The sequence below is a fragment of the Saccharopolyspora cebuensis genome, from assembly GCF_039542665.1.
In the GTDB taxonomy this organism is placed as follows: Bacteria; Actinomycetota; Actinomycetes; order Mycobacteriales; family Pseudonocardiaceae; genus Saccharopolyspora; species Saccharopolyspora cebuensis.
This window is the reverse complement of sequence record NZ_BAABII010000009.1, coordinates 56,384-103,759: the sequence shown is the minus strand read 5'-3', so window position 1 is coordinate 103,759 and position 47,376 is coordinate 56,384. Positions and strand designations below refer to the sequence as shown.

Genomic DNA, 47,376 nt, shown 5'->3' with positions numbered 1-47,376 from the left:
CGCGGCGCTGGCCGCCGCGATCCGGCACCGCGCGCCCGCGCTGGTGCTGTGCGGGGACCGCTCGCCGGACGGCGGGACCGGCGCGGTGCCCGCGTTCCTGGCCGCGCTGCTCGGTGCCCGGCAGGCCCTCGGCGCGGTGCACGTCGAGGCCGACGGCGCGGAGCTGCTGGTGCGGCGCCGGATCGACGGCGGACGGCGGGAGCTGCTGCGGCTGCGCGCCCCCGCCGTGGTGTCGGTGGAGGGCGGCCTGCCGCTGCGCCGGGCCGGGCTGGCCGCGGTGCGCGCGGCGCGGCGGCGCGACGTCCCGGTGGTCGAGCCGGTGGTCGAGCCGGTGCAGCCGGAATCGGCGCGAGCGGTGCGCTGGGGCGAGGTCCGGGCGCACCGGCCGCGGGCCCGGGAGCTCCCGGCGCCCGCGGGGGACGCGCCGCTGCACCGCATCCGCGAGCTCACCGGCGGCGCCGCCCCGGCCGAACCTCCGGTGCTCAGCACGCCCGGGTCCGCCGCGGCGGCGGTGGAGGTGCTGCTGTCCTACCTGGACCGGCACGGGTACCTGCCCGAGGAGCACCGGTGAGCCCCCGGGTCGCCGTGGTCACCGGAGCCGCCCGGGGCATCGGTGCCGCCGTCGTGGAGCAGCTCGCCGGGGACGGCTGGCGGGTGGTGGCAGCGGACCTGTGCGGCGAGGTCGCCGGGGCCGGATACCCGCTGGGCACCCGCGCGGAACTGCGCGCCCTGGCCCGGCGCCATCCGGGCGCGGTGCGCGACGTGGTCGCCGACGTCCGCGACCCGGCCGCGCTGCGCGAGGCGGTCGCGGTGGCCGAGGACGAGTTCGGCGGGCTGGACGCGGCGGTCGCCGCGGCGGCGGTGATGGCGGGCGGCCGACCGCTGTGGGAATCCCCGGCGGCGGAGTGGGACGCGCTGTTCGACGTCGGGGTGCGCGGGGTGGCGCACCTGGCCGCCGCGGCCGTGCCCGCGATGCTGCGCCGGCCCCGGCCCAGCGGCCGGTTCGTGGCGCTGGCCTCGGCCGCCGCGCACCGCGGGCTCTACCACCTCGCCGGGTACAACGCCGCCAAGCACGCCGTGGTCGGGTTGATCCGCGGGCTGGCCACCGATCTGCGCGGCACCGGGATCACCGCGACCGCCGTGTCACCGGGTTCGACCCGCACCGCGATGCTCACCGCGACCGCGGCGCTCTACGACCTCGACGACGTGGAGGAGTTCAGCGGGCACCAGCTCGTCGACCGGCTGCTGGAGCCGGCGGAGGTGGCCGCGGCGGTGTGCTGGCTGTGCGGTCCGGCGTCCTCGGCGGTGACCGGCACCGTGGTGCACGCCGACGGGGGGTTCACCGCGTGAGCGGCCCGCACCCGCCCGACCAGCCCGGACCGGGCTCGCTGCGCCTGGTCCCCGACCCGTCGCTGCGGGTGCTCGACGGCGGGCGCGCGCTGCTCGGCGGGTCCCCGCTGCGGGTGCTGCGGCTCGGTGCGGCCGGGGCCGCGCTGGTGGGGCGCTGGCTGGACGGCGATCCGGTCACCCCGCGCGCGGCGGAACGGGCGCTGGCCGACCGGATCGTCCACAGCGGACTCGCCCACCCGCGGTACCCGGCATCCCGGTGGGGTCCGGCCGACGTGGCGGTGGTGATCCCGGTCCGCGACGACACCGCCGGGGCCGCCCGGGTGGCCGACGCGGTGGCCGGGGTGGCCGACGTGCTGGTCGTGGACGACGGTTCGGCCGCGCCGGTGCCGGGCGCCGCCGTCCGGCACCGGCGTCCGCGCGGCCCGGCGGCGGCCCGCAACGCCGGGTGGCACCGCACCACCGCACCGCTGGTGGCGTTCCTCGACGCCGACACCGCGCCGCCGCCGGGCTGGCTGGATCCGCTGCTGGCCCAGTTCGCCGACCCGGCGGTGGCCGCGGTGGCGCCCCGGGTGCGCAGCCTGCCCGGCCGGGGTGCGCTGGCCCGCTACGAACGCGCCCGGTCGTCGCTGGACCTCGGTGCCGAACCCGGGCCGGTCCGCCCCGGCGGCCGGATCGGCCACGTGCCCTCGGCCGCGCTGGTGGTGCGCGCCGAGGCGCTCGCCGAGGTGGGCGGCTTCGACGAGTCGCTGCGGTTCGGCGAGGACGTGGACCTGGTGTGGCGGCTGGTCGCGGCCGGGTACCAGGTGCGCTACGAACCCGCCGCCGAGGTCGGGCACGCCCCCCGCGCGAGCTGGGCGGGATGGGTGCGGCAGCGCTTCGCCTACGGCACCTCGGCCGCCCCGCTGGCGCGGCGGCACGGCAGCGCGGTGGCGCCGGTGCGGCTGTCGGTGTGGAGCGCCGCCGCCTGGGCCGCCCTGCTGCTGGGCCGCCGGGGAACCGGCGCCGCGCTCGTGGCCACCAGCGCGGCGCTGCTGGTGCGCAAGCTCGGCCGGGTCGGCGTCCCGGGCCGGGAGGCGGTGCGGCTGGCCGCGCTCGGCCACCTCGGCGCGGTCCGGCTGCTGGCCGACGCCCTCGCCCGCCCGTGGGCACCGCTGGCCTGGCCGCTGCTGCGCACCCGGTCCGGCCGGATCGCCGCGGGCCTGATCGCGGCCCGGCACCTGGTGGCGTGGTGGCGCGAACGGCCGGAGCTGGACCCGGTGCGGTGGACGGCGGCGCGGCTCGCCGACGACCTCGCCTACGGCGCCGGGGTCTGCTGGGGCGCGCTGCGCGAACGTTCCGCGGGTGCCCTGCTGCCGCACCTGACCGACCTGCCCGGACGGTCCAGCGTCCCGGTGCGCGGCGCATGACGCGGCTGTCCGACCTGACCTGGCCCGAGGTCGGAGCGATGGCCGGCCGCAGCGCGCTGCTGGTCCCGGTCGGGGCGACCGAGCAGCACGGGCCGCACCTGCCGTGCACGGTGGACACCGACATCGCGGTCGCGCTGTGCGAGCGGGTGGCCGCCAGCCGCGCGGACGTGGTGCTGGCGCCGCCCGTCGCCTACGGCTCCAGCGGCGAGCACGCCGGCTTCCCCGGCACCCTCTCCCTCGGCCAGGCCGCCACCGAACTGCTGCTGGTGGAGCTGGTGCGGTCGGCCGACTCCTTCGCCGGGGTCGTCCTGGTCAGCGCGCACGGCGGGAACCGGGCCCCGGTGCGCCGGGCGGTGTCCCGGCTGCGCGCCGAAGGGCGGCGGGTCGCGGCGTGGGAACCGAGCGGCCCCGCCGACGACAGCCACGCCGGGTTCACCGAGACCGCGGTGCTGCTCGCGCTGCGCGCCGGCGCGGTGCGCGCGGACCTCGTGGCCGCGGGCAACACCGCACCGCTGCCCGAGCTGATCGACCGGCTGCGCGCCCGCGGCGTGCGCGCCGTCTCCCCCGGCGGGGTGCTCGGCGACCCGCGCGGCGCCACCGCCGACGACGGGGAGCGGCTGCTCGCCGCCTGGAGCGCCGAGCTCGCCGCCGCCGTCGACGGCGTGCGGTGACCGGACCCCGCCGGAGCGGGCAGTATCGTTGTCCCGCACCGACGACCGGGGAGGGGATTCGGGTGGCCCGGCTCAGCAGGGCGGAAGCGCAGCGGCTCAACCGCGGCAAGGTGCTGCGCGCGGCGCGCGAGGAGTTCGCCGAGCGCGGGTTCCGCGAGGCCAAGGTGGACCGGATCGCCGAGCGGGCCGAGCTGACGCGGGGTGCGGTGTACTCCAACTTCCCGGGCAAGCGGGCGCTGTACTTCGCGGTGCTCGCCGAGGCCGCCGAGAACGCCCCCGTCCCGGCCGCCCCGGACTCGGTCCGCGCCGGCGGGGACGCCCTCGGCGCCTTCGCCCGGACCTGGTTGTCCCGACTGCCGCTGGCCACCGACGAGCGCCACGGCGACGCCCGGATCGACGTGGACCTGATCCCCGAGGTGCTCGGCGATCCGCGCATCCGGCGGCCGTTCGCCCAGCTCGTGCGGGTCGACGCGCTGCTGCTCGGGTTGGCCTTGGAGCGGCTGGACCCGGGCGGGCGGCGGGTGCGCGCCGCCGCGGCGGCGTTGACCGCGCTGCACGGCGCGAGCCGGCTGGCCGCCGCCGCGCCGGGGTTCGGCGAACCCTTCGACGTGGCGCGCACCTGCGCCCGGCTGGCCGATCAGGACTTCGACGACGCCTGGCACCCGCCGTCGCTCGCGCCGCCCGCGCAGCCCGCCGACGAGCCGTGGTCGCCGCCCGAGGCCGCCGACCTGGTGCGCGGGCGCCCGGCCCGGCTCGACGCCGACGGCGTGGTCGCCGTGCTGGGCGTGCACCGGCTCTCCGGCGTCGAGGACGCGGTGCGGGCCGCCCCGGCCGATGCGCGGGTCACCGCCGTGGCCGTCACCGAGGACCCCGGCGAACTCGCCGGACTGGTCCGGCTGGCCATCGCCGACCTCGGCGGATGCCTGCGGGCGTCGTTCCCCGAGCGGGCCTGGCCCGGTCTCCAGGTGGTCTGCGACTCCTCCGGGGTCCTCGCCGCCGCGGCCGGGGTGCCCGCCGTGCGCGATGACACCGAGGTGGCGGTGCGGATCGAGGCCGGACGGGTGGTCTCCCGCGCCGAAGGGCTCGGCGCCTGCCACGCCGCCGCCGTGCCCGCCCGGCACTGAGCTCCCGAGGACGGGCGCTCAGACCCCGGTGCGCCCGTCGATCCGTTCGCGCAGCAGGTCCGCGTGGCCGCAGTGCCGGGCGTACTCGCCGATCATGTGCTGGTAGATCCAGCGCAGCGTGACCTGCCCGCCGTGGAACGGGCTGGTGTGGTCGAGGCCGCGGGCGGCGCAGTTGTCCTCCGCCCGCGCGATCTCGGCGCGCCAGCAGGACACCGCCTGCTCGCCGGTGGCGTCCGCGTCGAACTCGAAACCGCCGTCGTGCGCGGAGGTCCCCGCCGCGGCGAAGATCGGCGGCGCGTCCTCCTCGGCCAGGACCCGGCGGAACCAGCTCCGCTCGACCTCGGCCATGTGCCGCACCACTCCCAGCAGGGTCAGCGGGGAAGGCGGCACCGCGGCCTCGCGGAGCTGGCCGTCGGTCAGTCCGTCGCACTTCTGCGCCAGGGTGGCGCGGTAGAAGTCCAGCCAGCTCTCCAACGAGGCGCGCTCGTCGGCGTCCAGCGGGGGCATGATGCGTTCGGTTGTGCTCACGGTCGCCATCCTGCCCGACCGCACCGACGGCGCCACGCGGCGCGGCCGATCACCACACCGTGTAGCCGCCGTCGACCACGAGATCGGTCCCGGTGCAGTAGCTGCTCGCGTCGGAGGCGAGGAAGACCACCGCGGGGGCGATCTCGGTCGGCTCCCCGACGCGGCCGAGCGGGGTGCCCTCCAGCCAGACCCGCCGCCACTCCTCGTTGCCCATGCCGCGCTTGGTGAGCTCGGTGCCGACGTAGCCGGGCGAGATGGAGTTGACCCGCACGCCGCGCGACGACCACTCGCCCGCCAGCGACTTCGTCAGGTGGATGACCCCCGCCTTGGCGGTGTTGTAGGCCGACTGGGGCTGCGGCCGGTTCGCGATGTGCCCGCTCATGCTGCCGGTGTTGATGATGCTGCCGGAGCCCTGCGCGAGCATCAGCCGCCCGGCCGCGCGGCAGCAGTAGAACACGCCGTCCAGGTTGACCGACAGCACGTGCCGCCAGTCCTCGTCGCTGAGTTCCTCGCTGGGCAGGTTCTGCACCACGCCCGCGTTGTTGACCGCGATGTCCAGCGCTCCGGCGGTGTCGGCGACGTGCTGGAACGCGCTCTCCACGGCGGCGGAGTCGGTGACGTCGGCGGCGACGAACTCGACCCCGAGCCGCTGCGCGGTGGCCTCGCCCGCCTCCGGGTTGACGTCGCAGATGAACACCCGTGCCCCGGCGTCCCGCAGCCCGGTGGCGATCGCCTCGCCGATGCCCTGCGCGCCTCCGGTCACCACGGCGGTGCGGCCGTCGAGCGCGAACAGCTCCTTCATGGACCCTCCTCGGTGTCGTGCCCCGAGGGAACCCGATCACGGCACCGATGTCGAGCGGGCGCCTTCGAAACCCCGGCATCCGAGCGGTGCGGGCCGGACCGCGTGCACGAGCGGGTGCGGTGCGTGATCCACTGGTGCGGTGTTGGCGCACCGATCACGAACGCCGCTCGCCGCCGAGGGCCGCGGGTGAACGACGCGACCTGTCCGCTGCCCCCGGCGCTGAGCGATCTGGAGCGCACCACCCCGATCCCCGAGGACGCGCGCACGGAACCGATTCCGGCCGTGGAGACCACCGTTCCGATCCACGGAGAAGCTGAGACCACCGCGCCGATCCGCGGAGATGCCGAGACCACCGCGCCGATCCACGGGGACGCCGAGACCACCGCGCCGGTCGAAGCGGCCACCGAGGAGATCACCGCGGTCACCCCGCTCGTCGATCCCGCGGCGAGCGCGACGACGGCGCTGATCCCGGTGGTCCGGGAGCCGTCGCCGCCCCGCTGGCGGATGCTGTGGTGGGTCGCGGCGATCCTGCTGACCGCGCTGAACCTGCGGGCCAGCATCGCCAGCGCCGGATCGGTGCTGCCCGAACTGCGCTCGGCGCTGCACCTGCGTACCGCGGTGGTCGCGGGTGTGACCGCGCTGCCCGCCGTGTGCTTCGCCGGTGCCGCGCTGGCCGGACCGGGGTTGCAGCGGCGCTGGGGCGCCTCGGCGACGATCACCGGCGGGCTCGGCATGCTGGCGGGTTCGCTCGGGGTGCGGGCGTTCGGCGGCGGCGGTCTGCTGCTGGTCGGGACAGCGGCGGCGTGCTGCGCCCTGGCGCTGCTCAACGTGGTGCTCCCGGCGGCGGTGAAGCAGGAGAGCCCGGAGCACGCGGGCACGCTCACCCTGGCCTACGCCGCGACGATCAGCGTCGGAGCGGGGCTCGCGGGCTGGAGCACGCCGGTGCTCAGCACCGCGGCGGGACTGCGCACCGGGGTCGCGCTGTGGTCGGTCCCCGCCGCCGTGGCGCTGCTGGCGTGGCTGCCGTTCCTGCGGTTCGGCCGCCCCCGGCGCGCCGCCACCCCCGCGCCGGGGCGCTCGCTGGTCCGCTCGGCGCGGGCGTGGCAGATCACGGTGTTCTTCGGGCTCCAATCGCTGTTCGCGGTCACCCTGCTGTCCTGGCAGCCCGTGCTGTTCCGGGACCGGGCCGGGATGACCGCGATCGAAGCGGGCGAGCTCACCGCGCTGAGCATGGGCGCGTCGATCGTGGTGTCGCTGATCGCGACCCTGCGCGCCGGGCGCCGCGACTCCTACGCCCCGTGGCTGGTCGCCACCACGCTCGGCGGTGGGCTCGGGCTGCTCGGGCTGCTGATCGCACCCGCCGCGCTGCCGGTGCTGTGGGCGCTGCTGCTCGGGGCCGGGATGGCCGCGCTGTCCCTGGCGCTGGCGCTGATCCCGGAGAGCACCACCTCCACCGGTGAGACCACCCGGCTCTCGGCGATGGCGCAGGGCGGCGGCTATGCGCTCACCGCCGCGGGACTGGCCGCCATCACCCTGGCGCACGACTTCACCGCCGACACCCGCGCGCCGCTGCTCCTGCTCTGCGCGGCCTGCGCCGTCCAGCTCGTCGCCGCCGTCCTGGCCGGCCGCCCGGGCACCGTCCGCTGACCCGGTGCCGCGCGAGGACGGCGCTCGTGCGGGCGAGGCCGCTCATCCGGTGCCCTCCTCGGCGCCGGACGGCCGGGCCGCCCAGGCGGTCCGGGTGCCGCGGACCACGAGATCCCGGCGGTGCAGGACGGACTCGGGACCGTCGGCGCTGAGCAGGTGGTCCAGGACCTCGACGTCGTCGGGGTCCAGCCGGTCGGCGAAGGCCGCGCGGATCCGGCTCAGGTAACCGTGCGCGTAGCGCCCGGCGCTCGGCGGCGCCGGGTCCGCCTCGGCGGCGAACGACCGCTGCCCGACCACGTCGAAACCGGCGCGCTCCAGGTGGGAGCGCCAGTCGGGGTGGGCGTTCCAGCGCGCCTGCGCCACCACCTCGTGGCACCGCTCCTCCAGGCCGGGCCGTCCCCGGCCGACGTCGGCGGGCAGGAAGAACGGCAGGTCGTCCAGCTCGACGACGGCCAGCAGCCCGCCGGGCCGCAGGGCGGCGCGGACCTCGCGGAGCAGCCGGTCCGGGTCGGCGACCTCGTGCAGCAGCGAGGCCGCCCACACGACGTCCGGCGCCCCGACCTCGGGTAAGCCCGCGTCCAGGTCGGCCCGCACCGCGCGCACCCGGTCGGCCAGGTCCGCCCCGGACGCCGCCGCGCGGAGCCGTTCCAGCATGGGTTCCGACCGGTCGACCGCCACCAGCTCGGCCGCCGGGAAGCGCCCGGCCAGCGCGAAACCACCCGCACCCGGGCCCGCGCCCAGGTCGACGATCGCGCGCGGGTCGTCCGGAGCGTGGCGCGCGACCCACGCCACCAGGTCGTCCAGGTACGCGGCGAACACCTCCGCGTCCCGTTCGAGCAGGTCCGCGAGCGCGCCGTGGTCGTGTCCGCCGTCGCCGTGGTGGTCCGAGTGCTGTGCCATGCGTCCAGACTAGACGCGTCCTGCGTCCGAGGCATACACTCTTGCCGATGACGCAAGAAAACGCCCTGGACGGCCTGATCCGGCAGCGGATCCGCGGGCTGCGGCTGGCGCGCGGCTGGTCGCTGGACGCCCTGGCCGCCCGCTGCTACCTCAGCCCGTCGACGCTGAGCCGCATCGAGACCGGGCACCGCCGGATCGCCCTCGACCAGCTCGTGCCCCTCGCCCGCGCCCTCGGCACCACGCTGGACCAGCTCGTCGAGTCCGCCGAGGACGAGGACGTGGTGATCCGGCCGGAACCCGAGCACACCCGCGGGGTGACGACCTGGCTGCTCTCCCGCGAGCGGGCGCTGCACGGCGTGAGCGTGGCGAAGATGCGGATCACCCCGCAACGGGTGGTGGACGAGCTCGCCGTGCACCCGGGGCGGGAGTGGTTCACCGTGCTCTCCGGCACGGCCCGGCTGCGGCTCGGGGAGCGGACCATCGAGGTCGGCGCGGGCGAGGCGGCCGAGTTCTCGACCATGGTCCCGCACGCGATCGGTGCCGCCGACGGACCCGTGGAGATCCTCACCCTCTTCGACCACGACGGGGAACGCGCGCACCTGCACGATCCCGAGGCCACCTGACGACCCGGTTGCGGCGACGCGCCGCGGGGTAGCTCGGGGGCCCGAACCATCGGAGGTCACCGTGGCAACGTCACCACCGAACCCGGAACGGATGCTGGGCATCTACCTCAACGACCACCTCGCGGGGTCGACCCTCGGTACCGCGCTGGCCGCCCGGATCGCCCGCAGGCACCGGGGAACGGCCACCGGGTGCGAGCTCGACGCGCTGGCCCGGGAGATCCGGGCCGACCGGGCCTCGCTGCACGGCGCCATGCGCTCGATCGGTGTCCGCGTCGCCCCGCACAAGGTGGCCCTCGCCTGGCTGGCGGAGAAGGCGGGGCGGCTCAAGCTCAACGGTGCGCTGTGGACGCCCACCCCGCTGAGCTCGGTGCTGGAGCTGGAAATGCTGGCGCTCGGCGTGCGCGGCAAGGCCGCCGGGTGGCGCACCCTGCTCAGCCGCGCCGAGACCGACCGGCGGCTCGACGCCGACCGGCTCCGCGAGCTGATCACCCGCGCCGACCACCAGCTCGAGGCGCTGGAGGAGCTGCGGATCCAGGCCGCCGCGCGGACCTTCGGCGGCTTCTGAGCGACCCGCCGCCGTGCGGCGCGCGGAGGGGCCGGTCCCGGCGGCCCGGCCTCTCAGCGGCTCCGCGAACGGCTCAGTACGAGTGCCGAGCGGTGGCGTCGTAGAGCACGCCGCCCAGCCCCAGGGTGTCGGCGGCGAACTCGCCGACCTCGGTCAGCTCGGGTGCGGCGTAGGTGTCGGTCATGGCCGTGCCTCCTCGTCGTGGGCGGTGGCGCCCGGCGCGGGCACCTGCTCCGGTGATCGGCGGCGATCCGGGCGGGTTGAGGTCCCGCCGACCGGAGTTCACCCGCGTTCCGCAGCGGAGCCACCCGGCCGCGGGCCCGCCGCGCCGTCCGGCGCGGTGAGGAATGGCGGCGGCCGGGTCCGGGTAGGCCACCGGAGTGGAAGCGGTCGCCGACCGCGACCGCGCGACAACGCCACGACGAGATCGCGAGGTCCACCATGACGACCCGAGTGGAACCCGTTCACGGCCAACCCGCGACCGACCGATCCACCGCGCAGCTCATGACCGATCTGAGCGACCAGCTCACCCGCCTGGTGCGCAGCGAGATGCGGTTGGCGCAGCGGGAACTCCAGACCAAGGGCAAGCAGGCCGGGATCGGTGCCGCCATGTTCGGCGCCGCCGGGATCCTGGCGATGTTCGGGGGCGCGACGCTGGTGGCCGTGGCGGTGCTGGCGCTGGCGCTGGTGCTGCCCGCCTGGCTGTCCGCGCTGATCGTGGCCGCCGTGCTGCTGGCCGCTGCCGGGATCGCGGCGCTGGTCGGGCGGACCCGGCTGCGCCGCACCGTGCCGGGGCAGCGCGGCGGCCTGGTCGAATCGGTCAACGACGACTACCACGAGCTGAGCGAGGCGGTGCGGAAATGACCACGGAACGCCCGAGCCGGCACCTGTCCGACGGCGATCCGCCCGCGGAGCTGCGCGCCGAGCACGACCTGGCCAAGCAGGAGCTGGCGGAGACGCTGCACGAGCTGCGGCACCGCACCGACGTCACCGGGCGGTCGAAGGCGGCGGCGCACCGCTACGCGCAGCGCAGCCGGGCCACCGGGGTCCCGCCCCCGGTGCTCGGCGCGGTCGCCGCGGTCGCGGTGGCGGCCGCCGTCGCCTACGCCGTCTCCCGGGCGTGCCGGAGCTGACCCGCCGCGCCCTCCGCCGCGGAGGTGTTCTGCGATGACGAGCCTGCGCAGCCGAGCGGTGATCGCGAAGTACCGGATCACCCGGCGCAAGCGCGTGTTCTCCGACGTCGACAAGCTGCACGAGAGCATCCGGCACCCGTCCGCGGTGCCCCGGGTGCCGCGCGGGACGTTCCGCGGCTGCCGGATCTCCTGCCACGACGTGCGCGGTTTCCCGTACTTCCGGATCACCCCGGAGTCGGGCCCGGTCCCGTACCACGTGCTGTACCTGCACGGCGGCGCGTACGTGCACGGCATCGAAGGGGCCCACTGGCGCTTCCTGGACCGCTTGGTGCGGACGACCGGGTGCGCGGTGGCGGTGCCGCTCTACCCGCTCGCGCCGGAGCACACCCACCGGGAAGTGCTGCCGGTGGTGGAGGAGTGCTACGAGCGCACCCTCGGCGAGCTGGCGCCGGACCGGCAGGTCGTCATGGGCGACTCCGCCGGCGGCGGGCTGGGCCTGCACCTGGCGCAGTGGCTGCGCGACCAGCACCGGCCGCTGCCCCGCCGCACCGTGCTGATCTCGCCCTGGCTGGACGTCTCGGCCGCCCACCCGGCCATGGCCGGGCTCGACCGGACCGATCCGTACCTGAGCCGTCCCGGGCTGCGCGAGGCCGGCCTGCTCTACGCCGACGGCCTCAGCCCGCACGACCCCCGGGTCAGCCCGCTCTACGGCGGTCTGGACGGGCTGGGGCCGACCGTCGTGTTCAGCGGCACCCGGGACGTGCTGCTGTCCGACGCCCGCCGGTTCCGGGAACTGGCCGCCCAGCACGCCGTCCCGCTGGACTACGAGGAGTACCCCGGCATGTTCCACGGCTGGATGCTCCAGGACCTGCCGGAAGCCCGGCAGGCGACCCGGCGGCTGGCGGCGCTGCTGGAGTCGGTGCCCGCGGCGCGCTGAGCCGGTCAGCTCGCCGCCGCACCCGCCGTCGCGGGTCGGGCGGGCTGCGGGACCGGAGCGACCTCCGCCAACCGCGCCCACCGGGAGCGGGCGGGCAGGGCGCGGCGCTCCGGCATCCGGGCGAAGGCCAGCCAGGCGACACCGGTGGCCAGGACGGTGGCGATCCCGGCGACCTCCAACGCCCAGCCCGGACCGGAGACCTCCGAGAGCCAGCCCAGCAGCGGCCCGCCGACCGCACCGGAGGCGGCGGTCACCATGGCCTTGGCCGCGAGCACCCGGCCGCGCATGTCCTCGTCGGTGTCGAGCTGGATCCGGGTGCTGGTGGCGGTGTCGAGCACCACCGCGCCGATCGCGATCGGGAACATGATGGCGGCGAACTGCCAGATCGTCCCCGAGGCGCCGCTGACGAACTGCAGGGCGCTGGTGATCATCGCGGCGAACAGCAGCAGGCTCAGGGTGAGCTGGCGGAAGGCCGCCGCGACCAGCCCGCCGACCACGGTGCCGACCGCGAACACCACCGACAGCGTGCTGTAGCCGGAGGCACCGGCGCCGAGCGGGCCGTTGGCCATCGCCGCCATCGTCACCTGGTAGTTGCGGCCCAGGCAGGACAGCACGAAGCTGAGCAGGAACATCACGACCAGCGGCCGGTGGCCGAGCACGTACTTCAGGCCCGCCTTGACCCCGGTGCGCGCGGCGTCGCTGGTGGCCAGCGGGTAGAGCTGGTCGTCGCGCACCCGCGCGATCGCGACCAGCACCGCGATGAAGCTCAGCCCGTTGAGCACGAACAGCAGCGGCACGCCGGTGACCGCGACCAGCGCACCCGCCAGCCCCATGCCGAGGATGCGGCCGCCGGAGCTCAGGATCGACCCCAGGCCGAGGGCGTTGCTCAAGTCCTCCCGCGCGACCAGTTGCGCGCCGAAGCGGCCCAGCGCCGGGCCGTCGAACACGCTGACCACGCCGGAGACCAGCGCGATGGCGTAGACACCGGCCAGCGGTCCGTCGAGGAAGGCGCAGGCGGCCAGCACGAGCGCGAGCAGCCCGTGCAGCGACTGCGTCACGAAGATGATGCGCTTGGCGGGCCAGCGGTCGGCCAGCGCACCCGACCAGGAGGCCAGCAGCACCCCGGGCAGCGTCTGGAACAGCAGGGAGAGGCCGAGCAGCCCCGGGGAACCGGTCTCGGTGAGCACGTACCAGTTCAGCGCCAGGTTCTGCATCCAGGCGCCGGTCACCGAGACGAAGTCGGCGACGGCCCAGCGCCGGTAGTTCGGATGCCTCAGCGCGCGGAACATCGTCTCGAGTCGGGCGCGCAACACGGGTCCTTTCACGGGGACAACGCCCCAGGCAGGAACCCCGAGGCACGGATACGACCGTGCCAGCACCTCCGCAGCGACGAACACTCTTTGTGTTCGCCCTCTCAAGAACAACCACGTCAGAGCGACAGTCGCGGACGGTCAGCCACAAAATTGCCCACTAGGAGTAGTCATCGGGACGGAGGCCGGTGCTGAACCACCGCCGCACCCGCACGTCGCGGTACGGCGTCCCCGGCTCCAGCGGACTCGGGAGGTTCGCCCGGTCGCCGCCCGAGCGCACCCGGTGCGCCGGCCGACCGGTGAACCTCAACCGGTTCCCGCTGACCTCGTCGGCGGTGAGCCGCCGCGCCCGCAGCGATCCCGAGTAGGAGACCACCGGGTTCAGCGCCGCGGCTCCCGACGGCCCGCCGACCGTTCCCGGCGCGGTGGTGGGCGGTGCTCCCGCCGCGCCGCGCGTCGTCGCTCCCACCGCTCCCGGCCGGCCTGCTCGGAAGGGTCCGCGCCGCCCTCGCCTTCCCCGGCGTCCCCGCCGGAATCACCCGATGCGGTGTCGCGGGCGGCTGCGCCGGCGTCCTCCGCCGTCCGGCCCGCACTCCCCCCGACGTCCTGGGCCGTGCGCCCGACGTCCTCGGTCGCCGACTCCGCACCGGCCCCCAGCGAGCGGGTGGCCGACCCGGCCCCCTCACCGACCTCGCGGGTCGCCGACCCGGCGCCTTCGCCGACCTCGCGGGTGGCCGCCCCGGCACCTTCGCCGATCTCCTCGGTCGCCGCACCCGCGCCGCGGCCGACCTGCTCGGCGGCCGATCCGACGCCGCCGGCCGCCGACTCCACGCCGCGCGCCACGTGCTGCAGGACCTCGGGATGCCGGTCGATGGTGCGCAGCACGTTCTCCAGGATCGCGGCGACCTCGTCGAGCCGGACGTCGAGCAGCGCCTGCGCCTCGACCCCCTTGAGCTCCAGCGCGGCCCGGCCGAGCACGGCGTCCACCCCGACGTTGAGCTTGAGCAGGTCACCGACCTCGGCCTGCAACGACACCTTGGCGCGCAGGTCGGAGACCTCCAGGTTGAGCTCGTCGACCCGCAGGTCCGGCACGTCCAGGTGCACGTCCGGCTCGCCCTTGCGCCGCGCCTCCGCCGAGTTGATCTCCTGCCGGTCCTCGCCGCCCTCGGTGCCGTCGACCATGTCCGCCTCCCCCTCCGACCGTGCGCGCCTCCGCGTTCCTCCACCCGTAGTGCACGGCCCGCCGGGCGAGTAGGGCCTTTGGACCCGGGTTCCGAGGGTGCCCCGCTCGTACCGTCAACGCAGCCCGCCCGCGCGGAGCGGGACCGGCACGCCGTGGCACGGGAGGTCGAGCGGATGAAGGCAGGACCACGGATCGCGACCGCCGTCGCGGTCGGCTACGCCCTCGGGCGGAGCCGCAAGGCGAAGCTCGCCTTCGCCGTCGGCGGCTACCTGGCGGGCAAGCGGCTGGGCGGGGGTTCCCAGGCGCTCCTGCACAAAGCGGGCGAGGCGGTGACCTCCTCGCCCGAGTTGCGCCAGCTCGGCGAGAGCCTGCGCGGACGCCTGTTCGACGTCGCCCGGAGCGCGGCCACCTCCGCGGCCACCCACCGGATCGAGGCGCTCACCGACTCGCTCACCCGGGCCGCCGGGGGATCGGGGTCCGACGAGGACGACCGGCGCGACGAGGACGACCGCGACCGGGACGACCGGAAGCGGGACCGGGGCCGGGGCCGGGGCCAGAGCCGGGACCGCGACGAGGACGAGCAGGGCGAAGGCGGGAGCGAGGACGAGGACGAGAGCCGGGGCGAGCAGGAGGAGCCCGAGGCGCAGGTCCCCGCGCCCCGGCGCCGCCCGGCCGCGCCCGCCCGGCCGCGCAAGCCCGCCACGTCCCGGTCCTCCGGCGCGAGGGCCTCCGGTGGCGGTTCCACCCGCACGAGGAGGGGGTCGTGATGGCCGAGCGCGAGGACGACCCGGTGGGGCGGCTGGAGCAGGCCGCGCGCGGTCTGCTCGACGCCGCGGTGTCCCGGTTGGTCGGGGTGGTCGAGGACAAGGTCGACCGGCTGGCCGACCGGCTCACCGACGTGGTGGACAACGACGGGTCCGGGCTGGCCGCCGCGCTCACCGGCGGGGGCGGTGCCCGCCAGGTGCTGGGCTCCGCCGCTTCCAAGGTGAAGGAGAAGGCCACGGGCTCCTCCGGCGGAAGCGGCGGAGGAGGCGGAGGCGGTGGTGGCGGCGGCAAGGTCGTCAACATCGTCGAGAACGTCGACGTGGGATTGCCGCTGCGGGTCGTCTACGACCAGTGGACCCAGTTCGGCGACTACCCGGAATTCACCCGCAAGGTCGAGTCCGTCGAGCACGACGACGACGCGACGGCGCGCTGGCGAGCGCAGATCTTCCTGTCGCACCGGACCTGGACGTCGACCATCGTCGAGCAGGTCCCGGACGAGCGGATCGTCTGGCGCTCCGAGGGCGCGAAGGGGTCCGTGGACGGCGCCGTCACGTTCCACGAGCTGACGCCGACCCTGACCCGCGTGCTGCTCGTGCTGGAGTACCGCCCGGACGGGTTCCTGGAGAAGACCGCCGCGCTGTGGCGGGCGCAGGGCCGCCGGGCGCGGGCGGATTTCCGGCACATCAAGCGGCACATGATGACCCGCACGATCCTGGAGCAGGAGGACACCCCGGGCTGGCGCGGCGAGATCCGCGACGAGGAAGTGGTGCGCAGCCACGAGGACGCCATGAGCGACGACCAGGGGCAGGACCAGGACCAAGAGCAGGAGCAGGAACCTGAGCAGGAGCGGGCACCCCGGCGCTCGCGGCGGCGCTGATCCGCAGGCGTAGCGACCGGCCCGCCCGGGTATCCCGCCCGGCATGGACGCTGTGCGCGACTCGTTGTGGTCCGAGGTCGACCGGCCGGAGCACCCGGCGCTGCGCGGGGAGCACCGCTGCGACGTGGTGGTGGTCGGCGCCGGGATCGCGGGGCTCACCACCGCCCTGCAACTGGCGCGGCGGGGGGTGCGGGTCGCGGTCGTCGAGGCGGGCCGGGTCGCCGGGGCGACCACGGCGTACAACACCGCCAAGGCCACGGCGTTGCAGTCCACCGTCCACAGCGCCATCCGCGCGCACCGAGGCACCGAGGCGGCCCAGGTGTACGCGGCGGCGAACACCCACGCGGTCGCCGAGATCGCCCGGCTCGCCGAGCAGGAGGGCATCGAGTGCGACCTGCGGCGCCGGCCCGCCTACACCTACGCCACCGGGGCGAGCGATCTGCCCGCCGTGGAGCAGGAGGCGCAGGCCGCGCGGGAAGCCGGTCTGCCCATCACGTTCAGCACCGTGGTCGACCTGCCGTTCCCGGTAGCCGGGGCGGTCAAGCTGGACGACCAGATCGAGTTCCACCCGGTGCGCTACGCGCTGGGCCTGGCCGCGGCCCTGGTGCGCGCGGGCGGCGCGATCTTCGAGGGCACCCGGGCGCTGCGCCTGCGCGAGGGTTCGCCGTGCCGGGTGGAGACCGAGCACGGCACCGCCGTCGGCGACCGCGTCGTGGTCGCCACCCACTACCCCGTCTGGGACCGGGGCTTCTACTTCGCGCGGTTGGAACCGCACCGCTCCTACGCGCTGGCCGCCCGCATCCGCGGTGACGCGCCGCAGGACCTCGGGATCAACACCGGGCAGCCGACCCGGTCGATCCGCTCCTACGACGGGCGCCTCGTGCTGGCCGGGGAAGGGCACCCGGCCGGGGCGGTGGCCGGGACGGGTCCCTACGACCGGCTGGAGGCCTTCGCCCGGGAGCACTGGGACGTCGCGGAGGTGACGCACCGGTGGTCGGCGCAGGACCCGGTGCCCTACGACCGCTTCCCGATGGTCGGCCCGTACACCCCGGTGTCCGCGCGCACCTACGTGGCCACGGGGTTCATGAAGTGGGGCCTGACCGGTGGCACGTTCGCCGGGACGGTGCTCGCCGACCTCATCACCGGCCAGGACAACGCGTGGGCCGAAGCGCTGTCGCCGAACCGGGTCTCGCCCCGGGCCGCACCGGTGCTCGGGAAGATGAACCTCCGCGTCGGCGCCCACTTCGCGGCCGACCGGATGGTGCGCTCGCAGGTCGAGGAGGTCGACGAGATCCCGAGCGGCGAGGCGCGGATCGTCCGCGACGGCGTGGAGCTCAGCGGCGTCTACCGGGACGACGACGGCGGATTGCACGCGGTCGGACTGCGCTGCACGCACCTGGGCTGCCTGGTCCGGTTCAACGGCGCCGAGCGCACCTGGGACTGCCCGTGCCACGGCTCCCGGTTCGACGTCGACGGCGGGGTGCTGGAAGGCCCGGCGGTGCGCCCGCTGCCGTCGAAGGAACCGAAACCGCCGTCCTGACCGCACGTCGACGAACACGGGAGGTGCTGTTGCCACCGATGACCACCGCGCCCGACCAGGCGAGCACGTCGCCGCCGCTGCCGCGCTCCCGGGGGCCGGTGTCCGCGGCCGTGCTCGACGCGCTGGCCGGCCCACCCCCACCGGGACCGCTGCCGCTGGACGAGGCCGAACGCGCCGATCCCCGCGGCGAGGACCTCGCGGTGGCCCTGCACACCTGCTACGAACTGCACTACCGGGGCTTCGCGGGGGTCTCCCCGGATTGGGAGTGGGAACCCGAGCTGCTGCGGCTGCGCGCCGCGTTGGAGCGGAACTTCCTGGGCGCGCTGCGGGACGAGGCCGAGGGCCCCGACGACCTGACCGAGGCGCTGGACGCGCTGCTGGTGGAGCCGGGCGAGGGCAGCGTGCCCCAGCACCTGCGCGACGAGGCCGAGTGGTGGCAGTTCCAGGAGTTCTTCGCGCACCGCTCGATCTACCACCTCAAGGAGGCCGATCCGCACATCTGGGCGGTGCCCCGGCTCCAGGGCCAGGCCAAGGCCTCGCTGATGGCCGTCGAGTTCGACGAGTTCGGCGGTGGGCGGGGCGAGCGGGTCCACGCCCGCCTCTTCGGCGACCTGCTGGTGGGCGCCGGGATGTCCGACGACTACCTGCACTACTTCGACCAGGTGCCCGCGCCGCAGCTCGCGCTGGTCAACCTGATGTCGCTGTTCGGGTTGCACCGGGCGTTGCGCGGGGCGCTGGTCGGGCACTTCAGCACGGCCGAGATCACCACCGCGCCCAGCGCCGAGCGGATCGCCCACGGACTGCGCCGGGTCGGCGCCGACCCGGCGTGCCAGTTCTTCTTCACCGAGCACGTAGAGGCCGACGCGGTGCACGAGCAGCTCATGCGCCGCGACGTCATCGGCGACCTGCTCGACCGGGAGCCGGGCCTGCGCGCCGACGTGCTGCTGGGCATCCGGGCGACCACCGCGCTGGAGGACGCGCTGAGCGCGCACCTCGCGCGGTGCTGGCGGCAGCGCACCAGTTCGCTGCGCTCCGCCTGAGGCACCCGCCGAACCCGCCCGCGGGGCCGGCGCGGCAGCCGCTCAGTCCTCGGGACCGCGGCGGCTCCGGCCGGCGCCGCGCCGGTGGCTGGTGTCGCAGAACGGGTAGCGGCGGCTGCGGCGGCACGCGCACACCGCGACCACGACCCGGTCCGAGGTCACCGCGGTGCCGTCGTCGCAGACCAGTTCCACGGGGCCTTCGACGAGGACCGGTCCACCGCGCACGAGCGTCACCCGGCGCCGGTCCCGGCCACCCGGTCCGCCGCGGTCGTCGGGCCACCGGTCGTCGGGCCACCGGTCGTCAGTCGGCCGGGCGCTCACCGCGCACCACCACCAATTCCTCCTCCCGCTGTCCGGGCGCGATCAGCCCCCGGTCCTCCAGCAGCGCGGTCCGGCCGCGCAGCACCGGGCCGAACTCCTGCCTGCGGCGGGCCACCACCGAGGCGGCCAGCCTGCTCCCGCGCAACCGGCGCAGCGTGGTGTCCACATCGGACAGCGCGGAGTGGACCAGCAGCAGCGTGCCCCTCGGGTGCAGCAGCGCCGGGGCCAGCGCGCAGAGCCGGTCCAGCAGCGCCCGCCCGTCGCGCCCGGCATCCCACGCCCGCGCCCGCCCGCGCGTCGGCACGGTCGGCTCCGGAGCGGGGACGTAGGGCGGGTTGGACACGATCACGTCGAAGCGTTCCAGCAGCTCGTGGCGGAGCACGTCGGTCCGCGCCACCCGCACCGGCAGGCCGCGCAGCGCCGTGTTCAGCCGGGCGGCGAGCACCGCACGGCGGGAGACGTCGACCGCCAGCACCCGACCCGCCCCGGCCCGCGCCGCCGCGATGGCCAGCGCGCCCGTCCCGGTGCCCACGTCGAGCACCGCGCTCCCCGGGCGCAGACCCGCGTCGAGCAGGGCTTCGGCCAACAACCCGGTGTCGCCCTGCGGGCGGTAGACACCGGGCAAGCGCACCAGTCGCACACCACCGGTTACCGCACCGGGCAGCGCGGAAAACCCGCACCCGCCGGTCATCCCGACGGCGGGTCGCCGACGCCGCGCAGGTGCTCCTCCACCAGCATCCGGGCCACCTCGGCGAGCCGCCGGTTGGTGTCCTGGGAAGCCGTGACCAGCAAGCGGAACGCCGCGTCCGGGCCGATGCCCTCGCGCGCCATCAGCAGCCCCTTGGCCTGGCCGATCACGTCGCGGGTGGCCACCGCCCGGTTGAGCTGGTCATCGCGCCGCTTGACCGTCAGCGCCATCGCGGCGTGGGTGGCGAACAGCTCGCCGACGCCCAGCGCGGCCGGGTCGATGGCCGCGCCCAGCGCGTAGAGGTTCAGCGCGCCGAGCGTCTCGGCGCCGGCGTGGAGCTGGACGGACACCATGCTGCGCACGCCCCGCTCGACGGCCTTCGGCGCGAAGGCGGGCCAGCGGCGCTCGCTGGCCATGTCCGCGACGTAGACGGCGCCCCGGGTCCGGATCGCCTGCGCGCACGGCCCTTCGCCGAGTTCGGACTGGAGCCGGTCGCAGTGGGCGACGAGCTCGTGCGTGGCGGCCTTCGGGACGAACCGGCGGCGCTCCACCCAGCTGATGCCGGCGTGGTCGACGCCCGGCACGGTGCGCACGGCGGTGTCGGTGATCGCGCGCAGGGTCGCGTCGACGTCCTGTTCGGCGTCGAAGCGCCGCGCCGCCGCGCTCAGCGCTCGTGCGAGTTCGTAGCCGGTCTCGTTCCTCATCCCGCGTCTCCTCGTAGCCCCTCGGGCTCCGGGACGCAGATCCCAAAGCTTGCGGGGTACCAGCGCGGCTAGGTCCTCAACCGGCGTACCGACTCAGAGTAACAAAGGCGTTTTTCCCTCACTCGGAGGGGATCATGATCGGCGCTCGCGGGGGCGGCGGGATCCGTCCCCTGTGCACAGCGGCGCACCACCGCGGACGAGGTCGGCGCTCCCGCCGCGACGCCTCTCGTCACGGTGACGTCACCGGCCGCCACCTCCGGGCCACCGTCCGCAGTGGACCGGTCGGTCCCACCGCACCGAGCGGCGCGGGGGGACCGACCGGACCTCAGAACTCCAGCACGAGGCGGCCCCGGGTGCCCCCCGCCGCCAGCGTCCGGTGCGCCTCGGCCGCCTGCTCGGCGGGGAAGGTCCGGGCGACCCGCAGCGTCAGCGTGCCGTCCTCGACCTGCGCGCGCAGCCGGTCGAGCAGCTCCCGCTCCTCGGCGTAGTCCACCACCAGCACCGGGTGCAGGGCGATGCCCCGCTCCGCCTCGCCGCGCCAGAACCGCACCGTGGCCACCGCTCCGCCGTCGCGGACCGCGGGGAGCACCAGCTCGTTCTGCACCGCGCCGTCGGCGACCGCGTCCACCCCGTCGGGTTCCACCTCGCGGATGCGCTCGGCGACGTCGTCGCCCCGGGGGACCACCACGTCGGCACCGAGCTCGCGGACCAGCTCCTCGTCCTTCGGGGCCGCGTCGGCGATCACCCGCAGGCCCTCGGCCTTGGCGAGCTGGATGACGTACCCGCCGAACGCACCGGCCGCACCGGTCACCGCGAGCACCTGGCCCGGGCGCAGGGCCAGCAGGTCGAGCGCGCGGCGGGCGGTCAGGCCGTTCATCGGCAGCGTCGAGGCGGCGACGTCGTCGGCCCCGGCGGGCACCCGCACCACGGAGCCGGCGGGCAGCACCAGGCTCTCCGCGTACCCGCCGTGGGAGCCCGAGGGCACCACGATCGCCATCACGTGCTCGCCGACCGCCAGGTCCGTGCTCGTCCCCTCGCCGATCTCGTCGAGCACTCCCGCGACGTCCATGCCCGGCACGTACGGCGGTTCCTGCTCCTGCTGCGCCTTCTTCCGGTCCCCGCTGGCGACGTAGGTGTCGGTCGGGTTGACCGCGGCCGCGCGCACCCGCACCCGCACCTCGCCCGGACCGGCGTGCCGCTCCGGGACCTCGACGACGCGCAGCGCTTCCGGTCCGCCGTACTCGGTGGCTCCCACAACTCGCATGTCCACCAGCAACACCGCCCCCGGCAGCGCTATTCCCGCCCCGGCACCGATGCGCGTGCTCAGTGCGAGTGGGATCCGCCCAAGTGCACCAGCACGCTGCTGAAGTCGTTGCCGATGTAGGACGGGCGCCGGGGCGGCACGCCGGTCGGTTCGGCCAGCGCCAGGTCGGGAAACCGGTCGAACAGCCTCGGCAGCGCCACCTCGGCCTGCATCCGGGCGAGCGGGGCGCCCAGGCACCGGTGCACGCCGTGGCCGAACGCCAGGTGCGCCTTGTCCCCCCGGTCCACCGCGAAGCGCGCCGGTTCCGGGTGCACCGCCGGATCGCGGCCGGGCACCCCGTAGCCGATCAGGACCGGCTCGCCCGCCGCGATCACCACCCCGTCGCCGAGGTCGACGTCGGCCGTCGCGTAGCGCAGCGGCAGGTGCACGATCGGCGGGTGCAGCCGCAGCACCTCGTCCACCACGTCCGGCCACCGGTCGGCCGTGCGGACCTCCTCCAACTGCGCCGGGTCGCGCAGCAGCTCGTAGACGGCGTGGTCGAGCAGCGAGACGACGGTGCCGCTGCCCGCCCCGACCAGCAGCGCCAGGACGCCGAGCAGCTCGGTGTCGGTGAGCCGGTCGACGTGCAGCAGCGCGCTCGTCAGGTCGTCCCCGGGGCGCTCGCGCTTGCTGCGGACCAACGCGCGCAGGGCGTCGAGCAGCTCCTCCCGCTTGGGCACCCGGCCCGCACCCGCGTCGAGCACGTCGTCCAGCGCACCCCGCAGCTCCGCGCGGAGCGCGTCGGGCACGCCGAGCAGCGCGCAGATCACCCGCGAAGGCAGCAGCGCGGCGAAGGAGGCGCGGAAGTCCACCGCCCCGCCGGTGCGCCCGTTGGCCATGTTCTCCAGGAGGCAGTCGACCAGCGCCGCCACCTCGGGACGCAACGCGGCGATGCGGTCGGCGGTGAAGGCCTCGCGGACCAGCGCGGCCAGCCGCTCGTGGCGCACCCCGTCGACCGGCTCCGGTTCCGCCACCCGGACCGCCGGGAACAACCACGGCCACTCCCCCGGGCGCGCGCCCGGCAGGCTCCACCGCGCGTCCTTGACGATCACCGGATCGGCCAGCAGGCGGGTGATCACCTCGCCGCGGGTGACCGACCAGACCTCACCGCCCTCCGGCAACCGCACCCGGACCGCCGGACCCGCCGCCCGCAACGCGTCCGCCTGCTGGTGGATCCGCGCGCCGTCGAGCACCTCCGGAACCTCCGCCATGACAGCCCTCCCCGCGTGCCACCGCCCTCTCCCGGGTCGCCGCCGGACCGGGCCCCCCGCGCACCGCCGGAACCGTGATCGACGCAATCTTGGTAGCACGGCCGAGGACCGCCGCCATAGAGCGGATCAGGTCCAACCCGGCCGCCGAGCGAGTGAACGCCGCGGGACCAGGCCACGACGACGAAGTCCTCGGGGAGCGGTTCGCCGCGCAGGTGGGCGTCGAGCACCTCGCGAACACCGGCGGTGATGCGCTGCTGCGCCATGCCCGAGCGGTGGATCGTCATCGCGTGCCGGGGCATGGTGCGCCACAGGTGGTCGGCAGGCGCCGACTGCGGGTACCACGTGTCGCCCGCGTAGCCGCCCAGGTACCCGCTCGTCACGGACTCCACCAGCGCGTCCCGATCCACGATCGCCCCGCGCGCGGTGTTCACCAGCCAGGCCCCCGGTTTCATCGCGGCCAGCCGTTCCGGGCCGATCAACGCCTGGCTGCCGGGTTGCAGCGGCAACGCCAGCTGGAGCACGCCGCCGAGCACCTCCGCCGCACTACCCGGGCCGGGTTCGCCGCCCACTCCGCCGGGTCTGGCCTGGCCCCGCCCGACTGGTACGTCGCGATCGCCGGCGACTATCAGGTCGAGCGCGCTCTCGCCGCCGTGCTCGCCGAGATCCTCGACGGCGCCAGCATCACCGACCCGTACGCCGAGGCAACCCGCCGCCTCACCGACCAGACCAGGAGCGCCGACCCGTGACCCGCCCGCCCATCGTCCGCCGCACCGGTGACCGGCTACTCGTCGACCGCGCCAGCCTCGCGAAGCTGACCGGCCGCTCGGCGCGCACCATCCGCGGGGCCTGCCCCGTCGCAGCGCGGGACCGGTCCGGCCGACCGCTGTACGACGCCGAGCAGTGCGGGCAAATCCTCGCCGCCACCCGCCGCCGTCACCCGAGGTTGACAGACGCCGGGCTCGGCGTCTAAGGCCACCTTTCAGCGGGCACCGCTGTGCCCACATCACCCCCGGAGCCAACGGCCCGGGGGTTTCGTGCGTTCCGGGGCAGGACCACCGCGCGCGTCCCACCAACCCACACTGACGACGGAGACCGGACCGGCCCACGAACGCACGAACCCGCAGATCGGCAGCCGCACCAAATCAGGTTGGGCTTGACTCCTAGCCAGGAAAATAGACAAGCCCAACATGACTCTTTGCCTCTTGGTGAGCTACCCTGTCCTCGCCCTTCTTAGTCAAGTCATGCACGGCTTGACTAGGTACGGAGGTGAACGAGACGCCGGCCGGAACCGAGTGCGGCAACACTCCCGACCGACGCCCCGTTTGGTTAGCTGGCTATACGGCTATCTGGCTATCTGGTGGTTAGCCCAGGGGCATCGTCCCCTGGGCGACCGTCCAGCACACCGCCAGCGCCAGGCTGGCTAGCCACGCGAACGCCGCCCTCTTGGTCCTCTGCTGTTCGCGGTAGGCGCTAGCCACCGCAGCGGCCAGCGCGTTCACCATGTACGTGTCAGGCACCTGACTATCCTCCAGTTCACTGTGATGGACGGCATCATCGTAGCCGGTCCGTGCACACATGACTCACGCAGGTTTCAAAGTCCAAAATGGACAATACATGACTTCTGACCTGCGACAACTTTGCGTGTGGTGTGTGTTGTTCGCAAGGAAGCACCCTCGGAACATCTGCTCCGCACGCCCTACCTGCACTTTCCGCCCGCGCGTAGTACTACCGGAGAACTGAGTAACGCCCGAAGGAGCTCGCTCGGGAGGTGAGGGATGGCCGCCGCCCGCCCACTGACCGCCAACGAGCGCGACCGCATCCGCGAGATGCACGCCACCGGCGCCACCCGCAACACCATCGCCACCGCCCTCGGCCGATCGCCTTCGACGGTCTCGACCGCCGCCCGCGCGATGGACTTGTCCTTCGACCGGACCGCGACCGCCGCCGCCACGCAGGCCAGGACCCGCGACTACGCCGCCCGCCGCGCCGCGCTCCTCGGGCGCATGTACGGGCGCAGCGAGCACATCGTCGACCGGCTCGACGCACCCACCTACAAGCACACAGCGACGACCGTCAACGGGATCGAGACCGCCGAACTGGATCACGTACCTGCCGAAGCCGAGCGGCACCTTTCCGGCGCGCTGTCCGGGTACCTCACCGCCGCGGCGAAGCTCGAAGCGATCGACGCGGGCAACAAGTCTGAGGGTGCCCAGTCGATGCTCGGCAACCTCGCCGAAGCCCTCGGGATCACTGAGCGGGCCGCTCAGTAGCTTTCTCGTTTTTCCTGGCAACCCTCGCAGCCTTGCGCCGAGCAGTACGCGCCGGCGATTGGAACACCTCGTCTAGGACTTCCTCCATCAGTCCGAGGGTTTCCGTGGCCTCTTCCTCGTCAACGGGGGAAACGAAGTCGCCATGGGCCATCTCGTTGCCAAGATGACGAACCTCATGAGCAGCATCGCGGATGTCTAGACGGATCAGTCCACGATCATGCAGCGTGTTGATCTTCACTTCGAGCGTTCCTGTCATGATGCCCTGCGCTTTGGCGGTCGCCTCGACGACAGCGCGAGCGAGCGACACAGCAGCCCTGTAGGCGCCGATGCTCAGGCATTTCTGCGCTTCACTCGCAGCAGCCGCGATGTGTTCAGGGACATCTTCGTACTCCTTGCCGACCCCGACGAGCGGCCACCACGACAGTTGCCCGTTTAGTTCGTGTAACCGCTCGGCAACCTGGTACACGTTGGAAGGCGAGCTGTCGCTTCGGGCACCAAGCCAGGCGATGCTGAGCTTGCCGCAGCAGTCGCCGGTGTAGGAGTTCATCAAGAGCTTTTCGTCATACAGGCGGTTCAACAGGCGCGGCGTGTCATTCGACCGCATGTTCGAAAGTCGTCCGCACCAACCACACGTTGTACTCGGCATACGTTGATCGTCGTACGGTGCTCGTTCTGCGTTACCGCGGGGAAGGCGGGTAGATGATCGACACTTTGCCGCTTTCGGCCTGTCAGCTCGAGAGCCTGCGCGGGTCGACCTCGTGCGTCTCGATCTGGTCCGGCGCGATCCGCAGCGGGAAGACCATCGCATCGCTACTCCGGTGGCAGATCTACGTCGCGAACGCGCCCCGCGGTGGGCAACTCGTCGTAGTCGGCCGCACCAGGGACAGCGCGGCCCGGAACGTGTTCGCGCCGCTGCAAGGCCCGTCGTTGTTCGGCCACCTGGCGGACCAGGTCCACTACACCAGCGGCGCCCCCACCGCGACCATCCTCGGCCGCACCGTCTACGTCCTCGGCGCATCCGACAGCAAGGCCGAGAAGGTGCTTCGCGGCCTCACGTGCGCGGGCGCGTACGTCGATGAGGCCACCGTCGTGGCAGAGGACTTCTGGACGCAGCTACTCGGCCGCATGAGCGTTCCCGGCGCCCAGTTGTTCGCGACGACCAACCCGGATTCGCCCGCGCACTGGCTGAAGCGCAAGTACCTCGACAGGCTCGACAGCCTGCCGGACTGGCGATCGTTCGCCTTCACCCTCGACGAGAACCCCGCCCTCTCCACCGAGTACAAGGCCAGTATCAAGGCCGAGTTCACCGGCCTGTGGTACCGCGCTTCATCCGCGGGGAATGGGTGGCGGCCGAGGGCGCCGTCTACGACATGTGGTCACCTGAGCACGTCGTTCCGTGGGACGACCTCCCGGACATGGCGAGGGTGCTCGCGGTCGGCGTCGACTACGGGACGACCAACGCGAGCGCCGCGGTAATGCTTCGCGAGGGTGTCGACCGGCGGCTGTACCTGCTCGACGAGTGGCGCCACGATCCCGCCCATGCTCAGCACCGGCTCACCGACGCCCAGCTCTCCGCCAGGCTCCGCGCATGGCTGGACGCTGAGCACCACCCGCGACAGCAGGGGCTACGGCCGCAGTGGATCGTCGCCGACCCCGCCGCCGCCTCGTTCCGGGTGCAGCTCCACCAGGATCACGTGGTCACGCAGGCCGCAGACAACGACGTCGCGTACGGAATCCGCACGGTGGCGAGCCTGCTCGGTGCCGGGCGGCTGCTCGTCTCCGACCGCTGCACGGGCTGGATCACCGAGGACCCGGGCTACTCGTGGGACGACACCGCCACCGAACGCGGCGAAGACCGCCCGGTGAAAACGGCCGACCACAGCCTCGATGCCGGGCGCTACGCCATCGCCACAACCGAAAACCTCTGGCGTCCGTCAGTGCCCATCGGGCGCCACAAGTTCGGTGAGGCGCGCGAAGTCGATCCACTCACCGTGGATTCGTGCGCCAGATCCGAGGAGGACATAGCCACGCAGCCGAGTCGGGAACCTTGAGGGATGCAGCATGCCGGTCTCGTGCATGGCATTTCCAAGCCCAGCAATGATCGTTTTTGGATCGGCAATCCACTTCGAGCTGGAGCACCCTTGAAGTTCCTTCTTCTCGCTGTCGCGCGGGAAGAGATATGCCCCTACGGCGCCACCCATATCCATATCTACCCCTACGGCATCGACTCCTGCTGAAGCAAACCCGTCATTCCTCACTGCCACGCAGAGGTAACGTGCTTCGACCGGCTCGCTGAACTCCGGCGGCGACGCAGTATCAAGAGGTGAGTACGTCGCGCTGCCGCGAACGACAGTAGTTTGCTCCAGCTCAATCATCACTGACATTTGAGTGTAGATCTCAGCGAGTTCACGGGCCGTGAGCCAATCCCCGGCCCCCTCCAAGACCTGCGCACTCTTCCACGACAGAAGCTCGGTCGTCGGGTACGCATCAGGGTTGCGGTCAACCTCGCGGTGACAGCCCACACAGAGCAAGAAGACATTCTTCTCACAGTCAATCCAGTCAACTGGATAGCACTCGTCGTACCTAGGTCCGAATTTCTTTCCTGATCGGATGTGCGCCATTTGCACGTTTACAGCCAAATGGTCACCTTTCCTGACCACAGGCTCGGGGCACTTGGGGTTAGCACAGGTACGAGCTCGATTGAACAGCTGCTTGATCAGCTCTCGGGAAAGAGTGGCCACGCGCGGAGTGTACTCGCTCATTTACGAAGGGTTAAAGGTGACCTCGATGGTGAACTGGCCGCCCGTCCCGTTCGACCGCGCCCAGCGCCGCATGGCCGAATGGGACGCCTGGTACACCGGCGACGCCGAGCAGCTCGCCGACACCTACACCCGCGCCGTGCCGCGTGACCGGCCGTCGCAGTACCGCGGCGGCCTGGTCGGCAGCGTCGCGCGATTTTCTGGGGCCGCCCGCAGTCGCCGAGCCAGCGCCCGGCGCGGCTGCACGTGGGGTTGGCGAGCGATAACGCCACCGCATCAGCCGATCTCCTCTTCGGCGAGCCGCCCCGGATCACCGTCACCGACCCGGCGGCACAAACCCGGCTCGACGAGATCACCCACTCCCCCACCGTCCACAGTGCCCTGCTCGAAGGGGCCGAGGTCGCCGCCGCGCTGGGCGGGGCCTACCTGCAGGTGGTGTGGGACCGCGACATCGCCCCGCACCCCATGCTCGACGGGGTCCACGCCGACGCCGCCGTACCCGAGTGGCGGTGGTCGACGCTGGCGGCCGTGACGTGCTGGTCGACCGTCGAGGACGACGGGTCGCGCGTGCTGCGCCACCTCGAACGCCACGAACCCGGCCGCATCATCCACACGCTGCACGCGGGTACCGCCGACGACCTCGGGCGCCCTGTGCCGCTCACCGACCACCCCGCGACCGAATGGGCCGCCGCCCTGGTCGACGCCGACAGCAGCATCCCCACCGGCACCCGCCGCCTCACCGCCGCCTACGTCCCCAACGTCCGCCCGTCCCGCGCGTGGCGCGGCGTGCGCGAGCTGGCCCCGCTCGGGCGCTCCGACTTCGACGGGGTCGAGCCGCTGCTCGACGCCCTCGACGAGACATATCCGAGCTGGATGCGCGACGTTCGGCTCGCCGAGGCCCGGCTCATCGCCCCTAGCGGGTACCTCACGCCGCACGGCCCCGGGCAAGGCGCGTCGTGGGATGACGACCAAGAGGTCTTTACCGAGTTCAACGCGCTGACCAAGGGGACCGGCGGCACGGAGATCACCGCTACGCAGTTCGCGATCCGCGTGCAGGAACACCAGCAGACCGCGGCAGAGCTGGTGCGCGCCGCGCTGCGGTCCGCCGGGATCTCGCCGTCGACGCTCGGCGAGCAGGAGCCGGGCGCTGCGGCGATGACCGCGACGGAGGTCGCCGACCGGCAGCAGGCCAGCACCCGGACGCGCGCCAAGAAGGCGCTCCACTGGTCGGCTGGGCTGTCCGCGATTGCGGGGGCGCTGCTCGACGTCGACCGGCTGATCGCCGGAGGCCCCGGACTCGCCCCGGGCGACCGGGCGGTCGTCGAGTCCCCGCCCCGGTCCCAGCCCGACCCGCAGACCCTCGCCGCCACCGCCGAGATGCTGCACCGCGCCGAGACCGCCAGCACCGAGACCCGAGTGCGCATGGTGCATCCCGACTGTGACGACGACCAGGTCGACGCCGAGGTCGACCGCATCCGCGACGAGTCCGGCGTCGTCGACCCGGACCCGGCCGCGATACTGCGGGACGCTGCGGCAGGCACCTCCGCGCCCCGACCGGAATAGGCCGGGACGCGCAGGCTCAGCTAACGCACGTCGATGCGGCGGGGGTTCACCGAGCGAGTCGGCACCGGTGACCGGTGCGCGCGCGCCAGCGCTTCGGCCGCGACCTTCAGGTCCTTCGATCCTCCCTTGTCGTAGACGTGACGGAGGAACCGAAGCTTGAGCGCGAGAGACAGCACGCTCAAGGCGGGAACGGACATCAGCAGTAGATAACCAGTGGTAGCCACCCCCGCCCGTGGCCACTGCCCGGCCTGCTCGTGCCCTGCTCCTGAAGGTACCGGCCCGCGTGCGATGGCATAAGGGGGGTGGCGCGATGCCGGTACCGCCCGAACAGATCGACCGCATCGCCGCCACCGTGGCGGACCTCTACCGCCCCGCCGAGACGCAGCTCGCCGCGACGATGGCCCGGCACCTCGCGGGCGACCTGGACAGCGACATGACCGCCCCGCAGTGGGCCGACCGCAAGCTGTCCGCCGTCCGGTCGCTGCGCGCGAGCGCCTCGGCGATCCTCGCGGCGTTGCAGTCCGACGCCGGGCGCGCCCTTCGGGAGGCGGTCGCCGACGCATTCCGGGCCGGGTGGCGAAGCGTGCTCGCCGAGTTGCCCGATCGACTATTCCCCCGATCCCAGCTCGGCGAGCGGGCACGCGCCGCCGCCGAGGATGTGCCCGGGTTCGCCGCGATCGAGGCGCTCGCGACCGCGGTTCACGCCGACGTCGGCGCCCGCAGCGCGAACGTGCTCGGGGACGTGGTCGACGGCTTTCGGGGTGTGGTCGCTGCCGCGAGCGCGGGCACGTCGACCGGGGCGCAGACCCGGCGGCAGGCCGCGCAGTCCGCCTTCCGGCGTCTCGTCGATCGTGGTCTCGCGTCGTTCGTCGACCGGTCGGGGCGCCGTCGGCAGCTCTCGTCGTACGTGGAGATGGCCACGCGCACCGTCGCCCAGCGCGCCGCGGTGCAGGGGCAAACCGATCGGCTCGACGCCGTAGACGTCCGGCTGGTGTACGTTTCGAACGCCTCGCAGGAATGCGCGCTCTGCCGCCCCTACGAAGGGCGTGTACTGCGCCTCGACGACGGCCCCACCGGCGAGATCGAGGTGCCGCACCAGATCAGCGACGAGCCGACCACGGTCGACGTCGTGGCCACCCTCGACGCCGCCCGCACCGCGGGGTTCCAGCACCCCAACTGCCGCCACTCCGTGTCTGCCTACCTTCAGGGCGTGATCCGGCTGCCCGAGCAGCCTACCGCGGACCCAAACGGCGACGAGGCACGGCAGCGGCAGCGCGCCATCGAGCGGCAGATCCGCAAGTACAAGACCCGGGCCGCCGCCGCGCTCGGCGACGAGGCGCGGAAGGCCGCCGGCCGCAAAGTGCGCGCCTGGCAGGCCGAGATGCGGCAGCACCTCGACGCGCACCCGAACTCAAGATATTGCGCTACCGGGAGCAGATCGGCGCGGGCAACCGCCCAACCAGCTCAACGACGGCGGCCGGTGAGGTGGCGCCACCCGCCGATGTGCCGCTCGACGGGCGACCGCGCGAAGCCCGCCCGCCAACCCGCAGGCAGTAACGAACCCGGCCCGGCCTCGATGACCTGTACGCCACGCGCCCGCGTGGCCGCAACAGGAAGGCCGTGCATGGAAGCAACAAACGACATTCCCCGCCGCGAGACTACGTGGGGCGAATTGACGGTGAGCGACGTCGTGATTCGACGACTCGGCGCCGCCCAAGTCGTCGAGGTCAACGACCTGGGCGCAGCGGTCTTCGTGACCTTCGCAGACGCCCCCGAACCGATCGGTAACCCACCCGATCATCCTGTCACGATCGTCGACAACGGCCGGTAGCTCCGGCCAGCACCACCCACAGCGACCCCCGACACCTGGTGTGCCGGGGGTCGTTGCTGTTCCCGCTCGGCCTGGCGCCGGGCCGACCCCGGAGACAACACCACCTGTGAGGACCAGCCCGACACCCCGGCCGAGACCACCGAGGCCGCCCCCGCGTCCGAGCCTCCGACCAACACCCCAGCCGGTCCCGACAGCGAGCACCAGGGCGACAGCGACGACCTCGCGCAGCTCGACCCCGCCCGGCTCGCCGCGATGGTGCGCGAGGCCCGCGCCGAGGCAGGCAAGGCGCGCACCAACGCCAAGCAGAGGGCCGCTGAGCAGGCCAAGCAGGACCTCGCCCAGCAGAGCGGTCGCGCCCTCGGCCTGGTCGCCGACGACGAGCCGACCGACCCGCGACGCTCGCCGAGCAGCTCACCGCCGAGCGCGACGCGCAGACCACCGTCGCAGCGAGGCGGCCGTCGAGCTCGCAGTCTGGAAGGCCGCCGCGAAGCACGGCGCGAACGCGCAGGCCCTCACCGACTCGCAGTCGTTCCTGGCCGCGCTCGACAAGCTCGACCCGACCGCCGCCGAGTTCGGCGCGAAGATCGCCGCGCGCTCGCGCAGGTGCTCGCCGACGTCGGCGCGGTCGGGGGCGGGGTGCTCGCCGGGCTCACCAGCGAAGCGGGAGCAGCCGCAACGGAGTTCGCCGCTTGTCCGCGAGGCCGCCACCAGCGGCCAGTTGCGGGGTGGATTCAGGACGTGCTCGACGTGTTGCGGCAACTCTGGACCATCGCCGGTAACGTCGCGGCGTCCCTCGGCGCGCTGTTTTCGGCGGTGCGATGTTCTCGGTGGCCGAGGCCAACCACCCCGCGCCGCTCCGCGCGGAAACGGCGCGGGGTGGTCGGGGATCAGCTCGGGGTCGTGGTGCTGACCGGGAACCGCAGCACCGCACCGACCCCGTCGGCCAGCCCGGTGCTCGCGGTGGTGAGCGCCACCTCGGCGTCGGTGCGGGCCGCCGCCTTCAGCAGCACCGCCTCCCGGGCCACCGGGGTGTCCGGTTCGAACAGCAGCGTCTCCACCGCACCCATCTCGGCGGCCTTCGCGACCTCCTCGTGGCCCTGCACCGCCCGGTCGTGGGCCAGGCCACCGGACCACCGGTCGTGCTGCTCGCGGGCGCTGCGATCGCTCTCCTCGCCCGCGATCCGCAGCAGTTCCTCGGTCAGCGCCTCCTCGGAGCCGTCGGCGCTCGCACCGCCCCGGCCGGTCTCCACGAGGCGGTCGCCGAGCTCGTCGGGCAGCTCCGCGCGCAGCGCCGTGCGGCCCTGCACCTCACCGGCGAGGACCACCACCCGCGGGCCGAACCGGTCGGCCACCTCGCGCACGCGCCGGGCGACGTCCTTGGCGTTCTGCCCGGCGGCCTCCTCGGCGCGGCGCTGGATGTGCCGGTGCGACAGGGCCCCGCCGCGGGGCTTGTGCACCCCTTCCACGGCGCCGCCCTCGACCCGCTCGACGTCGTGCTCGGCGGGCTCGGCGCGCTCGGAGACGACTTCCTGGCGCACCTGCGCCCCGTGCTGATCGCTGATCACGACCAGCTCGCGGACCGATCGGGCGGCCTCGCGGATGAACGCGCCCAGTTCGGGCAGCGTCGCCCAGTGCGCCTGGTCGCCGCTGCCCTGGGCGGCGTCCCAGTGCTCGTCGAGCACCACCTCGCCGTCCACGGCCACCAGCACCCGGCCGTTGGCCTGCTCCTCACCCGCGGCGCCCGGCTGGAGCCGCTGCTCCAGCGCCTCGACCGCGCCGGCCGCGGCACCCGCTTCCGCCAGGCGCTCGCGCAGTCCCCGCCAGCGCAACCGGATCTGCTCCCCGGCGTCCTCGCCCGGCGAACGGGCTTCCAGGTACACGGTGGCGAACGGTCCTTCGCGGTCGAACACCTGCCGCGCGGTGGACAAGCGCATCCATCCCACCTCCCGGGATCTCGGGTTCATGGGACGTCGTCCCATCGGCCACTGGGGTGCTCCTTACCCCGCGCCGGAGCAGGCCAAACCGCTACCGGACGAACCGGCGGACGAAGTCGAGGGACAGCCGCGCGACCGACTCCCACCCGGCGTCGATGGTCAGCGAGTGCCCCCGATCGGCGAGCTCGGCGAACTCGGTGATCCCCGGGTTGCGCCGCTGCCGCTCGTAGGTCGCCGCGGTGGTGGCCGGCGGCACCTGGTGGTCCCGGTGGCCGGAGACGATCAGCATCGGGCCGCGCTGCGGGGCGGCGCTGTCGGCCCGGGCCTCGGTGCGCGGGCTGAAGTTCGCCAGCACCGACTCGAACATCGGCGCCCCCGAGGCCGCCACGTGGTAGCGGTCGTAGAGCTCCCGGGCCTCCTCCTTGCTGATCGCGTTGGCGAAGCGGTAGCGGAACTGCCTGAAGCTCAGCATCACCGCCCGGCCGCGGTTGCCGGGTCTGCGCAGCACCGGCAGCGCCGACCGCAGCGCCGCGAACGGCATCGGGAGCACGCCGCGGGTCGGGACGGGGTCGATGACGACCGACGCCGTGGCGCCGCCGCGCCCGGCCAGGAGCTGCGCCAGCAGACCGCCGAGGGCGTGGCCGACGAGCGCGGGCGTCCGGTCCAGCCCGGCCACCACCCGTTCGTGGTACGCGGCGACGTCGGCGATCCCCTTGCGCGCGAAGGCGTCGGGATCGGTCCTGGCCTGCTCGACGGTCTCCGGGTCGTCCGGCCAGCCGGGGGTCAGCGCGGCGTAGCCGGCGTCCTCGAAGCAGTCCGCCCACGGCCGCCAGCTCTCCGCCAGCAGCCACATGCCGTGCAGGAAGACCACGGGCGGGCGACGGGACCGGTTGGCGCGGTCGATCTCGTCCTGCTCCCGCCGGGTCAGCTCGCGAACGGGGGTCACCGTCATGCGGCCGCCTCCTGCGATCGCGCCGGGATACGGGTCGGCTCGAGGCTAGGGACCCGGCGGAGCCGCTGAACAGGGACCGAAGACCCTGGTGCGGCGCTCAGGTGTCCCGGACGTGCAGCACCGCGGGCCACGGCCGGGCGGCCGCGTCGGGGTCCCACCGCCCCCGGATGGCCGCCAGCACGGCGCGCCCCAGGTCCGCCCCGGGGGCGTCCAGGTCGATCTCCGCCGAGGTCAGCCGGGGCCGCAGCATCTCGCAGAACGGAGCGTTGTCCGCCCCGACCAGCGCGAGGTCACCGGGGACCCGCACGCCCCGGTCCAGCAGGGCGCCCAGCAGCAGCCCGGCGTGGTCGTCGGTGCAGGCGAACACGCCGTCGGGCGGATCGTCCCCGGCGACGGTGCGGATCAGCCGATCGGCGGAGTCGCGGCGCAGCCCCATCCGCACCACCTCCAGCCGCATCCCGGTGCGGGCGGCCACCCGTTCGAACCCCGCCACCCGGTGCGCCACGAGCTGCCGGTCGCCCTTGGCCTTCGGCACCACCACGAGCACCCGGCGGCAGCCGCGCTCGGCGAGGTGCTCGGCGGCGACCTCGCCCAGCCGGGAGTCGTCGATGACCAGCGTCGGCACCGCCGGGACCGGTTGGGTCGCGATGCCGATCGGCACCACCCCCGCGCGGCGCAGCAGCTCGGCACCGCCCTTGGTGAACCGGTCGGCGTGGGCGATCACCGCCGCCGGTCGCAACGCCGCCCAGGACCGCGCCGCCGCCATCCCCTTCAGCTCGGTGTCGCGGTGCAGGACCATCGTGTAGCCCGCTTCGCCGAGCTCGACGGCGAGCCGGTCCAGCCCCGCGGTGGCCAGTCGCGCCAGGGTCATCCGCTCGCCGCCCAGGTGGCCGATGACCAGCTCGTGCCCGGTCGTCCGGCGACCGCCGGGCGGGACGTAGCCGAGCTCGCGGGCGACGGCCCGCACCTCGGCCCAGGTCTCGGGCCCGATCCGCTCGTCGACGAGCCCGTTGAGCACGTACGACACCGTCGCCCGGGACACCCCGGCCAGCGCCGCCACGTCGGCCGCGGTCGGCCCGGTCCGCTCGTCCTCTCGCCCGCCAGCCGTCATTCGTGCGATCCTCCCAGGTCCGGGGCGCGAGCACCGCCGTTCGCGGGATCATATCCCCCACCCGGCCGCCGAGGTCCACTATGGACACGAGGTGATGTGCCAGAATGGTCGCGTGGACGACGCCACCACCGAGCGGTACCTGGCCCGGATCGGGTTCGAGGAGGTCGGGCCGCCCGACGCGACGACCCTGCGCGCGCTCCAGCACCGGCACCTGACCTCGGTGCCGTTCGAGAACCTCGACATCCACCTCGGCGAGCTGGTCGAGCTGACCGAGGAGCACCTGGTCGACAAGATCGTGCGGCGCCGCCGGGGCGGCTTCTGCTACGAGCTCAACGGGCTGTTCGCGGCGCTGCTGACCGCGCTCGGGTACCGGGTGGAACTGCTCGCCGCGCGGGTCTTCGCCACCCCCGAGCAGCCGGGTCCGCCGATGGACCACCTGGCGCTGCGGGTCGACCTCGACGAGCCGTGGCTGGTCGACGTCGGCTTCGGCCGCAACCCCGTGCACCCGCTGCGGATGGCGAGCACCGCCGAGCAGCCCGACCCGGAAGGCTCGTTCGCCCTCCGCCCGGTCGACGCGGCCTCCGGCGACCTGGACCTGCTGCGCGACGGCGAGCCGCAGTACCGGCTGGAGCCCCGCCCCCGCGCGCTGCGGGACTTCGAGCCCACCTGCTGGTACCAGCAGACCTCGCCGCGCTCGCCGTTCACCCGCGGCCCGACCTGCTCGCTGCGCACCGGCGCGGGCCGGGTCACCCTCAGCGGAACGCGACTGGTCCGCACCGAGCACGGCGAGCGCACCGAGCGGACCCTCACCGAGGACGAGGCGCTGGCGACCTACCGCGAGGTGTTCGGGATGCCCCTCGACCGGCTCCCCGCCGACCCGGCGCAGCGCTGAGCGGACGCCCACTGCGGAGGGTCCCGTCCCCGGTGGACCGACGTGGCGGGCGTCCGCGCGAGGCGCCGGCCGCGGTGCTCGGTGACGCCGCGCGCCACCGGACCGTCCGGCTCGACGGCGGGCGGGCGCCCGCGCGACGGTGTGTCCGGGATCTCACCGCGGTGGCGCGGCGGGTCGAAAGGCGACGTCAACGGGCGCCGCGCCCGGTGCGCGGGGACCCTCGTGGCGGCGGGCGCCCTTGCCAACGCGAGGTCGGCGGCTAGCCTGATCCGTGCTGGTGGTTCGGCCGCCCCCACCCGACCGGGCGGGAGCGGCCGAGGCAAGAGGGAACCCGGTGCGAATCCGGGACTGCCCCGCAGCGGTGAACGGGAACCAACGCCGTCCCCGGTCCACGACCGGGATCAGCACTGGGCCACCAGGCCCGGGAAGCGACGGCCAGTAGGAATCCCCGGCGACGCCGGGAAGCGCCCGTGAGTCCGAAGACCTGCCACCGGTGCGCGCGCCGGAGCGGTGCGCGCTGTTCGAGGCCCCGCGGGAGGGCCTGCCGGACGACGCCCGCGCGGCAGCTCGTCGCGCCGTCGCGCCCTGCGCTCTCCCGGTCTCGGACCCCTGTCGTCGAGCTCGCGAGGAGAGAGCGTTGACAACCACGATCGGTTCCACCGTGCTGGGCTACCCCCGGATCGGCCCCGACCGGGAGCTCAAACGAGCCCTGGAGCGCTACTGGGCCGGGCGGATCGGCGAGCCGGAACTCCGGGAGGTCGCCCGCGGTCTGCGGGTGGACACGTGGCGCTCGCTGCACGAGGCCGGACTGGATTCGGTGCCGGGCAACACGTTCTCGTACTACGACCAGGTGCTCGACACCGCGGTCGTCTTCGGTGCGGTGCCCGAACGGTTCACCGCGCTCGGGCTGAGCCCGCTGGACACCTACTTCGCGATGGCGCGCGGGGTGGAGTCCACGCCGCCGCTGGAGATGACCAAGTGGTTCGACACCAACTACCACTACCTCGTCCCGGAAATCGGCCCGGACACGCGGTTCTCGCTGTCCGATCAGTCCCCTGTGGACCAGTACCAGGAAGCCCTGGAAGCGGGCGTGACCACCCGCCCGGTGCTGGTCGGGCCGCTGACCTTCCTGCTGCTGTCCAAATCGGACGACCAGGCGCCGGAGTCGTTCCGCCCGCTGGACCGGCTCGACGACCTGCTGACCGCCTACGCCGAGCTGCTCGGTGAGCTGCACCGCGCGGGCGCGGAGTGGGTGCAGCTCGACGAGCCCGCGTTCGCCGCCGACCGCTCCCCCGCCGAGCTGGCCGCGCTGCGCGCCGCCTACCGGCGCCTGGGCGAGCTGACCGAGCGGCCGAAGATCCTGGCGGCCGGCTACTTCGGCGATCTGGGCGAGGCGCTCGGCGAGCTGGCCGCCACCCCGGTCGAGGCGCTGGCGGTGGACCTGGTCGCCGGGCGGTCGGCGCTGGACCGGCTCCCGTCGGTGCGCGGCCTGGCGGACAAGGCGCTGGTCGCCGGACTGGTCGACGGGCGCAACGTCTGGCGCACCGACCTGGACGGCGCGCTGTCCACCGCCGCGACCCTGCTGGGCCTGGCGGGCGAGGTCGCGGTCGGCACGTCCTGCTCGCTGCTGCACGTGCCCTACGACGTCGAGGCCGAGACCGCCGTGGACGCGCGGGTGGCGTCCTGGCTGGCCTTCGCGCGGCAGAAGGTCGACGAGGTCGTGGTCCTCGGCCGGGCGCTGCGCGACGGGCGCGAGGCGGTGGCCGACGAGCTCACCGCCGCCCGGCGCGCGGTCGCCGACCGGGCCGGAGCCGACTCGGTGCGCGACAACCGGGTCCGGGCCCGGCTGGACTCGCTGCGCCCGGAGCACGCGCGGCGCGGTGACTACGCCGGGCGGCAGGCGGCCCAGCAGCGGTCGTTGCGGTTGCCGCCGCTGCCGAGCACCACGATCGGTTCCTTCCCGCAGACCACCGACGTCCGCAAGGCGCGCGCGGCGCTGCGCGCCGGGCGCATCGACCCGGCGACCTACCAGCAGCGGATGCGCGACGAGATCGAGCGGGTGATCCGGGTGCAGGAGCGGCTCGGCCTCGACGTGCTGGTGCACGGCGAACCCGAGCGCAACGACATGGTGCAGTACTTCTCCGAGCACCTCGACGGGTTCGCCAGCACCGAGTTCGGCTGGGTGCAGTCCTACGGGTCGCGGTGCGTGCGCCCGCCGATCCTCTACGGCGACGTCTCCCGCCCCGCCCCGATGACCGTGGAGTGGGCCACCTACGCCCAGAAGCTCACCGAGAAGCCGGTCAAGGGGATGCTCACCGGACCGGTCACCATCCTGGCGTGGTCGTTCGTCCGCGACGACCAGCCGCTGGCCACCACCGCCGACCAGGTCGCCCTGGCCATCCGGGACGAGGTGGCCGACCTGGAAGCCGCGGGCATCCGGGTGGTCCAGGTGGACGAGCCCGCCCTGCGCGAGCTGCTGCCGCTGCGCGAGGCGGACCGGCCCGGGTACCTGGACTGGGCGGTGACGTCCTTCCGGCTGGCCACGTCCGGCATCGCCGACTCCACCCAGATCCACACGCACCTGTGCTACTCGGAGTTCGGCGACGTGATCGACGCGATCGTGGCGCTGGACGCCGACGTCACCAGCATCGAGGCGGCCCGATCCCGGATGGAGGTGCTCGACGACCTCAACGCGGTCGGCTTCGCCCGGGGCGTCGGTCCGGGCGTCTACGACATCCACTCGCCGCGGGTCCCGACCGCGGCGGAGGTCACCGACCTGCTGACGGCCGCGCTGGCCGCGGTGCCCGCCGAACGCCTGTGGGTCAACCCCGACTGCGGGCTCAAGACGCGGGGCTACACCGAGGTGGAGCAGGCGCTGGAGAACGTGATCACCGCGACCGCCGGGATCCGTCCGTCGCTGCGCTGATCACCCCCGTCGCGGGCGGGGCCGCCTCCCCCACCACTCGGCGGCCTCGCCCGCGACGGCTCAGCCGCGGCCGATGAAGGGCATCGCGGTCGCGGTGACGGTGAGGAACTGGACGTTGGCCGACAGCGGGAGCCCGGCCATGTAGAGCACGGCCTCGGCGACGTGCCGGACGTCGAAGGTCGGCTCGGCGCGGACCGTCCCGTCGGCCTGCGGGATCCCCTCGGCCATCCGGGTGGTCATCTCGGTGGCGGCGTTGCCGATGTCGATCTGCCCGCAGGCGATGTCGTGCTCCCGGCCGTCCAGCGAGATCGACTTGGTCAGCCCGGTGATCGCGTGCTTGGTGCTGGTGTAGCCGGCGCTGCGCGGGCGCGGGCTGTGCGCGGAGATCGACCCGTTGTTGATGATCCGGCCGCCGCGGGGCCGCTGGTCGCGCATCATCCGGAAGGCGTGGTGCGCGCACAGGAACGAGCCGGTCAGGTTCACCCCGACGACGCGCGCCCAGTCCGCCGGCTCCACCTCGCCGACCGAACCCGGCGCCCCGGACATCCCCGCGTTGTTGACCAGCAGGTCCAGCCGCCCGCAGCGCTCGCGAACGGCGTCGAACAGCGCCGCGACCGATTCCTCGTCGGCGACGTCGGTGGGCACCACCAGCGCTCCCGGCCGCCGGCCCGCCGTCTCGTCCAGCTTCTCGGCCCGGCGCCCGGCCAGCACCACCCGGTAGCCCGCCGCCAGCAGCGCGCGGGCGATCGCCCGCCCCACCCCGGACCCCGCTCCGGTCACCACGGCCACTCGCACGTCGTCCATCGGACCTCCCGCTCCCGCGCTCGCCTCGCGTGCCGTCTGCGTTGATACCCCGAACGGGCCGCGATCGGCCATCCCGGCACCGGGCTATGGTGGGGGTTCCCACCCGGCAGCCGGACAGAGGCGGTGCGCGACGTCGTGAGCGAATCAGCGGGCCGGTCCCGCGCGGGCGCCGCGAAGGAGCACCGGACGGTCAGCCGGGTCACCACGATCCTGGAGGCGGTGGCCGCCGATCCCCACGGCGTCCGGCTCAACGTGCTCGCCGGGGTGCTCGACGCGCCGAAGACGTCGGTGCACGGCTTGGTGAAGGGCCTGGTCGCCAACGGTTACCTGCACGAGCACGACGGCGCCTACCTGCTCGGCCCGGCGGTCGGCGCGCTGCTCGCCCCGCCCGGCAACCCGCTGATCGACGCCGCGCGCCCGCACATGCGCGACCTGCGCGAGCGGTTCGACGAGACCGTGATGCTGGGCGCGCTCGTCGGGGACTCCGTGGTGTACCTGGACACCATCGAGTCGACCCAGCTCATCCGCTACTCGGCCCCGCTGCGCAAGCGCAGGCCGATCTACCCGACCAGCACCGGCAAGTGCCTGCTCGCCCACCTGCCCGCGCCGCACCGCGACGAGTACCTGCGCGCCCACGTCGCCGACCCGGCGGAGCGGGACCGGGTGGCGCGGGAGCTCGACGAGGTCCGCACCGAGCGGGTGGCCCGCAACCGGGGTGAGACCGTGCCCGACGTCTCCGCGGTGGCGGGCATCGTGCCCTCCGCCCAGCCCCTCGCCTCGGTGGCGATCGCGGGCCCGACCACGCGCGTCGCGGACCGGCTCGACGAGATGGCGGCGGCGGTCCGGGAGGCGACCACCGCGATCAGCTACCGGCTGCGATGACCGCGCCCGCCGGGTCGTACTTTCGGTGCGTTCCGGCGCTGCGGGGATGCCCGCGCTGATCTTCCGAGGTTAACCTGACGCCCGTTCCGCACGACCGTCCATGATCGTAAAGTGGTGCGGTCGTACCGCTACGCCCGAAGGAGGTTCCCGCCGTGGAACAGGTGGTTCTGCTCGACGACTCCGGTGAGGCGGTCGGTGTCGCGGACAAGGCGGGGGTGCACCACCGGGAGACCCCGCTGCACCTGGCCTTCTCCTGCTACGTCTTCAACGGGCGCGGCGAGTTCATGCTGACCCAGCGCGCCCACCACAAGCGGACCTGGCCGAGCGTGTGGACCAACACCTGCTGCGGGCACCCGGCCCCGGGCGAACCGCTGCCGGAAGCGATCACCCGGCGCCTCGGCGAGGAACTCGGGCTGGCGGTGCGGGACCTGGCGCTCGCGCTGCCCCGCTTCCGCTACCGGGCGGTGATGGACAACGGCGTGGTGGAGAACGAGATGTGCCCGGTGTTCTTCGCCTTCACCGATGGCGAGGCCAGCCCGAACCCGGACGAGGTCGACGCGGCGCGGTGGGTGCCGTGGAAGGAGTTCAGCGCCGACGTGCTCGCCGGACGCGCCGGGGTGTCCCCGTGGTGCGTGCAACAGGTCGAGCAGCTCGCCGAGCTGGGACCGGACCCGGCGCAGTGGACGGCGGGCGACCCGGCGGAGCTGCCCGCGGCGGCCCGGTAGCCGACCCGCCGGGGTCGGGGACGCCGACCAGCGCCGACCCGGCGCGAGGTGCCGACCGGCGGCCTCCGCCGCTGCCGGATTTCCCTCCCGGAGACCGCGGGCTCCGGCACGCCGTCGCTTCTGTCTACAGTGGATCGTCGCCGTCCGGGCGGGCCGCCCGGGCACGGCGCGTGATGATCCGGCTGCCGTCCGTCGCCGAGCGTGACCTGGTACAAGGGTGCGTATCCGAAGCCCCGCAGCGAAGGGAACCGGCCGGATGCCGAGCGACAGCACGAACGCGCGCAAGATCGATCGCGGCGACGCACCCGGCGGCTGCCCGATCAGCCGCGGGGCCGACGGGGAGTGGGACGTCAGCGGCTACGCGGCGGCCCGCGCGGTGCTGCGCAGCGGCTCGACGGTGCAGGCGGGGCTGGGCGTCGAGACCGTCGAGCGGATGCCGGGCAGCATCCGCCGCCCGGTCCTCTACCGGGACGGTCCGGAGCACCGGGAGCACCGCAGGCAGACCGCCCGGTTCTTCACCCCGCGCCGGGTCGACGAGCACTACCGCGGCATCATGCGCCGCGTCACCGACGCCCAGATCGAGAAGTTGCAGCGCAACGGGCGCGCGGACCTCTCCTCGCTGAGCTTCAACCTGGCCATCGAGGTCGCCACCGCCGTCATCGGGCTGACCAACAGCCGCCCCGGCATCCAGGGGCGGCTGGAGCGGTTCTTCCCGGCGGAGTTCGGCAAGCCCGGGTTCACCAGCCTGCACGGCCTGTACTGGGTGCAGCGGCAGGCCGTCAACTGGCTCGGGATCTACCTCGGCGACGTCCGGCCCGCGATCAAGGCCCGGCGCGCGCGCCGGCAGGACGACCTCATCTCGCACCTGCTCGACGAGGGCTGCTCCGCCGCCGAGATCCTCGGCGAGTGCATCACCTTCGCGGCGGCGGGCATGGTGACGACCCGCGAGTTCATCAACCTCGCCGCGTGGCACCTGTTCACCGACGACGCGCTGCGCGAGCGGTACCTGGCGGGGGACGAACCGGACCGGCTGGCCGTGCTGCACGAGCTGCTGCGGCTCGAACCCGTCGTCGGCCACCTGCGCAGGCGGACCACCGAGCCGGTCGAGCTCGAGCAGGACGGCGAGCAGGTGACCATCCCGGCGGGCGAGGTGATCGACATCGCGGTCACCGAGACCAACGCCGACCCGGCGGCCGTGGGCGCGGAGCCGGAGCGGGTGTGCCCGGGCCGGTCGCTGAGCGGCGGGGCGGTGGCCAGCGGGCTGTCGTTCGGCGACGGCCCGCACAAGTGCCCCGGGGCGACCGTGGCGATCCTGGAGGCCGACACCTTCCTCACCACGCTGTTCGCGCTGCCCGGCATCCGGATGGACACGCCGCCCCAGGTGTCGATGAACGAGGCCATCGGCGGGTACGAGCTGCGCGGGATGGTGGTCGCCATCGGCAGCCGACCCGCGGCGTAGCCGCGGCGGCCCGGCAGCGCGGGTTCAGCTCCGGCTGACGACGTCGGCGGAGACGACGCCGGTGCTGCCGAGCTGGCGTTTCGGCCTGCGGACGCCCCACGGGCCGCGCAGGGCGATCAGGTCGATCGGCACCGGGCAGGCGCGGCCGCCCTCGGCGGGCGACTGCGGCGCGACGGCGTTGCCGGACACGACGTGACTGGGCACGATCCTCACCCCGGGTGTGACGGGAATTCAGCGGAATGCGCAGCAACAGGATGCGTGCTGCGATCTCATTGTGCCCCACGCCGCCGAGGCGGCCGCGACCGGGGCGGCGCCGACCGCGCCCAAGATCCACTTCCGACCAGCGACGATGCCCCGGCGGACCCCTCCGGAGCACCTCGTCGAGTCCACTGTGGATAGTCTTGGCGCCGGGCGCCGGACCGGGACGGTGCCGGATCGGCGGCACCGTCCCGACGCCCCGGCACACCCGTTCGAATTCACTCGAACGGAGCAGTCTCGGGCGGGGCGCCGACCAGTGGTCCGCGCCCGCCACGAGGTGCCCCGGAGGGCCACCCGCGGCACCCGGGCACCACCGGCCACAGTGGTCCCGCGCGCTGCTGTACAGCCCGTTCCGGACCCGGCTAGCCTCGCCGGAGGGGGGAGTACTCCGGTGCAGACCGGTCCGGTCAGGACGGACATCCACGATGTCCCCGGGCGGTCGCCCGCACGCGGGTGGAGGAGACCTCGAACGCCGTTCGAGGAGGTCCCGTGCAGCTCGCCGCACCGGCCGCGGACACCATCGGCTCGCCCTGGCTGTGGGGCATCAGCATCGCCGTGCTCCTGGCCCTGCTGGTGACCGACTTCGTGGTGACTCACCGGCCGCACAAGGTGACGCTGCGCGAGGCGATCGGCTGGACCGTCTTCTACCTGGCGCTGCCGGTGGCCTTCGGCGGGCTGCTCTGGCTGCTCTACGGCGGACCGGAGGCGCTGGAGTTCATCACCGGCTTCGTCGTCGAGAAGTCGTTGTCGGTGGACAACCTCTTCGTCTTCATGCTGCTGCTGGCGGCCTTCGCCGTGCCGGACGCGCTCCAGCAGCGGGTGCTGCTCTACGGGATCGTCGGCGCCCTGCTGCTGCGGGGCGTCTTCATCGCCGCCGGGGCCGCGCTGCTGCAGGCAGGCACCTGGGCGTTCCTGGTGTTCGGCGCGCTGCTGTTCCTCACCGCGCTGCGCATCCTGCGCGAGGCCGCGTCGGGCGGCGGGTTCGACAAGGAGGTCTCGGAGCTGCGCTCGGTGCGGCTGCTGCGGCGGGTGTTCCCGGTGACCGACGAGTACCACGGCACCAAGCTGCTGACCCGGGTCGACGGGAAGCGGGCGCTGACCCCGCTGATGGTCGTGGTGGTGGCCATCTTCGCCGCCGACGTGGTGTTCGCGGTCGACTCGATCCCGGCGGTCTACGGCATCACCGGCGACCCCTACCTGGTGTTCGCCACCAACGCCTTCGCCCTGCTGGGGCTGCGGGCGCTGTACTTCGTGCTGCACAAGGCGCTGTCCCAGCTCACCCACCTCAACCACGGGCTCGCCGTCATCCTGGCGTTCATCGGCGTGAAGCTGGTGCTGCACTGGGCGCACGGCATCTGGCCCGCCGTGCCCGAGATCCCGACGCTGCTGTCCCTGGCGGTGATCGTGGTGGTGCTGGGCACCGTCACGGCCACCAGCGTGTGGAGCAACCGCCGGGCCGCCCGCGGCCGGGGGTGACCGCGTGGCGGCCGGGCGGCATCCGCCGCACCCTGGGGACGGGGGAGGGAGCAACGATGACCAACGAGCACCAGTACACCGTCGTGGTCGGCGTCGACGGGTCGCCCACGTCCCGGATGGCGCTGCGCTGGGGGCTCTGGCACGCCGGGCTGGCGGGCGGAGCGCTCACCGCCGTGATGGCCTGGGACATGCCGCTGCGCTACGGCTGGAGCGGCCCCGGCCTCGACGAGTTCGAGGACGACGCCGCCCGGGCGCTCGACGAGGTGGTCGAGAAGGTCGGCACCGTGGCGGGCACGGTGCCGGTCACCAAGCGCATCGGCCAGGGGCACCCGGCGAAGGTGATCATCGAGGTGGCCGGGAAGGTCGGGGCCGACCTGGTCGTCGTCGGCAACCGCGGGCACGGCGGGTTCACCGAGGCGATGCTGGGTTCGACCGGGCAGTACACCGTGCACCACGCGCACTGCCCGGTCGTCGTGGTCCGCGAATCGACCATCTGAGGTCCGGACCCGCCGCGCGCTCAGCCCCAGATGGCGCCGACCCACTCCGGGCGGTCGACGAAGGGGTTCCGGTTGTGCTGGAACCGCTCGTAGATCACGTCGTTGCGGCGCTGCTCGGCCGCGTCCGGCGGGTCCTGCCGGTGCCACTCGCGCAGCACCGACGAGCGCCCCAGGTACGGCGCGCTGCCGTTGTCGACCTGGTCGTTGAGCTCCAGGTCGGCGAAGCCGTCGGCACCCTCGTAGCGCACCGCCATGTAGAAGACCATCCGGGCCACGTCGCCCTTGACCTCGTCGCGCGGCTCCCACGAATCCGCGTCGGTGCGGTTGCCCGGCGCCTCGCCGACCTCGGAGCCGCCCAGGTCGAAGTCCTTGTTGCCCCGCTCGGAGTTGACCGTGACGTCGGTCGGCCGCAGGTGGTGGACGTCGGTGCCCGGCCCCGGCGCGGTGCCGAAGTCACCGTGCGACTTCGGCCAGACGTGCTCGCGGTTCCACTCGTCGGCACCGCCGCCGTTGCTGTCCTTGGAACGCGGCTCGCCCGAGTACAGCAGCGTGATGCTGGCGGCGTCGGCCGGGTGCTGGTCGGTGACCTTCAGCGCGTCCCAGACCTCGTCGTAGGTCAGCGTCGTGGTGCCGGTGCTGATGATCCGGTGCAGCGCGGTCTTGAGCTCCTCGCCGGTCTTGCCCTCCGCGTCCTGGTAGTAGTCCGCCACCGCGGCGGTGCCCGGCGCGGGCTCGGCGACGGCGACCGGCGGCGCACCGGCGGCGAGCGCGGCGCCGATCAGCAGCGGCAGCGGTTTCCAGCGGTTGATCGGCATCTCGTCCTCCCGGCCTGGGGGCGGCGTGGTCGCCGATCAGCCTGGCACGGGACGGCTCACCACCGGGTGAACCGGATGGAGCATTCCGATGTCGCGCAGGCGTATTCGGGGCGCGGTGGCGAGAACCCGCCACGTTTCCACTGTGGACCGTCATAGCGCGATCCAGCCCGCGGCCAGCGCCACCACGCCGACGACCGCGCCGAGCACCGAGGCCAGCAGGACCAGGACCTCGCGCGGCGCGAACAGCCGCCTGCCCCGCTCGCGGCGCGCCATCGCGAACAGGACGCTGGCCGGGGCGTAGACGATCAGCGACACCAGCAGGAACTTCGGTCCGGCGGCGTAGAGCAGGAACACCGTGTAGAGCGTCGCGAGCACGGCCACGACCAGCTCGCGCGCCCGGCGCGGCGGGCGCGACCACGCCAGCCGCACCGCGTACCCGGCGGCGAGCAGGAACGGGATCAGGGTGAGCGAGCTGGTCAGGCCGAGCGCGAAATTGAACGCGTCCGCGGAGAACAGGGTGACGACCAGCATCACCTGGACCAGCACCGCGGTCAGCAGCAGCGCCGCGGTGGGGACGTCCTCGCGGCCGGTGCGCTTGAGGAACCGCGGCATGTCGTCGTCCCGCGCGGCCACGAACAGCACCTCGGCGGCCATCAGCGTCCAGGCCAGGTAGGCGCCGAGGACGGCGACGACGAGCGCGACCCCGACGAACGCGCTGCCCCACGGCCCGACCTCCGCGGCCAGCACCCCGGCCATCGACGGCTGCCGCAGCTCCGCGATCCGCTCGCGCGGCAGGATGCCGTAGGAGACGATCGTGACCGAGGCGAACACCGCCAGCACCGACAGCAGGCCGAGCACCGTCGCCCGGCCGACGTCCTCGCGGCGCCGCGCGTGCCGGGAGTAGACGCTGGCCCCCTCGACGCCGAGGAACACGAACACGGTCACCAGCATCGTGCCCCGGACCTGCTCGAACAGCGGACCGGCCGCCGCACCGCCGGAGACGTTGGCCGCGAAGACCGCCGGGTCCAGCGCGAACAGCGCCAGCAGCACGAACACCAGGATGGGGACGAGCTTGGCGATGGTGACGATCCGGTTGATCGCCGCCGCCTCCCGCACGCCGCGCCGGACCAGGGCGTGGAACGACCAGACACCGGCGCTGGCCAGCAGGACGGCCAGCGGGGTGTCGCCCTCGCCGAGGCCCGGTACCGCGGCGCCGAGCGTGGACATGATCAGCACCCAGTAGGTCACGTTGCCCACGCAGGCGCTGGCCCAGTACCCGAAGGCCGCGAAGAAGCCGAGGTACTCGCCGAAGCCGGCTTTGGCGTAGGCGTAGACGCCCGCGTCGAGGTGGGGTTCGCGCACGGCGAGGGTCTGGAAGACCAGGGCGAGCATCAGCGTTCCCGCGCCGGCGACCGCCCACGCCACCAGCGCCCCGGCCACCCCGGTCTCCTCGGCGAACCGGCTCGGCAGCGAGAACACCCCGGCGCCGACCATGGACCCGACGACCAGCCCGGTCAGGGTGAGCGCGGAGAGCCGCTGGGCCCCCTCCCCCGCTTCGGTGCCCGCCATCGCCCCCTCCTCGGCGGCTCCGGTC

The 47,376-nt window shown here is 74.0% G+C and carries 51 protein-coding genes, 1 pseudogene and 1 riboswitch; of the genes and pseudogenes, 29 read left to right on the top strand and 23 right to left on the bottom strand.

Annotation, left to right across the window (positions count from 1 at the left end):
* The 5 genes from ABD976_RS14560 to ABD976_RS14540 form a co-directional block, all read left to right on the top strand.
* Positions 1-571: adenine nucleotide alpha hydrolase family protein (locus ABD976_RS14560; protein WP_486374963.1), on the top strand; the 571-nt coding region annotated here is incomplete at its 5' end.
* Entirely contained in the window at positions 568-1,350 is a 783-nt protein-coding gene (locus ABD976_RS14555) for a mycofactocin-coupled SDR family oxidoreductase (protein WP_345363246.1), read from the top strand. The genes ABD976_RS14560 and ABD976_RS14555, both read left to right, overlap by 4 nt.
* Positions 1,347-2,756 carry a mycofactocin biosynthesis glycosyltransferase MftF gene (gene mftF / locus ABD976_RS14550; RefSeq protein WP_345363244.1) on the top strand — a complete coding sequence of 470 codons (1,410 nt, stop codon included), beginning with the start codon at positions 1,347-1,349 and terminating at the stop codon, positions 2,754-2,756. The genes ABD976_RS14555 and mftF overlap by 4 nt, the downstream gene beginning before the upstream one ends.
* On the top strand, positions 2,753-3,427 hold the full coding sequence (mftE, locus tag ABD976_RS14545) for a mycofactocin biosynthesis peptidyl-dipeptidase MftE (RefSeq protein WP_345363242.1): 675 nt from the start codon (positions 2,753-2,755) through the stop codon (positions 3,425-3,427). The genes mftF and mftE overlap by 4 nt, the downstream gene beginning before the upstream one ends.
* A gap of 62 nt (positions 3,428-3,489) precedes the next feature.
* Positions 3,490-4,551, top strand: a complete 1,062-nt coding sequence (locus ABD976_RS14540; protein ID WP_345363240.1) for a TetR/AcrR family transcriptional regulator — start codon at positions 3,490-3,492, stop codon at positions 4,549-4,551.
* Between the two features lie 18 nt (positions 4,552-4,569).
* Here the strand turns inward: ABD976_RS14540 and ABD976_RS14535 are convergent, their stop codons facing one another.
* A complete protein-coding gene (locus ABD976_RS14535; protein ID WP_345363260.1) occupies positions 4,570-5,058 on the bottom strand; it encodes a DinB family protein in 489 nt (162 codons plus the stop codon).
* A 70-nt stretch (positions 5,059-5,128) separates the two neighbouring features.
* Positions 5,129-5,881, bottom strand: coding sequence for an SDR family NAD(P)-dependent oxidoreductase (locus ABD976_RS14530; RefSeq protein ID WP_345363238.1), 753 nt, complete (start codon positions 5,879-5,881; stop codon positions 5,129-5,131).
* A 186-nt stretch (positions 5,882-6,067) separates the two neighbouring features.
* Here ABD976_RS14530 and ABD976_RS14525 point away from each other — a divergent pair, with 186 nt between their 5' ends.
* Complete coding sequence (locus ABD976_RS14525) at positions 6,068-7,528, top strand: MFS transporter (RefSeq protein ID WP_345363236.1); 1,461 nt, start codon at positions 6,068-6,070, stop codon at positions 7,526-7,528.
* Positions 7,529-7,570: 42 nt separating this feature from the next.
* Here ABD976_RS14525 and ABD976_RS14520 read toward each other — a convergent pair whose 3' ends face one another.
* Positions 7,571-8,428 carry a class I SAM-dependent methyltransferase gene (locus ABD976_RS14520; protein WP_345363234.1) on the bottom strand — a complete coding sequence of 286 codons (858 nt, stop codon included), beginning with the start codon at positions 8,426-8,428 and terminating at the stop codon, positions 7,571-7,573.
* Between the two features lie 47 nt (positions 8,429-8,475).
* On the opposite strand from ABD976_RS14520, the gene ABD976_RS14515 reads away from it, so the two are divergent.
* Together ABD976_RS14515 and ABD976_RS14510 are read left to right on the top strand one after the other, a co-directional pair.
* Positions 8,476-9,051: a helix-turn-helix domain-containing protein gene (locus ABD976_RS14515; RefSeq protein WP_345363232.1), complete on the top strand. Its 576-nt coding sequence runs from the start codon at positions 8,476-8,478 to the stop codon at positions 9,049-9,051.
* Between the two features lie 61 nt (positions 9,052-9,112).
* Complete coding sequence (locus ABD976_RS14510; RefSeq protein ID WP_345363230.1) at positions 9,113-9,616, top strand: hypothetical protein; 504 nt, start codon at positions 9,113-9,115, stop codon at positions 9,614-9,616.
* Between the two features lie 73 nt (positions 9,617-9,689).
* Here ABD976_RS14510 and ABD976_RS14505 read toward each other — a convergent pair whose 3' ends face one another.
* Positions 9,690-9,800 carry a lasso RiPP family leader peptide-containing protein gene (locus ABD976_RS14505; RefSeq protein WP_345363228.1) on the bottom strand — a complete coding sequence of 37 codons (111 nt, stop codon included), beginning with the start codon at positions 9,798-9,800 and terminating at the stop codon, positions 9,690-9,692.
* A gap of 320 nt (positions 9,801-10,120) precedes the next feature.
* On the opposite strand from ABD976_RS14505, the gene ABD976_RS14500 reads away from it, so the two are divergent.
* From ABD976_RS14500 to ABD976_RS14490, 3 genes are read left to right on the top strand one after another with little or no spacing between them, the layout of a single operon-like run.
* Positions 10,121-10,480 carry a phage holin family protein gene (locus tag ABD976_RS14500; protein ID WP_345363226.1) on the top strand — a complete coding sequence of 120 codons (360 nt, stop codon included), beginning with the start codon at positions 10,121-10,123 and terminating at the stop codon, positions 10,478-10,480.
* Positions 10,477-10,749, top strand: a complete 273-nt coding sequence (locus tag ABD976_RS14495) for a DUF3618 domain-containing protein (protein WP_345363224.1) — start codon at positions 10,477-10,479, stop codon at positions 10,747-10,749. Before ABD976_RS14500 ends, ABD976_RS14495 begins: the two co-directional genes overlap by 4 nt.
* 34 nt (positions 10,750-10,783) lie before the next feature.
* The gene (locus ABD976_RS14490) at positions 10,784-11,686 is read left to right on the top strand and encodes an alpha/beta hydrolase (protein WP_345363222.1); all 903 of its coding nucleotides are present in this window, start codon (positions 10,784-10,786) and stop codon (positions 11,684-11,686) included.
* A gap of 5 nt (positions 11,687-11,691) precedes the next feature.
* Here ABD976_RS14490 and ABD976_RS14485 read toward each other — a convergent pair whose 3' ends face one another.
* From ABD976_RS14485 to ABD976_RS14475, 3 genes are all read right to left on the bottom strand, one after another.
* On the bottom strand, positions 11,692-12,999 hold the full coding sequence (locus ABD976_RS14485; protein WP_369774762.1) for an MFS transporter: 1,308 nt from the start codon (positions 12,997-12,999) through the stop codon (positions 11,692-11,694).
* 157 nt (positions 13,000-13,156) lie between these two features.
* Positions 13,157-13,372 (bottom strand): hypothetical protein, encoded by a 216-nt coding sequence (locus ABD976_RS14480; protein WP_345363218.1) that lies wholly within the window; start codon positions 13,370-13,372, stop codon positions 13,157-13,159.
* Between the two features lie 5 nt (positions 13,373-13,377).
* Complete coding sequence (locus ABD976_RS14475) at positions 13,378-14,178, bottom strand: hypothetical protein (protein ID WP_345363216.1); 801 nt, start codon at positions 14,176-14,178, stop codon at positions 13,378-13,380.
* Positions 14,179-14,352: 174 nt separating this feature from the next.
* Here ABD976_RS14475 and ABD976_RS14470 point away from each other — a divergent pair, with 174 nt between their 5' ends.
* The 4 genes from ABD976_RS14470 to ABD976_RS14455 are packed head-to-tail and all read left to right on the top strand — an operon-like array spanning position 14,353 to position 18,401.
* The gene (locus tag ABD976_RS14470; protein ID WP_345363214.1) at positions 14,353-14,946 is read left to right on the top strand and encodes a hypothetical protein; all 594 of its coding nucleotides are present in this window, start codon (positions 14,353-14,355) and stop codon (positions 14,944-14,946) included.
* The gene (locus ABD976_RS14465) at positions 14,946-15,821 is read left to right on the top strand and encodes an SRPBCC family protein (RefSeq protein ID WP_345363212.1); all 876 of its coding nucleotides are present in this window, start codon (positions 14,946-14,948) and stop codon (positions 15,819-15,821) included. The genes ABD976_RS14470 and ABD976_RS14465 overlap by 1 nt, the downstream gene beginning before the upstream one ends.
* A gap of 43 nt (positions 15,822-15,864) precedes the next feature.
* A complete protein-coding gene (locus ABD976_RS14460; RefSeq protein ID WP_345363210.1) occupies positions 15,865-17,361 on the top strand; it encodes an FAD-dependent oxidoreductase in 1,497 nt (498 codons plus the stop codon).
* A 38-nt stretch (positions 17,362-17,399) separates the two neighbouring features.
* Positions 17,400-18,401: an iron-containing redox enzyme family protein gene (locus ABD976_RS14455; protein ID WP_345363208.1), complete on the top strand. Its 1,002-nt coding sequence runs from the start codon at positions 17,400-17,402 to the stop codon at positions 18,399-18,401.
* Positions 18,402-18,443: 42 nt separating this feature from the next.
* Here the strand turns inward: ABD976_RS14455 and ABD976_RS14450 are convergent, their stop codons facing one another.
* From ABD976_RS14450 to ABD976_RS14425, 6 genes and pseudogenes are all read right to left on the bottom strand, one after another.
* Positions 18,444-18,635: a CDGSH iron-sulfur domain-containing protein gene (locus tag ABD976_RS14450; protein WP_345363258.1), complete on the bottom strand. Its 192-nt coding sequence runs from the start codon at positions 18,633-18,635 to the stop codon at positions 18,444-18,446.
* A 67-nt stretch (positions 18,636-18,702) separates the two neighbouring features.
* Positions 18,703-19,362: a HemK2/MTQ2 family protein methyltransferase gene (locus ABD976_RS14445; RefSeq protein ID WP_345363206.1), complete on the bottom strand. Its 660-nt coding sequence runs from the start codon at positions 19,360-19,362 to the stop codon at positions 18,703-18,705.
* Between the two features lie 47 nt (positions 19,363-19,409).
* Positions 19,410-20,114 carry a GAF and ANTAR domain-containing protein gene (locus tag ABD976_RS14440; RefSeq protein WP_345363204.1) on the bottom strand — a complete coding sequence of 235 codons (705 nt, stop codon included), beginning with the start codon at positions 20,112-20,114 and terminating at the stop codon, positions 19,410-19,412.
* Between the two features lie 325 nt (positions 20,115-20,439).
* Positions 20,440-21,378 (bottom strand): NADP-dependent oxidoreductase, encoded by a 939-nt coding sequence (locus ABD976_RS14435; RefSeq protein ID WP_345363256.1) that lies wholly within the window; start codon positions 21,376-21,378, stop codon positions 20,440-20,442.
* A 59-nt stretch (positions 21,379-21,437) separates the two neighbouring features.
* Complete coding sequence (locus ABD976_RS14430) at positions 21,438-22,628, bottom strand: cytochrome P450 (protein WP_345363202.1); 1,191 nt, start codon at positions 22,626-22,628, stop codon at positions 21,438-21,440.
* Positions 22,629-22,957: 329 nt separating this feature from the next.
* A pseudogene (locus ABD976_RS14425) lies at positions 22,958-23,149 on the bottom strand (NAD(P)-dependent oxidoreductase); the annotation flags it as partial.
* Here ABD976_RS14425 and ABD976_RS14420 point away from each other — a divergent pair.
* The 3 genes from ABD976_RS14420 (at position 23,123) to ABD976_RS14410 (ending at position 24,898) form a co-directional block, all read left to right on the top strand.
* On the top strand, positions 23,123-23,374 hold the full coding sequence (locus tag ABD976_RS14420) for a hypothetical protein (RefSeq protein WP_345363200.1): 252 nt from the start codon (positions 23,123-23,125) through the stop codon (positions 23,372-23,374). The pseudogene ABD976_RS14425 and the gene ABD976_RS14420 overlap by 27 nt on opposite strands.
* Positions 23,371-23,598: a hypothetical protein gene (locus ABD976_RS14415; RefSeq protein WP_345363198.1), complete on the top strand. Its 228-nt coding sequence runs from the start codon at positions 23,371-23,373 to the stop codon at positions 23,596-23,598. The genes ABD976_RS14420 and ABD976_RS14415 overlap by 4 nt, the downstream gene beginning before the upstream one ends.
* An 805-nt stretch (positions 23,599-24,403) precedes the next feature.
* Positions 24,404-24,898 (top strand): helix-turn-helix domain-containing protein, encoded by a 495-nt coding sequence (locus tag ABD976_RS14410; RefSeq protein ID WP_345363196.1) that lies wholly within the window; start codon positions 24,404-24,406, stop codon positions 24,896-24,898.
* Here ABD976_RS14410 and ABD976_RS14405 read toward each other — a convergent pair.
* Positions 24,876-25,502, bottom strand: a complete 627-nt coding sequence (locus tag ABD976_RS14405) for a DUF4145 domain-containing protein (RefSeq protein ID WP_345363194.1) — start codon at positions 25,500-25,502, stop codon at positions 24,876-24,878. The genes ABD976_RS14410 and ABD976_RS14405 overlap by 23 nt on opposite strands.
* A 95-nt stretch (positions 25,503-25,597) precedes the next feature.
* Between ABD976_RS14405 and ABD976_RS14400 the strand changes: the two genes are divergently transcribed.
* Both ABD976_RS14400 and ABD976_RS14395 read left to right on the top strand, forming a co-directional pair.
* Positions 25,598-26,374 (top strand): phage terminase large subunit, encoded by a 777-nt coding sequence (locus ABD976_RS14400; protein ID WP_345363192.1) that lies wholly within the window; start codon positions 25,598-25,600, stop codon positions 26,372-26,374.
* On the top strand, positions 26,314-26,949 hold the full coding sequence (locus ABD976_RS14395) for a hypothetical protein (protein WP_345363190.1): 636 nt from the start codon (positions 26,314-26,316) through the stop codon (positions 26,947-26,949). Before ABD976_RS14400 ends, ABD976_RS14395 begins: the two co-directional genes overlap by 61 nt.
* Here the strand turns inward: ABD976_RS14395 and ABD976_RS14390 are convergent.
* Positions 26,833-27,639, bottom strand: a complete 807-nt coding sequence (locus ABD976_RS14390) for a hypothetical protein (protein WP_345363187.1) — start codon at positions 27,637-27,639, stop codon at positions 26,833-26,835. The genes ABD976_RS14395 and ABD976_RS14390 overlap by 117 nt on opposite strands.
* Positions 27,640-27,909: 270 nt before the next feature.
* Here ABD976_RS14390 and ABD976_RS14385 point away from each other — a divergent pair, with 270 nt between their 5' ends.
* On the top strand, positions 27,910-29,220 hold the full coding sequence (locus tag ABD976_RS14385) for a hypothetical protein (protein WP_345363185.1): 1,311 nt from the start codon (positions 27,910-27,912) through the stop codon (positions 29,218-29,220).
* 20 nt (positions 29,221-29,240) lie between these two features.
* Here ABD976_RS14385 and ABD976_RS14380 read toward each other — a convergent pair whose 3' ends face one another.
* Positions 29,241-29,417 (bottom strand): hypothetical protein, encoded by a 177-nt coding sequence (locus ABD976_RS14380; RefSeq protein WP_345363183.1) that lies wholly within the window; start codon positions 29,415-29,417, stop codon positions 29,241-29,243.
* A 113-nt stretch (positions 29,418-29,530) separates the two neighbouring features.
* On the opposite strand from ABD976_RS14380, the gene ABD976_RS14375 reads away from it, so the two are divergent.
* The gene (locus tag ABD976_RS14375; protein ID WP_345363181.1) at positions 29,531-31,051 is read left to right on the top strand and encodes a phage minor capsid protein; all 1,521 of its coding nucleotides are present in this window, start codon (positions 29,531-29,533) and stop codon (positions 31,049-31,051) included.
* 887 nt (positions 31,052-31,938) lie between these two features.
* On the opposite strand, the gene ABD976_RS14370 is transcribed toward ABD976_RS14375, so the two are convergent.
* From ABD976_RS14370 to ABD976_RS14360, 3 genes are all read right to left on the bottom strand, one after another.
* Positions 31,939-32,985 carry a baeRF2 domain-containing protein gene (locus ABD976_RS14370; protein WP_345363179.1) on the bottom strand — a complete coding sequence of 349 codons (1,047 nt, stop codon included), beginning with the start codon at positions 32,983-32,985 and terminating at the stop codon, positions 31,939-31,941.
* Positions 32,986-33,076: 91 nt separating this feature from the next.
* Positions 33,077-33,937 carry an alpha/beta fold hydrolase gene (locus ABD976_RS14365; protein WP_345363177.1) on the bottom strand — a complete coding sequence of 287 codons (861 nt, stop codon included), beginning with the start codon at positions 33,935-33,937 and terminating at the stop codon, positions 33,077-33,079.
* 97 nt (positions 33,938-34,034) lie between these two features.
* On the bottom strand, positions 34,035-35,048 hold the full coding sequence (locus tag ABD976_RS14360; protein WP_345363175.1) for a LacI family DNA-binding transcriptional regulator: 1,014 nt from the start codon (positions 35,046-35,048) through the stop codon (positions 34,035-34,037).
* A gap of 112 nt (positions 35,049-35,160) precedes the next feature.
* On the opposite strand from ABD976_RS14360, the gene ABD976_RS14355 reads away from it, so the two are divergent.
* Both ABD976_RS14355 and metE read left to right on the top strand, forming a co-directional pair.
* Positions 35,161-35,940 carry an arylamine N-acetyltransferase family protein gene (locus tag ABD976_RS14355; RefSeq protein WP_369774759.1) on the top strand — a complete coding sequence of 260 codons (780 nt, stop codon included), beginning with the start codon at positions 35,161-35,163 and terminating at the stop codon, positions 35,938-35,940.
* Positions 35,941-36,201: 261 nt separating this feature from the next.
* Positions 36,202-36,446, top strand: a riboswitch (cobalamin riboswitch).
* Positions 36,447-36,577: 131 nt separating this feature from the next.
* Positions 36,578-38,866, top strand: a complete 2,289-nt coding sequence (gene metE, locus ABD976_RS14350) for a 5-methyltetrahydropteroyltriglutamate--homocysteine S-methyltransferase (RefSeq protein WP_345363173.1) — start codon at positions 36,578-36,580, stop codon at positions 38,864-38,866.
* Positions 38,867-38,926: 60 nt separating this feature from the next.
* Here metE and ABD976_RS14345 read toward each other — a convergent pair whose 3' ends face one another.
* Entirely contained in the window at positions 38,927-39,670 is a 744-nt protein-coding gene (locus ABD976_RS14345) for an SDR family oxidoreductase (protein WP_345363171.1), read from the bottom strand.
* Positions 39,671-39,805: 135 nt separating this feature from the next.
* On the opposite strand from ABD976_RS14345, the gene ABD976_RS14340 reads away from it, so the two are divergent.
* The 3 genes from ABD976_RS14340 to ABD976_RS14330 all read left to right on the top strand — a co-directional run bounded on the left by ABD976_RS14340 (position 39,806) and on the right by ABD976_RS14330 (position 42,736).
* Positions 39,806-40,552: an IclR family transcriptional regulator gene (locus ABD976_RS14340; protein WP_345363169.1), complete on the top strand. Its 747-nt coding sequence runs from the start codon at positions 39,806-39,808 to the stop codon at positions 40,550-40,552.
* Between the two features lie 152 nt (positions 40,553-40,704).
* Positions 40,705-41,277 (top strand): isopentenyl-diphosphate Delta-isomerase, encoded by a 573-nt coding sequence (gene idi / locus ABD976_RS14335; RefSeq protein WP_345363167.1) that lies wholly within the window; start codon positions 40,705-40,707, stop codon positions 41,275-41,277.
* A 256-nt stretch (positions 41,278-41,533) separates the two neighbouring features.
* A complete protein-coding gene (locus tag ABD976_RS14330) occupies positions 41,534-42,736 on the top strand; it encodes a cytochrome P450 (protein ID WP_345363165.1) in 1,203 nt (400 codons plus the stop codon).
* A 24-nt stretch (positions 42,737-42,760) separates the two neighbouring features.
* Here the strand turns inward: ABD976_RS14330 and ABD976_RS14325 are convergent, their stop codons facing one another.
* A complete protein-coding gene (locus tag ABD976_RS14325) occupies positions 42,761-42,940 on the bottom strand; it encodes a hypothetical protein (RefSeq protein ID WP_345363163.1) in 180 nt (59 codons plus the stop codon).
* Positions 42,941-43,483: 543 nt separating this feature from the next.
* On the opposite strand from ABD976_RS14325, the gene ABD976_RS14320 reads away from it, so the two are divergent.
* Both ABD976_RS14320 and ABD976_RS14315 read left to right on the top strand, forming a co-directional pair.
* On the top strand, positions 43,484-44,470 hold the full coding sequence (locus ABD976_RS14320) for a TerC/Alx family metal homeostasis membrane protein (protein ID WP_345363161.1): 987 nt from the start codon (positions 43,484-43,486) through the stop codon (positions 44,468-44,470).
* A gap of 56 nt (positions 44,471-44,526) precedes the next feature.
* Positions 44,527-44,967: a universal stress protein gene (locus tag ABD976_RS14315; RefSeq protein ID WP_345363159.1), complete on the top strand. Its 441-nt coding sequence runs from the start codon at positions 44,527-44,529 to the stop codon at positions 44,965-44,967.
* Between the two features lie 20 nt (positions 44,968-44,987).
* On the opposite strand, the gene ABD976_RS14310 is transcribed toward ABD976_RS14315, so the two are convergent.
* Positions 44,988-45,782 (bottom strand): endonuclease I family protein, encoded by a 795-nt coding sequence (locus tag ABD976_RS14310; protein ID WP_345363157.1) that lies wholly within the window; start codon positions 45,780-45,782, stop codon positions 44,988-44,990.
* 150 nt (positions 45,783-45,932) lie between these two features.
* Positions 45,933-47,351 (bottom strand): basic amino acid/polyamine antiporter, encoded by a 1,419-nt coding sequence (locus tag ABD976_RS14305; protein WP_345363155.1) that lies wholly within the window; start codon positions 47,349-47,351, stop codon positions 45,933-45,935.
* Between the last annotated feature and the right edge of the window lie 25 nt (positions 47,352-47,376).

Excerpts from the sequence above, each read along its gene's own strand:
- mftE (WP_345363242.1), top strand. The coding sequence starts at position 2,753 with ATGACGCGGCTGTCCGACCTGACCTGGCCCGAGGTCGGAGCGATGGCC.
- ABD976_RS14535 (WP_345363260.1), bottom strand. The coding sequence starts at position 5,058 with ATGCCCCCGCTGGACGCCGACGAGCGCGCCTCGTTGGAGAGCTGGCTG.
- ABD976_RS14530 (WP_345363238.1), bottom strand. The coding sequence starts at position 5,881 with ATGAAGGAGCTGTTCGCGCTCGACGGCCGCACCGCCGTGGTGACCGGA.
- ABD976_RS14520 (WP_345363234.1), bottom strand. The coding sequence starts at position 8,428 with ATGGCACAGCACTCGGACCACCACGGCGACGGCGGACACGACCACGGC.
- ABD976_RS14515 (WP_345363232.1), top strand. The coding sequence starts at position 8,476 with ATGACGCAAGAAAACGCCCTGGACGGCCTGATCCGGCAGCGGATCCGC.
- ABD976_RS14505 (WP_345363228.1), bottom strand. The coding sequence starts at position 9,800 with ATGACCGACACCTACGCCGCACCCGAGCTGACCGAGGTCGGCGAGTTC.
- ABD976_RS14500 (WP_345363226.1), top strand. The coding sequence starts at position 10,121 with ATGACCGATCTGAGCGACCAGCTCACCCGCCTGGTGCGCAGCGAGATG.
- ABD976_RS14495 (WP_345363224.1), top strand. The coding sequence starts at position 10,477 with ATGACCACGGAACGCCCGAGCCGGCACCTGTCCGACGGCGATCCGCCC.
- ABD976_RS14490 (WP_345363222.1), top strand. The coding sequence starts at position 10,784 with ATGACGAGCCTGCGCAGCCGAGCGGTGATCGCGAAGTACCGGATCACC.
- ABD976_RS14475 (WP_345363216.1), bottom strand. The coding sequence starts at position 14,178 with ATGGTCGACGGCACCGAGGGCGGCGAGGACCGGCAGGAGATCAACTCG.
- ABD976_RS14470 (WP_345363214.1), top strand. The coding sequence starts at position 14,353 with ATGAAGGCAGGACCACGGATCGCGACCGCCGTCGCGGTCGGCTACGCC.
- ABD976_RS14465 (WP_345363212.1), top strand. The coding sequence starts at position 14,946 with ATGGCCGAGCGCGAGGACGACCCGGTGGGGCGGCTGGAGCAGGCCGCG.
- ABD976_RS14460 (WP_345363210.1), top strand. The coding sequence starts at position 15,865 with ATGGACGCTGTGCGCGACTCGTTGTGGTCCGAGGTCGACCGGCCGGAG.
- ABD976_RS14455 (WP_345363208.1), top strand. The coding sequence starts at position 17,400 with ATGACCACCGCGCCCGACCAGGCGAGCACGTCGCCGCCGCTGCCGCGC.
- ABD976_RS14440 (WP_345363204.1), bottom strand. The coding sequence starts at position 20,114 with ATGAGGAACGAGACCGGCTACGAACTCGCACGAGCGCTGAGCGCGGCG.
- ABD976_RS14435 (WP_345363256.1), bottom strand. The coding sequence starts at position 21,378 with ATGCGAGTTGTGGGAGCCACCGAGTACGGCGGACCGGAAGCGCTGCGC.
- ABD976_RS14430 (WP_345363202.1), bottom strand. The coding sequence starts at position 22,628 with ATGGCGGAGGTTCCGGAGGTGCTCGACGGCGCGCGGATCCACCAGCAG.
- ABD976_RS14410 (WP_345363196.1), top strand. The coding sequence starts at position 24,404 with ATGGCCGCCGCCCGCCCACTGACCGCCAACGAGCGCGACCGCATCCGC.
- ABD976_RS14405 (WP_345363194.1), bottom strand. The coding sequence starts at position 25,502 with ATGCGGTCGAATGACACGCCGCGCCTGTTGAACCGCCTGTATGACGAA.
- ABD976_RS14400 (WP_345363192.1), top strand. The coding sequence starts at position 25,598 with ATGATCGACACTTTGCCGCTTTCGGCCTGTCAGCTCGAGAGCCTGCGC.
- ABD976_RS14395 (WP_345363190.1), top strand. The coding sequence starts at position 26,314 with ATGGCGAGGGTGCTCGCGGTCGGCGTCGACTACGGGACGACCAACGCG.
- ABD976_RS14380 (WP_345363183.1), bottom strand. The coding sequence starts at position 29,417 with ATGTCCGTTCCCGCCTTGAGCGTGCTGTCTCTCGCGCTCAAGCTTCGG.
- ABD976_RS14375 (WP_345363181.1), top strand. The coding sequence starts at position 29,531 with ATGCCGGTACCGCCCGAACAGATCGACCGCATCGCCGCCACCGTGGCG.
- ABD976_RS14370 (WP_345363179.1), bottom strand. The coding sequence starts at position 32,985 with ATGCGCTTGTCCACCGCGCGGCAGGTGTTCGACCGCGAAGGACCGTTC.
- ABD976_RS14365 (WP_345363177.1), bottom strand. The coding sequence starts at position 33,937 with ATGACGGTGACCCCCGTTCGCGAGCTGACCCGGCGGGAGCAGGACGAG.
- ABD976_RS14360 (WP_345363175.1), bottom strand. The coding sequence starts at position 35,048 with ATGACGGCTGGCGGGCGAGAGGACGAGCGGACCGGGCCGACCGCGGCC.
- ABD976_RS14345 (WP_345363171.1), bottom strand. The coding sequence starts at position 39,670 with ATGGACGACGTGCGAGTGGCCGTGGTGACCGGAGCGGGGTCCGGGGTG.
- ABD976_RS14330 (WP_345363165.1), top strand. The coding sequence starts at position 41,534 with ATGCCGAGCGACAGCACGAACGCGCGCAAGATCGATCGCGGCGACGCA.
- ABD976_RS14315 (WP_345363159.1), top strand. The coding sequence starts at position 44,527 with ATGACCAACGAGCACCAGTACACCGTCGTGGTCGGCGTCGACGGGTCG.
- ABD976_RS14310 (WP_345363157.1), bottom strand. The coding sequence starts at position 45,782 with ATGCCGATCAACCGCTGGAAACCGCTGCCGCTGCTGATCGGCGCCGCG.
- ABD976_RS14305 (WP_345363155.1), bottom strand. The coding sequence starts at position 47,351 with ATGGCGGGCACCGAAGCGGGGGAGGGGGCCCAGCGGCTCTCCGCGCTC.